This window comes from Pedobacter sp. 22226 (genome assembly GCF_052045455.1).
Lineage (GTDB): Bacteria > Bacteroidota > Bacteroidia > Sphingobacteriales > Sphingobacteriaceae > Pedobacter > Pedobacter jeongneungensis.
In genome coordinates this window covers 115343-173013 of the sequence record NZ_JBQEPB010000009.1, presented here as the reverse complement: position 1 = coordinate 173013, position 57671 = coordinate 115343, and the positions used below count along the sequence as shown (strand labels likewise).

39 protein-coding genes and 2 tRNA genes (2 of these 41 running past the window's edge) are annotated in these 57671 nt (G+C 39.8%); 12 read left to right on the top strand and 29 right to left on the bottom strand.

What is annotated here, in order from left to right:
* The 6 genes from ACTJKC_RS20275 to ACTJKC_RS20250 form a co-directional block, all read right to left on the bottom strand.
* A protein-coding gene (locus tag ACTJKC_RS20275) for a cation diffusion facilitator family transporter (RefSeq protein WP_344851765.1) crosses the window boundary here: on the bottom strand, positions 1–503 show its 5' portion. 385 nt of this gene lie to the left of the window's left edge; only the first 503 of its 888 coding nucleotides appear in the window; its start codon is at positions 501–503; its stop codon lies off the left edge, out of view.
* A 507-nt stretch (positions 504–1010) separates the two neighbouring features.
* A complete protein-coding gene (locus ACTJKC_RS20270; RefSeq protein WP_344851764.1) occupies positions 1011–1190 on the bottom strand; it encodes a histone H1 in 180 nt (59 codons plus the stop codon).
* Positions 1191–1339: 149 nt separating this feature from the next.
* Complete coding sequence (locus tag ACTJKC_RS20265) at positions 1340–2146, bottom strand: alpha/beta hydrolase (protein WP_440794776.1); 807 nt, start codon at positions 2144–2146, stop codon at positions 1340–1342.
* 78 nt (positions 2147–2224) lie between these two features.
* Positions 2225–6274 (bottom strand): malto-oligosyltrehalose synthase, encoded by a 4050-nt coding sequence (gene treY / locus ACTJKC_RS20260; protein ID WP_440794774.1) that lies wholly within the window; start codon positions 6272–6274, stop codon positions 2225–2227.
* Complete coding sequence (gene treZ / locus ACTJKC_RS20255) at positions 6267–8153, bottom strand: malto-oligosyltrehalose trehalohydrolase (RefSeq protein WP_440794772.1); 1887 nt, start codon at positions 8151–8153, stop codon at positions 6267–6269. The genes treY and treZ overlap by 8 nt, the downstream gene beginning before the upstream one ends.
* Positions 8154–8166: 13 nt before the next feature.
* Positions 8167–8400, bottom strand: a complete 234-nt coding sequence (locus tag ACTJKC_RS20250) for a hypothetical protein (RefSeq protein ID WP_440794770.1) — start codon at positions 8398–8400, stop codon at positions 8167–8169.
* Between the two features lie 184 nt (positions 8401–8584).
* Here ACTJKC_RS20250 and ACTJKC_RS20245 point away from each other — a divergent pair, with 184 nt between their 5' ends.
* Positions 8585–8782, top strand: a complete 198-nt coding sequence (locus ACTJKC_RS20245; protein WP_344851759.1) for a hypothetical protein — start codon at positions 8585–8587, stop codon at positions 8780–8782.
* Positions 8783–8817: 35 nt separating this feature from the next.
* Here the strand turns inward: ACTJKC_RS20245 and ACTJKC_RS20240 are convergent.
* Together ACTJKC_RS20240 and ACTJKC_RS20235 are read right to left on the bottom strand one after the other, a co-directional pair.
* Positions 8818–8891 (bottom strand) — tRNA-Pro (locus ACTJKC_RS20240).
* Between the two features lie 56 nt (positions 8892–8947).
* On the bottom strand, positions 8948–9325 hold the full coding sequence (locus ACTJKC_RS20235; protein ID WP_440794768.1) for a winged helix-turn-helix transcriptional regulator: 378 nt from the start codon (positions 9323–9325) through the stop codon (positions 8948–8950).
* Between the two features lie 97 nt (positions 9326–9422).
* Here ACTJKC_RS20235 and ACTJKC_RS20230 point away from each other — a divergent pair, with 97 nt between their 5' ends.
* The 3 genes from ACTJKC_RS20230 (at position 9423) to ACTJKC_RS20220 (ending at position 11636) form a co-directional block, all read left to right on the top strand.
* Positions 9423–9953, top strand: a complete 531-nt coding sequence (locus tag ACTJKC_RS20230; protein WP_440794766.1) for an NAD(P)H-dependent oxidoreductase — start codon at positions 9423–9425, stop codon at positions 9951–9953.
* 174 nt (positions 9954–10127) lie between these two features.
* On the top strand, positions 10128–10298 hold the full coding sequence (locus ACTJKC_RS20225; RefSeq protein ID WP_344851756.1) for a hypothetical protein: 171 nt from the start codon (positions 10128–10130) through the stop codon (positions 10296–10298).
* A gap of 321 nt (positions 10299–10619) precedes the next feature.
* Positions 10620–11636, top strand: a complete 1017-nt coding sequence (locus tag ACTJKC_RS20220; protein WP_440794764.1) for a PDDEXK nuclease domain-containing protein — start codon at positions 10620–10622, stop codon at positions 11634–11636.
* Positions 11637–11776: 140 nt separating this feature from the next.
* On the opposite strand, the gene ACTJKC_RS20215 is transcribed toward ACTJKC_RS20220, so the two are convergent.
* From ACTJKC_RS20215 to ACTJKC_RS20130, 18 genes are all read right to left on the bottom strand, one after another.
* Positions 11777–11850 (bottom strand) — tRNA-Arg (locus ACTJKC_RS20215).
* A 219-nt stretch (positions 11851–12069) separates the two neighbouring features.
* Positions 12070–12303 carry a hypothetical protein gene (locus ACTJKC_RS20210; protein ID WP_440794762.1) on the bottom strand — a complete coding sequence of 78 codons (234 nt, stop codon included), beginning with the start codon at positions 12301–12303 and terminating at the stop codon, positions 12070–12072.
* A gap of 384 nt (positions 12304–12687) precedes the next feature.
* Positions 12688–13851, bottom strand: coding sequence for a mannonate dehydratase (gene uxuA / locus ACTJKC_RS20205; protein WP_440794760.1), 1164 nt, complete (start codon positions 13849–13851; stop codon positions 12688–12690).
* Between the two features lie 63 nt (positions 13852–13914).
* The gene (locus ACTJKC_RS20200) at positions 13915–14739 is read right to left on the bottom strand and encodes an SDR family oxidoreductase (RefSeq protein ID WP_344851753.1); all 825 of its coding nucleotides are present in this window, start codon (positions 14737–14739) and stop codon (positions 13915–13917) included.
* 18 nt (positions 14740–14757) lie between these two features.
* The gene (locus ACTJKC_RS20195; RefSeq protein ID WP_440794757.1) at positions 14758–16224 is read right to left on the bottom strand and encodes a glycoside hydrolase family 30 protein; all 1467 of its coding nucleotides are present in this window, start codon (positions 16222–16224) and stop codon (positions 14758–14760) included.
* Between the two features lie 156 nt (positions 16225–16380).
* The gene (locus ACTJKC_RS20190; protein ID WP_440794755.1) at positions 16381–17574 is read right to left on the bottom strand and encodes a glycoside hydrolase family 88 protein; all 1194 of its coding nucleotides are present in this window, start codon (positions 17572–17574) and stop codon (positions 16381–16383) included.
* Position 17575: 1 nt separating this feature from the next.
* The gene (locus ACTJKC_RS20185; RefSeq protein ID WP_440794753.1) at positions 17576–18763 is read right to left on the bottom strand and encodes an alginate lyase family protein; all 1188 of its coding nucleotides are present in this window, start codon (positions 18761–18763) and stop codon (positions 17576–17578) included.
* A gap of 26 nt (positions 18764–18789) precedes the next feature.
* The gene (locus ACTJKC_RS20180) at positions 18790–21252 is read right to left on the bottom strand and encodes a glycoside hydrolase family 2 TIM barrel-domain containing protein (protein ID WP_440794751.1); all 2463 of its coding nucleotides are present in this window, start codon (positions 21250–21252) and stop codon (positions 18790–18792) included.
* An 11-nt stretch (positions 21253–21263) separates the two neighbouring features.
* Positions 21264–22439: a heparan-alpha-glucosaminide N-acetyltransferase domain-containing protein gene (locus ACTJKC_RS20175; protein WP_440794749.1), complete on the bottom strand. Its 1176-nt coding sequence runs from the start codon at positions 22437–22439 to the stop codon at positions 21264–21266.
* 13 nt (positions 22440–22452) lie between these two features.
* Positions 22453–25095, bottom strand: coding sequence for a glycoside hydrolase family 2 TIM barrel-domain containing protein (locus tag ACTJKC_RS20170; protein ID WP_440794747.1), 2643 nt, complete (start codon positions 25093–25095; stop codon positions 22453–22455).
* A gap of 237 nt (positions 25096–25332) precedes the next feature.
* Positions 25333–27549 carry a beta-glucosidase BglX gene (gene bglX / locus ACTJKC_RS20165; protein WP_440794745.1) on the bottom strand — a complete coding sequence of 739 codons (2217 nt, stop codon included), beginning with the start codon at positions 27547–27549 and terminating at the stop codon, positions 25333–25335.
* Positions 27550–27563: 14 nt separating this feature from the next.
* Complete coding sequence (locus ACTJKC_RS20160) at positions 27564–28658, bottom strand: endo-1,4-beta-xylanase (protein WP_440794743.1); 1095 nt, start codon at positions 28656–28658, stop codon at positions 27564–27566.
* Positions 28659–30488 carry a glycoside hydrolase family 2 protein gene (locus ACTJKC_RS20155; protein WP_440794741.1) on the bottom strand — a complete coding sequence of 610 codons (1830 nt, stop codon included), beginning with the start codon at positions 30486–30488 and terminating at the stop codon, positions 28659–28661. It abuts the gene before it with no gap.
* 103 nt (positions 30489–30591) lie between these two features.
* Positions 30592–32319, bottom strand: a complete 1728-nt coding sequence (locus ACTJKC_RS20150; protein WP_440794739.1) for a RagB/SusD family nutrient uptake outer membrane protein — start codon at positions 32317–32319, stop codon at positions 30592–30594.
* Positions 32320–32414: 95 nt separating this feature from the next.
* Positions 32415–35489, bottom strand: a complete 3075-nt coding sequence (locus ACTJKC_RS20145) for a SusC/RagA family TonB-linked outer membrane protein (RefSeq protein WP_440794737.1) — start codon at positions 35487–35489, stop codon at positions 32415–32417.
* 32 nt (positions 35490–35521) lie between these two features.
* A complete protein-coding gene (locus tag ACTJKC_RS20140; RefSeq protein ID WP_440794735.1) occupies positions 35522–37261 on the bottom strand; it encodes a RagB/SusD family nutrient uptake outer membrane protein in 1740 nt (579 codons plus the stop codon).
* A gap of 90 nt (positions 37262–37351) precedes the next feature.
* A complete protein-coding gene (locus ACTJKC_RS20135; protein ID WP_440794733.1) occupies positions 37352–40537 on the bottom strand; it encodes a SusC/RagA family TonB-linked outer membrane protein in 3186 nt (1061 codons plus the stop codon).
* Positions 40538–40706: 169 nt separating this feature from the next.
* Positions 40707–40847, bottom strand: coding sequence for a hypothetical protein (locus ACTJKC_RS20130; protein ID WP_440794731.1), 141 nt, complete (start codon positions 40845–40847; stop codon positions 40707–40709).
* Between the two features lie 163 nt (positions 40848–41010).
* On the opposite strand from ACTJKC_RS20130, the gene ACTJKC_RS20125 reads away from it, so the two are divergent.
* Positions 41011–42030 (top strand): LacI family DNA-binding transcriptional regulator, encoded by a 1020-nt coding sequence (locus ACTJKC_RS20125; RefSeq protein ID WP_344851737.1) that lies wholly within the window; start codon positions 41011–41013, stop codon positions 42028–42030.
* 871 nt (positions 42031–42901) lie between these two features.
* Here the strand turns inward: ACTJKC_RS20125 and ACTJKC_RS20120 are convergent.
* Entirely contained in the window at positions 42902–44131 is a 1230-nt protein-coding gene (locus ACTJKC_RS20120; RefSeq protein ID WP_344851736.1) for an MFS transporter, read from the bottom strand.
* A 170-nt stretch (positions 44132–44301) separates the two neighbouring features.
* Between ACTJKC_RS20120 and ACTJKC_RS20115 the strand changes: the two genes are divergently transcribed.
* The gene (locus tag ACTJKC_RS20115) at positions 44302–44745 is read left to right on the top strand and encodes a MarR family winged helix-turn-helix transcriptional regulator (RefSeq protein WP_344851735.1); all 444 of its coding nucleotides are present in this window, start codon (positions 44302–44304) and stop codon (positions 44743–44745) included.
* A gap of 45 nt (positions 44746–44790) precedes the next feature.
* Complete coding sequence (locus tag ACTJKC_RS20110) at positions 44791–45627, top strand: MBL fold metallo-hydrolase (protein ID WP_440794728.1); 837 nt, start codon at positions 44791–44793, stop codon at positions 45625–45627.
* A 648-nt stretch (positions 45628–46275) separates the two neighbouring features.
* Here the strand turns inward: ACTJKC_RS20110 and ACTJKC_RS20105 are convergent.
* Positions 46276–46788: a glutathione peroxidase gene (locus tag ACTJKC_RS20105; protein WP_344851733.1), complete on the bottom strand. Its 513-nt coding sequence runs from the start codon at positions 46786–46788 to the stop codon at positions 46276–46278.
* A gap of 413 nt (positions 46789–47201) precedes the next feature.
* Between ACTJKC_RS20105 and topA the strand changes: the two genes are divergently transcribed.
* Entirely contained in the window at positions 47202–49766 is a 2565-nt protein-coding gene (gene topA, locus ACTJKC_RS20100) for a type I DNA topoisomerase (RefSeq protein ID WP_440794726.1), read from the top strand.
* A 185-nt stretch (positions 49767–49951) separates the two neighbouring features.
* The gene (locus ACTJKC_RS20095; RefSeq protein ID WP_440794724.1) at positions 49952–50356 is read left to right on the top strand and encodes a hypothetical protein; all 405 of its coding nucleotides are present in this window, start codon (positions 49952–49954) and stop codon (positions 50354–50356) included.
* Positions 50357–50438: 82 nt separating this feature from the next.
* On the opposite strand, the gene ACTJKC_RS20090 is transcribed toward ACTJKC_RS20095, so the two are convergent.
* A complete protein-coding gene (locus tag ACTJKC_RS20090; protein ID WP_440794722.1) occupies positions 50439–50861 on the bottom strand; it encodes a nuclear transport factor 2 family protein in 423 nt (140 codons plus the stop codon).
* A 213-nt stretch (positions 50862–51074) separates the two neighbouring features.
* Here ACTJKC_RS20090 and ACTJKC_RS20085 point away from each other — a divergent pair, with 213 nt between their 5' ends.
* The 3 genes from ACTJKC_RS20085 to ACTJKC_RS20075 form a co-directional block, all read left to right on the top strand.
* Positions 51075–56666 carry an alpha-2-macroglobulin family protein gene (locus ACTJKC_RS20085; protein WP_440794720.1) on the top strand — a complete coding sequence of 1864 codons (5592 nt, stop codon included), beginning with the start codon at positions 51075–51077 and terminating at the stop codon, positions 56664–56666.
* Between the two features lie 284 nt (positions 56667–56950).
* Complete coding sequence (locus ACTJKC_RS20080; protein ID WP_440794718.1) at positions 56951–57181, top strand: hypothetical protein; 231 nt, start codon at positions 56951–56953, stop codon at positions 57179–57181.
* A 446-nt stretch (positions 57182–57627) separates the two neighbouring features.
* Positions 57628–57671, top strand: the start of a protein-coding gene (locus ACTJKC_RS20075) for a hypothetical protein (RefSeq protein ID WP_440794716.1). The gene runs 592 nt beyond the window's last position; 44 of the gene's 636 nt are visible here — the first part of the coding sequence; its start codon is at positions 57628–57630; its stop codon lies off the right edge, out of view.

Genomic DNA, 57671 nt, shown 5'->3' with positions numbered 1-57671 from the left:
ATTCCGATAAAGGCAGCAACAGAAGTGATGGCATCGCTCCTGTGGTGCCAGGCATCTGCTTTTAAAGAAGAACTGTTGGTCTCTTTACTTCTTTTCATTACCAGGCGGAAAGAAATTTCTTTCCAGATGATGATTGCCCCAAGAATAAATAAAGTAAAAGGCTTGGGTAAACCATGAGGGGTTTGTATGTTTTCGATACTCTCGTAAGCAATGATGGTGGCCGAAGTAATCAAAAAACCAACTACTAAAAAGGTAATCAGCGGTTCTGCCCTGCCATGGCCATAAGGATGGTTTTCATCAGCAGGACGGTTGGAATATTTGATACCGAAAAGCACCAGAACTGAGGAAAAAATATCGGCAGTTGATTCGATGGCATCTGCAATGAGGGCGTACGAATTACCGAAAATCCCGGCGGCGCCTTTTATCAGGGCTAAAGACGTATTACCAATAATACTGAAGTAAGTTGCCTTTATTGCTATTTGCTCATTTGTTGCTTCCGCCATATTTACACCCATCATTTAAGCTCAGGACTGCAAAAGTAAATAAATTATAAGTGCGCATGCATGAAGAAAGCACAAAAAAAAAGGCAAACATTTGCATGTTCGCCCTTTCCTTTGCTTAAAGTCATCACAAGTTAAACAAATCCTACTTACATGAACGGACAGACAATCAAATTCATGTGCAACAAAATTAATACTATCCTTTAATAGTAGTTAACCGCAAATGGTGATTGTAATTGACATTAGTCAAAAAATATACACTAAAGCGTGTTAAAAAACTTCAGCAGGCGAATAATCAGTGAATCAGGCAGTTGAAACAGATAATTACAGCTAAAAATTGAACATATAAGACATATAAGAAAATATAAGCCAGATTTATCTAGCATATGAGATAATGCATATCCTGGGAGAATTAGCTGGCGGCATAAGTAAAGACCAATTAACACACCCAGAAAATAAAAAAAGCCCCCGGCTATTGCCAGAAGCTTTATATGCGAAAATGCGGTTTAACTATTTTGCAGTATTTTTCTTTTCAGTTACTTCAGCTCTGATTTCCTGAGCCAGTACTTTTAAATCCTGCATAGCTTTACGTACACGTGTACCTGCTGCAGCGTTACCACCATCATAAAATTTAGCTACATCAGCTTCAACTGAAGCGATAACTTCCTGTACTTTTTTAAATTTGTCCATAATTGTTTTTAATTGGGATCTTTTACGATCCAGGTTATACTTTGTTTTCTTTCCGTAAGCAATATACGGGCCGCAAAACTAAACAATTCTATTAAAAAACAATATCTGGATGTAAAAGAAAGGCATTTTACTCATTTTTCGGTAAAAACTTATTGATAACGCGCTACAATGGGATCTGAAATATTTGTTTCAGGACGTTGTGCGATCCAGTTTTCGATGCTTGCAGCAATGGTTTCCCAGCCGGGCTCGTTGCAGATAAAATGACTTTTGCCGGGTACAATCTCTACGGCAGTCGCGCTTCCCTTGTCAGTGTAAGCTTTGGCGATTTTGTTAATCAGATCGGCCGGACAGATTTTATCTTCTTCGCCACCGATAAACAATAGCGGTGCATGCGGAAGTTCTACATCAATTTGTGCCGAACTGCCCATACAATCCCTGAATACATTACGGCTATCGTGCGTAGCCGTATCATCATAAGCTAATCTGCTCTCTGCTTCTGATAAAGTATTGGCAAAAGCTCCATGGAAAGTTTCCTCGTCCATATAAATCGGTTCGTCGCCTTTAAATGGATTGGCAATGGTTGCGGCATTTTTAATGAACGACCAATCGAAAGTAACCATACTGTTTGGTGCTACAGAACTGATGGCCACCCCAGTTTTAGCAAGGCCCCGGTTAACCAAAATCTGCGTAATTAAGCCTCCAACAGAATGACCGATAACAATCGGTTTTTCAGGCAAACCGTAAATCAGCGTTTCGATGGCTGTAATAATGGTATCGAGTTCCAGTGTACCTAAACCTGTTGGCGGATTTTGCCTTAATGCAGCGGGCTCACCTTCGTGCAATGGCCAAGCCGGTGCAATTACATCATATCCTTTTGATTCAAAAAAAGAAATCCAGTTTTTCCAGCTTTTTGGATTCTGGAACATGCCGTGTATTAAAATAATTGTATTTTTCATAGTGATGTTTTTTTAATAAAGACATGTTTCGCTAAAAAATTGTTTAATTCAAAACACAACCCAAAAGAATATTGCAGTTTAAATGCTCCTCCCATACATTTCTGTCTGTTTTTTAAGCCAGTTTGTTAGTGCGGTGCTTAACTTTTCCGGTTTTAAGCGCCACAGCCAGTTGCGTTCCATACTTCCGGGAGTATTCATGCGGGTATCTTCACCTAAACCTAAAATATCCTGCACCGGCAAAATGGCTGTTTTAGCGATAGAAGCGTAGGTTGTTTTAACCATGACTTCGTTTACATTCTGCTCAGTAACCTTAAAGCCCGCATATAAATTTAACCTTTCTTTAGCCTTAACGTTCATTTCGCTTATAAACCAGCCTTTAACCGTATTATTATCATGTGTTCCGCTATATACAATGCAGTTTGTTGAATCGAAGTTATGCGGAACATGCGGCGAGGCAAGCAGGTCTTCTCCAAAAGCAAACTGAAGAACCTTCATTCCAGGAAAACGGAGGCTTTTTCGCAACACATCAACATCGTCTGAAATTTCACCTAAATCTTCAGCAATAAAAGGCAGTTCGCCCAGTACATTCTTAACCGTTTCAAAAAAACCGGCTCCAGGTCCTTTTACCCATTTACCGTTGGTGGCGTCTGTGTCTCCTGCCGGAATCTCCCAATAGGAAGAAAAAGCCCTGAAATGATCAAGACGGATTAAATCGAACAGTTCTATATTTTTCTTTAAACGTTTTATCCACCAGGTGTATCCCTCAGCTTTCATCCGCTCCCAGTTAAAAACTGGCATCCCCCAAAGCTGCCCCTTCTCATTAAAATAGTCGGGCGGAACACCGGCAACTTTTTCGGGATTAAGATCGGCGCCGAGTTTAAAAAGTTCGGGGTGGGCCCATACCTCAACAGAATCGCGGTCTACATAAAATGGAAGATCACCAATCATCTGTACGCCATTCCCGTTGGCATATTGTTTTAACTGCGTCCACTGTTTGTAAAAGATAAATTGTTGCCATTTAATTTCATCAATTTCATGTGCATTGGTGTTACTAAAACTTTCAATGGTTTTGCGGTCTTTTTTCTTATAAGCATCTGGCCAATGGTACCATTCTAACTGTTGATGGTGTTCTTTTACCGCAGCATAAATGGCAAAATCATCCAGCCAGTCTTTTTCTTTGTTACAGAAATCCTGATATTGGTTTTGCAGTGCCTGATGCTCACTTTTTATAAATCGTTTATACGCCTGCCGGAGTAATTTAATTTTCGATTTTTCTACTGCTTTAAAATCAATCTGATCGGTAAATGGAAGCGTAGCCTTTTCCAGTTCATTTTCGGTAAGTAACCCATCCTCTTTTAAATACCGGGGACTAATGAGCAATACACTGCCTGCCATAGCCGAATTGCTCGAATAAGGCGAATGTCCGTTTTCTGCCTTTGTCGGATTAAGCGGCAAAATCTGCCAGTAACGTTGTTTTGAAGCAGAAAGAAAATCTACAAATTGTTTAGCGTCGGCTCCCAGATCGCCAATACCAAATGACGAAGGCAAAGAAGTGATGTGCATTAAAATGCCTGCAGATCGTTCAGGTTTCTTCTCTTTTAGCGCAATGATGGCCAAAGGAATTTCAGTAAACAACTGGTTGACCTGAATCCCTTCAGTTAAAAAATCTTTCACGGCAGATTGCGCTGATAGCAAATCCTGCCAGGAAGTTGGTGCATTTTGAGGGAGCAAGATCTCCGTATTGAGCCAGTCAAAGGGTTTATCGGCTATGGTTTTGGTTAGTGAAGCCAATCCCAACGGAACGGCCACTACAATCCACTGTTGCTCCAGTTTCCGGGCAAAAGCAAAAATATTTTTACGGTATTTCCCCTGAACTATTAACGGAATATAATCTCCTTTTTCAAAAAGCGCATGATTCCCTTTTCTAACCTCTAAAAGCGTTTTGGTAAGCCATAGCTTTATTTTACCCGAATAACGCTGCTGCCAAAGAATTTTGGGTGTCGAATCTTCGAGATCAGCAATAAAACCGGTTCTTTTCTGGTAATCTACAGCCCTGCGGTTATCCGGATCAACGAGGCTCAGATCCCAAAGTTCTGTTCCCTGATAAATATCGGGAATGCCCGGGCAGGTAAATTTCAACAGCAACTGCGATAAACTGTTTACAACCGCGAAATCGGCAATCTCTTTTAAAAAACCTGAAAGTATCTGATATCCTCTGCTCCCCGGACTCATGAGTAATTGGGCAAAATCTTTTAAACTATTTTCGTAATCTTCATCAGGTTCGGCCCAATCAGAACGTTTTTTAGCTTCGCGTAAGGCCTTTTCTATGTACTGATTTAAACGGTCATTCATATCATCTTCCTCTTCGCCCGGCATGGTAAGTGCCCCTAAAATGGTTTGAAGGATGAGGTAAATATCATTCTGGTGCAACCATTTAAACGAGGGCGTTTTTAGTTGCAGCGAAGCCGTTAGCTTTAATAGTTCATCAACAACTTTAGCCCAGCGCTCCGGAATATCGCTAAGTACATTTAACCTTGCCCGTACATCTTCTCCTCTTTTGGTATCGTGTGTTGAGCTTCCGTTCATAGACAATGGCCAGTTCAATTGCCTTTGAACCATATTCTGATGAAATTCTTCGGCAGTTATGCCAAAAGCATCTGCTGCATCGCCAACCTCGCTATGGCCAACAAAACGGTTGTAGGTAAACATCAGGGTATCTTCTACTCCTTTGGCCATTAAAGGCCCTGTAAACTGCATGCAGCGCTGGTAAAAAGCCTGTAATTTCTGGTTATATGTTTTATCTTGCTTGTTCGGAAGAATTAACAGCACTTCTTCGAGTAAATGGCCTGCTTCAGTTAATTTTTGGTTCTTTATTACCGGGCGTAATAAATCCTTTATCTTGCCAGAATCTTCCGCTGATAATGGAAAGGTATAATTGTAGTATCGGTAAACAGGCATCTGGATCAGCATTTCGCCTAACGCATGTTTAATTTTTTCTTCACCAACAGAAAGGATGCGTTCATGATCAACCAGGTTCGATTTCACAAACAGGTTAAAAAGATTATCCAGTTCGCCATGCATGTGCTGGTATAAAATAGCGGTTTTCTTTTCGTGCATCAGTTTTGCAGGATCCTGCTTTTTACCGGTAACCTCCTGATAAAGCTTGTTGAATGGCTTTTCTGCGGTTTTATTGGTAAACAGGTTATTGCTCATGGCCAGAAAATCGTAGCCAGTATTCCCCTGTGCTTCCCATTTGGCTGGCATTTCTTCGTTACGGGCCAGGATTTTTTCAACCACTACGTAAATATCATCGCCCGCATGCTTTCTCAACTCACTGAGATAAACTTCAGGATCGTAAAGCCCGTCGATATGATCAATTCTTAAACCCTGAAATATGCCTTTTTCTACCAATTGTAAGATGTATTGATGGTAAGTTGCAAAAACTTCAGAATTTTGAATATTTAAACAAATGAGGCTATTTACCGTGAAAAATCGCCGATAATTGATCTTTTTATCCGTTTCCTGCCAGTTGCAAAGGTGATAATGTTGTAAATCGACCAGTTTTTTTAAAAGGTACTGATTTTTATTGATTTGCTCTAAACCATTTTTTTCAATAAAGCTTAAGCCGGCAGCATTAACCGGCCAGTTGCTATCTCCATACCTTAAAGCATAATCCTGACCCGTTTTTGTTACCTGTATGGCTGAGTTGGAAATGGCATTGTCCAGTTCTTCTCCCAAAAAAGGAACCATTAACTTTTCAGTATAATCGATGTCGAAAAATATGGCGTACTGAGATTTTTCTCCATTTTTCAGCACATCCATTAACCATGCATTATCAGCATGAAATGCCATGTGGTTCGGTACAATATCCTGTAGCCAGTTAATGCCTGCTGCTTTTAGTTTTTTACTAATGGCTAACAATTCTTTTTCGGTGCCGATTTCAGGATTGATTTTTAAAGGATTAACCACATCGTAACCATGGGTACTTCCCGGCGATGCCTCGAAAATCGGTGATGCGTAGAGGGTTTCAATCCCTAAATTTTCGAGGTAAGGGATAATATGATCAAGCGATTTAAAGTTAAACTCTTTATTAAACTGGATACGGTAGGTAGATTTGGGATTATACATTGTGGTTGTCGCTTGTAAAAATTAAAATGGTTTCGGGATTAATGGTAATGTGGCCCTGATCAGAAACTGATGGTATTTCTTTGTTTGCGCCTCCCCATTGCACGCTGTCGGAATTGAGGAGGATTTCCAGGTTAGATAAACCGGGTATAGAAAGCTGTTGTTGCTGATGGGAAAAGTTCAGTAAACAGGTGATTTTTTGCTTTTCGTGCCAACGGTTTAAGATTAAACAATTTTGATCTGTAATGGCTTTTGCCTTAACCTGGTTACGGTTTAAATGATTTAACGCAGGGTTGCTTTTTCTTAATTGAATTAATGTTTTATAATAATCCAGTAATAGTTTGTGCTTGTGTTCGTTCAAACTATCCCAGTTGAGTTTAGAGCGGTTAAAAGTAGCCTCACTTTGTGGATCAGGTGTATCTTCTGAATGGTGGAAAGCTGCAAATTCGGCTTTTCTTCCTTTCCTAACCGCTTCTACCAGTTGTTTATCGGTGTGGCTTATAAAAAACTGAAAAGGATTTTCTTCGCCATATTCTTCGCCCATAAAAATCAATGGGAGATAAGGGCTACAGAACACTGCCCCGGCAAGGAGTTTTACCATTTCGAAACTTAATAAAGTGCTGGTTCTTTCACCGAGCATCCGGTTGCCAACCTGATCGTGGTTTTGAGAAAAAACGATAAACTGTTCTCCGCCATTTTCTTTTGCCTCTGCTCCAAAAGTTTTTCTCCGGTGTGGCGAATACTGTCCGTCGTACACATAAGCGGTTTCATATGATTTTGCAAGATGTTCAATCCCGTTAAAATCAGCATAATAACCGTTTTTCTCCTGTCCGGCTGTTACACGGAGCGCATGGTGAAATTCGTCAACCCACTGTCCATCCATACCATAGCCACCTTTATTTAAAGGGTTAATGTAGCGGTTATCGTTCAGATCGAGTTCTACAAAAAGCTGGTGGCTTTTACCTGTAGAAGAAGAAAGCTGATCGGTATATTTTTTAATTTCCGCCAGAATGTGCTTTGCACCAAGGTCTTTTATGGCATGCACCGCATCGAGCCTCAGCGCATCTATATGGAAATCCCTGAACCACATCAAAGCATTCTCAATAAAATAATGGCGTACAGGATCCGCATCTGCATCATCAAAATTAATGGCCGATCCCCATGGCGTATGGTATTTGTCGGTAAAATAAGGACCGAAATCATTAAAAAAATTGCCCTCTGGCCCCATGTGGTTATACACAACATCCAATATCACGGCAAGTCCTTTGTTATGGCAGGCATTTACCAGATGCTGTAAAGCTTCCGGACCGCCATAACTGTTTTGAACGGCAAAAGGGAAAACGCCATCGTATCCCCAGTTTCTTTCGCCCGGGAACTGTGCAACAGGCATAATTTCGATAGCAGTAATGCCTAAATCAAGCAAATAATCGAGTTTAGCTTCTATTGCTTTAAAATTCCCTTCCGTTGTAAAGGTTCCTGTATGAAGTTCGTAAATGATGTATTCTTTTTGGGCCAATTCTTTCCATTTTTGATCGGTCCACTTAAAACTATTTGTATTGTAGGCGGTGGAAAATTCACCAATTCCATTTTTAAAAAATAATGCAGCGGGATCGGCTCTTCGCAGTTTATAAGGATTTGAAGTGTATTTTTCTTTCTTTTTTTCATTCCAGATCTCAAAACCATATTCATCTCCGGGTTTTATCTCGTCGGTTTGAATAAACCAGTAGCCAAATTCCTCTTGCTCCATTTGTATAGGTGAAACAATATTTTTGGTCACCAGAAATACTTTTGAAGCATAGGGTGCCCATAGCCGTATTTCTGCGCTTCCATTTTCTAAAAAGTTTAAACCTATTGTGCGTCGGCTGGTATCGGTCTGCGTCATCTGTAAGGTAAGGTTATTGGTTTAAGGAAAAACTTTCTTTCAGTTCCCCATCAGGTGATACGAGATTTATTTTTCCCAAAGTATTTTCATCAACAATTTCGATTATATGGGCCTGTAAACGGGCTAACAAAGCCTCAATGTTTTCGTTCTCATTAACTACAATATCTATTTCTGCGGGTCCTTTAACCTTAACGGCCCGGGCACTGTTACCTAAAAATGTTTTCAGCTGCCTGATCAATTTTTCCATATCTTTTTATTTAGAAAAGCGTGGTTTAGCTAAAAAAGTTTTGTTTATCCGATAAAAAAGGTGTTTCAAATAATTCCAGGTTTGGTATAACCTGAAAATATTTATTGCGAAAATGAAAAACTCAAAACCTTTGTAAAAAACATCATGTTATATCATTAGTATTTAAACTCTTAAATCTACTCCTATGAAAAAGTTAATGATGATGTTGCTGGCCTGTACCATCAGTTTCGCAAGTTTTGCGCAAACCCGTCAGGACACTACAAAAAAGAAAACAGAAAAAACAAAACCTGCAAAAAGCAAGTCGTGGCCATCTAAAAAAGACACGAGCAAGCGGGATACGTTGAAACGCGATACCATGCGTAAAACCAATCCACCACGTTAAAAAGAAAAAGGCCCGAAAGGGCCTTTGTTATTAAGTCGGGATGAGAAGATTCGAACTTCCGACCTCCAGCACCCCATGCTGGCGCGATACCTGGCTACGCTACATCCCGTATTAAAAGATTTTTTTTGCAAAGATAATATCCGTTTCAAAAAAATCAAGTCCAAATTAAATTGCAGGTTGCTTTTCTTCATCTAAAGCTTTGTGTTTTTCTCCCCAACTTTCAAGCAGTTTAATAATGGGTTTAAGTTCGTAACCAATCGGCGTAAGTTCGTATTCTACCTTAGGTGGTACTTCGGCATAAACCGTACGCGTAATGATTTTATTTTCTTCAAGTTTACGAAGCTGCAAAGTGAGCATCCTTTCAGTAATGTTTGGTAATCGTTTTTTTAGCTCACCAAACCTGAGTTTTCCGTTAATTAACCACGAACAGATAACAATCGCCCATTGTCCGCCGATAATGTTGGCCGCATAAACTTCCGGACATTCGTCTGCCAATGCTTGTTTATTCGCGAAATTAGTTGAGGTTTCTTTGATTTTAGACATTACTTACATTTTTTATAATACCCTACAATTGGATGCTAATGTACATCTTTTAGGTAAGCTGCCTTATTTTTGTAACCATAATTTTAAAATCAAGAAGATGAAAACATTAATAATAGTAACCCATCCCGACATGAAAAATTCTATTGTGAATAAGAGATGGGTTAATGAACTCCATAAATTTCCAGATCAGTTTCATGTTCATCAATTATACGAAGCGTATCCTGATGAAAAAATCGATGTTGGTGCAGAACAAAAACTGATAGAACAATACGATAAAATTGTATTCCAATTTCCCTATTATTGGTTTAATGCACCTGCTATGCTAAAGAAATGGCTGGATGAAGTTTTAACCCATGGATGGGCCTATGGCAGTAAAAGTGGCTATAAAGTTGGTGGGAAGAAAATTGCTCTGGCGATTTCGCTTGGGGTTGATGAACAGGAACTTAGCGCAAACGGAATCTATAAATATCCTTTAGAAGAGCTTACCCGCCCATTCGAACTTTCGTTTGAATATGTGAAAGCAGATTATAAGCCATTGTTTGCTTATTATGGGATAGAATATAATTCATCGGATGAATGGATTGAAAGAAGTGTTTCGTTGTATATGGATTTTCTGAATAATTTATAATCAGGCAGGATGCGACAGAAAGACAGGATTAAGATTGCAATAAAAATAAAAGCCTGACTATTTTGGTAGAAATGTCAAAGAAATGAAATATTGAAAATCAGGTTCAGAAATGCAAATAAATGGATTGATTATTGGACTTCGTGGATCGATACCGATATACAAAATTTCCCTGCCATGAAAAAAATTCTTCCCTTTGCAACTGCTACTGCCATTTCTGTATTTGCAATAATATCATCGCTGAGCCTTGCCGATCCCGAACTTGGGATCTCAACAGCATTACTAAGCTGGATGGGCTGCCTTTGGATTATTTCTAAAGACCGAAAAAAACAAGGATGCCTGTCTTAAGGTAAGTTAAATGTTAAAGGCTGCCAGAAACATATAAAAACCGGGTTGGTAAGGTAGAAAATCATTTCGTTATACTAAGGAATGATAAGTTGAGTTATGTCATTTTTTTATCCAAGACTTAAAAACCAAGGGTTTATCACAATAGTTATAATTTTTTCAGAAGATAATTTGGGAGCGGAACCAGGGTTACCAGACTACGTTAGAACTTAAAATTTGGCGATATCGCAACAGAGTAAGCTTAGCACACTTATTATTGAAAATTTCCAAGAAAACTGATAAATATTGTGAGTAATTTCGGATACCAGATTTTAGTATTTTTATATGTCGGTTATACCTGTTAATTATCATCAAACACTAGCTGAATTAAAGCAAAGAATAAGTACTGCTAAATACAAAAGTCTTTTAGCAGTCAATCAGGAATTGATTTTGCTATATCTGGATATTGGCCAGATACTTTCACAAAAGCTTAAATCAGGATGGGGAGATAGTATAATTGATAATTTAGCAAATGATATACAGGCTGAATATAATGGCTTAAAGGGCTTTTCGTCTCGTAACTTACGCAGGATGAGACTTGTATATGAATATACTAAAGGAAATGAATTTTGGACACAGCTTGTGTCCAAAATTCCATGGGGACATACCAACCTTGTATTTGCGAAGGTAAAAGAAGAAAAGCAAAGGATATTCTATTTGCAAATGTGCCAAAACAGAGGTTGGAGCAGAAGCGTACTTGAGGAAGAAATCAAGTTTGACAGCTATAGCAAGCAAGAAAATTTCCAGCATAATTTCCTTAAAACATTAAGTGAAAATGAGCTAAGCGAGCATCGTCTTGAATTTAGGGATGAGTATAATCTTTCTTTTCTGGAATTGGAAGATACACATACAGAAAAACAGCTTGAAAATGCAATGGTCGAAAATATATCCAAAACTCTTGGACAGTTTGGGAACAACTTTGCTTTTATGGGCAGGCAGTTCAGATTAGAGTTGGATGAAAAAGAATATTTTATCGATTTGTTATTCTATCACAGAAAACTTAAACTAATGGTGGCCATCGAGTTAAAAACAACAGAGTTTAAACCAGAACACAGCCAGCAATTAAATTGGTATCTACACCTGTTGGACAAAACAGTAAAATATCCCGAAGACAATCCAAGCATCGGAATCTTATTATGTAAAAGCAAAAGCAAGCTAACTGTAGAGTATGCGCTTGAACTTGTAAATAAGCCAATGGGTGTAGCTACATACAATTACAGGCAATTACCAAAGGAAATAGCTAAATATTTACCAACAGAAGAGGATTTTAATAGGATAATTGGTGATATAGATGATTTATAAATCTTTTTTTATTTTAAAATATTAAACACTACATAAGCAATTAATAACCAAACTACAAAGAAATAGTATTTAAAGTTAAAACCTCTAAAAACAGAAAAGCCTGATAATCAAGTTATCAGGCTTCAAAAGTTAATGTTTAGTACCCCGGAAGGGATTCGAACCCCTGACCCACGGTTTAGAAAACCGTTGCTCTATCCAACTGAGCTACCGAGGCTCATTTTTTAATGAGCTGCAAATATAGAAGTTCTATTTAATATGCAAAAATATATTTTAAACTATTTAGAAGCTGCTTTTCCTAATTCAAATAAGTATTTCAGAACGAAGCAATTAAAATTGATTTTATCGGTAAAAAATTTACAAAAACGATTTTTTAACCAGCATTCTTTATGCTAAAGTATAGATTAAACGTCTAAAAAAGCTTTATGTAACCAGATCAGGCGTCTTCCCCATTCCAGATATCATCATCGGCATGACTAATTTCATCGTGACTGGAGGTAACACTTTTTAGTTCCTCATGGTGATAATTTCTTTCAGGATTTTCTGGCAGTGCATCGTCATGATTCAATGGTGCTTTCCTTAAATGTTCAGGCTTTTTAACCTCCGGTAAATCATCGTGTACTACAGAAGGCGTTAAGATCTTCTTTTTGGGATAATTGCTATTTTCCATAATGAAAGAGGACTCAAATTTTAAGCCACAAATTAAAGGTAGGTTAAAATTATGGGTTAAACAGGGTTAATCAAAGAGATCGCAGGGAAAAGACGGGAGAGTATTGAACGAAACATGAAATGATCCTTCGACTACGCTACCATTGACAGATTTAGAAAGGTCGTCATTGCGAGGAGGAACGACGAAGCAATCTTTCTGGCTAACGATTCTTGCTGGATAGATTGCTTCGTCGGCTGAAAAAGCCTTCTCGCAATGACGAATTTGACGGCTTATTATTGCGCGAAGACTCTTCTGTCATTCATATTAATTTTTATGAAAATTATCCCTTAGGATGACAAAACGAGTAGAGATGAAAGACGAATGTATTCCTCTACAGAACGATATTTAATAATTCCCTGTTACCCCTATTTCTAAACCTCTTAATTCGGCTAAACCGCGTAACCTGCCGATGGCTGAATAACCCGGATTGGTTACTTTTGCCAAATCATCCAGCATCTGGTGACCATGATCGGGACGGAAAGGAATCGATTTATCGCGTAAAGCATTCTCTTGGGTGATGGCTTTCATGATTTCGTACATATTCACGTCGCCACCTAAATGATCTGCTTCGTAGAAACTACCATCTTCATCTTTCTTTACATTACGTAAGTGTGCAAAATATACACGCTCTTTAACCGCATTAAAGATCTCTAATGCATTATTATCCATTCCGGCCCCTAACGAGCCCGTGCAGAAGCAAACACCATTAAAAGCCTGATCTACTTCTTTAATGATGTAGTTAAAATCTTCCAAAGTGCTGGCAATACGTGGTAAACCCAAAATGGCATAAGGAGGATCGTCTGGGTGAATGGTCATTTTAATACCTTCTTCGGTACAAACCTCGGCAATTGAAGAAAGGAAATATTTTAAATTTTCTTTTAAACCCTGGGTACCGATGGCTTTGTATTCGTTAATACTGGCACGTAAAGTTTCCAGTTCAATTTCTTTTTCGTTCGGGATGCCCATTAATACGTTGATGCGAAGATCAACCAGGTCCTGCTCTGATAAAGTGGCATGTTTATCTTTAGCTCTTTTTAGAATCGATTCGGAATAATCGGCTTCAGCACCTTCCCTTTTCAGGATATATAAATCGAAAATCGCCAGATCGATCCAGTTAAAATAAAGCGCTTTAGATCCGTCGGTCATTTCTAGATCCAGTTGTGTACGTGTCCAGTCGAGTACCGGCATAAAATTATAGCACACAATCTTAATTCCGCAAGCTGATAAGTTAAGCAAAGAAGTTTTATAGTTTTCGATATACTGATCAGCATCTGCCCTGCGCGTTTTAATTGCTTCGTGCACCGGTACACTTTCCACTACCGACCAGGTTAAGCCTGATGCTTCGATAATTGCTTTTCTTTCTTTGATATCTTCCAAAGGCCAAATTTCGCCATGTGGAATATGGTGCAACGCGGTTACAATACCTGTAGCACCGGCCTGTTTAACGTCTTGTAAGCTTACCGGATCATTTGGTCCGTACCAACGCCAGGTTTGTTCTAACTTCTTCATTATATATGATTACAGAGATTAATTGATTACAACAATAAGGTGATTACACTGATTAACTTTTGGTTATACTCCCGAAAATGCAGTAAAGCCACCATCAACTTTAATATTTTCGCCGTTTACAAATTTAGAGGCATCGCTAAGCAAATATACCAATGCACCGATTAATTCTTCGGGATCTCCGAAACGTTTAAATGGTGTTTTATAGATAATGGCTTCTCCCCTTGCGGTTAAGCTGCCATCTGCATTGGTAAGCAAAGCCCGGTTTTGGTTAGTGATAAAAAATCCGGGAACAATTGAATTGATCCTGATTTTGTCCTGGTAACGGTTTGCCAGTTCAACAGCCATCCATTTGGTATAACAATCTATTGATGTTTTGGCTAATGAGTAACCTAATACGCGCGTAATGGCCTGGTTAGCAGAAACCGACGAAATATTTACGATACTGCCGCCGTTTTTGGCTATTTCTTTACCGAAAATCTGGGTAGGCAACATGGTGCCGAACAAATTGAGGTCGAATGCCTGTTTTAAGGCTGAAATATTAAGATCGAAAATATCACTTCCCGGCTGGATAACTGCTTCGGCTACATTTCCACCTGCCGCATTAACCAGTGCATCTATCCGGCCAAATTCTTTGATAATGGTTTCATTCGCATTGAGCAGGTTCTGCTCATCCAGCACATCTGCAATAATATAAATGGCCTTTCCACCGGCATTGGTTACATCGGCCACCCTTTGTTTGGCCGCATCTTCGTTTCTACCAATTACAACGATTGTAGCACCTGCAGCGCACAACCCGTTAACAAAAGCCTCGCCTAAAACACCTGTAGCGCCCGTAACCACCACAACCTTGTTTTTTAGTGAAAACAGGCTTTCTACTTCTTTTATCATTTGTTTAGTTAATTTAAGTTATTCTACTACCAATGTTGTTATAGAGTGCGGCAAGCTGGTTGTTGTTGCAGCCTCGCCCTTAATCCATAAACTGTATTTTAATTTATCGTCTGATTGGTTCATTACCACTACCACCAGTTTGCCATCGGTATTTAAGAAGGCTGTTGATTGGAGTTTATCACGACTAGATGCAGCACCAATCCTTTTAGCACCCGGACGGATGAATTTTGAGAAATGGCCCATATAGTAATAAGCATTGGTATAAATCAGTTTATCATTTTTAGTATCGGCATGTACAGGCGCGAAACAAAAGTTACCCACGTGGTTTGGTCCGCCTTTTTCATCTAAAAGGATGTTCCAGTCTGTCCATGCAGCTGTACCGGCATTAAAATCGTTAATCATCGAGTAACCGTAACGCTCTCCTAAAGTCCAGTCGTCTAATTTATTTACATCGTATTTTTCCTTGCAGCCTTCGGTAAAAATGAGCGCTTTATCAGGATAAGCTTCATGTGTTTGTTTTACATTGCCAAACTGCATGCCACTGCCTGTCCATGTTTCGTACCAGTGGAAACCAATACCCCAAACATATTTGGCAGCATCTTTATCATTTAAAATAGTGCTTGCCCTTTGAAAAAGCTGATCGCGGTTATGGTCCCATGCAATTAGTTTTTTTGAAGCAAGACCTGATTTCTGTAAAGTTGGACCTAAGAAGTTTTTAATAAAATCGCGTTCCTCTTCGGCGGTAAATACACACGATTCCCATTTCTGTTTAGCCATGGGCTCGTTCTGTACACTCAAACCCCAGATCGGAATGCCCATCGCTTCGTAAGTTTTAATAAATTTCACATAGTGATTGGCCCAGCTCTGACGGAAGGCAGGTAATAAATGTCCGCCCTGAATCAAACTGTTATTATCTTTCATCCAGGCTGGTGGCGACCAGGGACTCACAAACAAAGGAAGTTTACCACCTGCTGCTGCTGTGGCCTGTTTAATCAAAGGGATTTTAAATTGCTCATCGTGTGCCACGCTAAAGGTTTTAAGGGCTGCATCGTTATCCTGAACGTAGGTATAACTTCCACTCGAGAAATCGCAACTGGCAATATTGGTACGGGCCAAAGTATAACCGATCCCTTTATCAGGGCTGTAGTAAGCGGTTAAAAGTTCCTGCTGGTTCTTTTTAGATAACTTGGCAAATGTTTCGGCAGAAGCATCAGTAAGTGCACCACCAATGCCCACCAAAGTTTGATATTTAACCGTTGGATCTACAAAAATACATGGCTCTGTTTCAAAAGGTTGTTTATTCTCAACGAAATTTAAGGTTTCGGTTTTACTGATGCGATATTCTGACTTTTCGGCAGTGGTATAAACGGTTACTTTTTTATTGGCTACGGTATAGGATTGTACCGGTTTTGTGGCTTTTTTGTTCTGTGCGGCCGCAGTAAATGCAGTTGCCAAAACCAATAGGATGCTCAGATTTTGTTTCATTACAATATATTTATTTAATTTCGTCGCCTGAGCGACGTTTTTGCTATTATCAGCGGTACAATTTCCGAATAAATCGATCATTTGCACTATAAAATTTCAAAATTAGCAGCTTATAACAGATTTGTTTCCGAACATTTCTGCATAACTGTTTATCGCTTAATTATATATGAAATCATCCATTTTCTTTTTTCTTAATAAAGCTTCCAGGTAATAATAATCCGCATAATTAATCGGCACATCTACCTCCGATTTAGCCGGACGATGACCTGTGCTGTGCTCTAAAATAAAACCATAGTTATCACCAGGTTTGCTCGTATATTTTGTACTTAAAGAATATAAAATTTTATCGGCAGCTGCTTTATATTTTCTGCCATTGTCACTGTATTTTGACAGATCATAAAGTGCAGATGCCGTAATTGCAGCAGCAGAGGCATCACGCGAAACGTCCGGAATTTTAGGATCATTATAATCCCAGTATGGAATACCATCTGCCGGAGTTATTTTACTGTTTAAGATAAAACCCGCAATACCATCAGCCTGAGCCAAATATGCTTTATTTTTGGTTTCAACGTAACACATGGTATAACCATACAATGCCCATGCCTGTCCACGTGCCCATGCCGATTCGTTTGCATAACCCTGTGCAGTTACCTTCTGGCGTACATTGCCGGTTAAAGTATCATAATCAATCACATGGTAAGAGCTAAAATCAGGTCTGAAATGGTTTTTTAATGTAGTGTTGGCATGTTTTACAGCAATTTTATAAAAAGATGAATCGCCTGTTAATTTCGTGGTTTCAAATAATAATTCAAGGTTCATCATGTTATCGATAATCACCGGGTATTTCCATTTATCGCCGTTATGATCCCACGATTTAATTACACCTGCAGTTGCATTAAACCTGGTAGACAATGATTTTGCCGCCTGGACAATTACTGCTTTGTAAGCGGGATCATTGGTTAAACGGAAGCCGTTGCCAAAAGGGCAATAGATCATGAAACCCAGATCGTGTGTTCCTTTATTAAATTGTTCTTTTTTAATGTCTTCGGTATATTTTTTAGCCAGTTCAAGCCATTTTTTATCCTTGGTATATTGATAGAAATACCATAGCTCTGCCGGAAAAAATCCACTTGTCCAATCTTTAGAAACCACCATTTTAAACTGGCCGTTTTCTACCGTACGTGGCGAGACCAGGTTTGGCTTTAATTTCCGGGCCGAATCTACATTTTTAATGAGTACATCGGTTTGTTTGGCAGCTGATGCAAAAGCCTTTGCAACATTAACTTGCTGTGCTTTAACAACACTGAAAGACAGCATACATAATGCCGTGATAGTGAATTTTATATTCATGTTATAACCAGATTATTGGGTTACGGATAGGTAAATTTCTAATTACTTCTTCTACTTGTGGTTTGTGATCTAATTTTGCCCAGGTTTGGTACCAGTTTGCCTGTTTAAACTCTACCGCACCAAACAATAAAAACGGTTGTGCTACCGGCCAGTTCTCCCAGTACATTACATCGGGCTGTAAGGTCCATTTGCTTTTATCGGCAATAAACGGATACAGATAAGTGATCCCTTTTTTGATGGATTTACCGTCGGCAGTTTCAAAGTTCCAAAGGTTATCTTTTGGGGTAGATAAAATCTGGCAGAGCATGGTCATGGCATCAAGGTTAAAGATCGAATAACCATAAGGCTTTGTACGGGCAATTTCTAACGGGAAACTACCATCAACACCCATCTGGTTTGGTAACAGAATGGTTTTATAGCTGGTACGCAAAGAATCGAGCATGTTTTCGTCGCCACAAAGTTTGGCAAACGAAGCTACCTGCATGGCCCAGCAGGTGGCATGGTTGTTTTTAACGGTTTTCTCCTGGATGCCTGGTTTACTCGTATTTAACCATAACGTATAATCGGCAAACCATTTTTTAACGCCTTTTGCGGTTTTAGGGTCGAAAGCTTTAGCTTTTTGCATCACAAATGCCCCCTGGGCTACCTCCATTAAATGGATGGTATCGATAATGCCATAGTTACGACCGGTAAACTTTCCTTTTACAGCCTGTGCAAATAGTAAATTGGGGTTCATCAGCGTTTCTGAATTGATAAACCAGGCCTGAAAGTGTTTAACGGCTTCTTTTACATATTTTTCGTCGCCGGTAATTTTATAAGCGGAGGCTAAAGCACCGATAATCTTACTGAAACGTACCATTGCCTTACGGTGATCCAAAAAATTATCAGGATTGGTTAATCCATCCCTGTTGATATATGGGCCATCGGGATTTTGCGGATCAGGCCAGAAATAATCGGCTTCGGAGAAGAAATCATGTTTTCCACCCGCACTTCTTGGCGAAGATGAAGCAGTAACGGTAACCGGCTTCTGTTGCATGGCCCAGGCTGCATCGGCCAAAATCTGTTTTTTCAACAAAATTTCTGCCTGTTTTTTTAAATCTGTTTCTTTCGGACCGGGCTTTGAGGATGCATCGGCTGTTCCTGTAAAACAGAGCAGCAGCAATAATGCATAAGGGATGATTTTTTTCATTGGTTTATATTTTTCTTGGTTAGCTGTTATAATGTTGTAAAAACTGTTTTTAAACCTTCTGAACTTACGGAAACTGCACTCTGTCCTTTATTTAATCTCACCTTAATAATGGCTCTTCCATTGTAAGCCTGTACTTTACGCGATCCGGAAGAAGTACCCTGATTATCAATTAATTTACCATCCCCGGTTAAACCAAACGTTATCCAGTTAATGGCATCTAAACATGGCACCCCATTATCATCAAAAAGCTTTACTTCAACGGTAGCCACATCATCCTGCTGATCAATTTTCTTTAGTTCCAATTTAGCAGGTTTGGTCCATTTTTCGGTCTGGTAAGTAAATTTAATTTCGTCTGTTACAGTTTCTTTTCCTTTTTTAGCAATTACCTTTACGGTATTTTCACCTTTTACAAAAGGAAGGTTCCAGCGCAAGCCAGCCGCAGGGTAATCCTGACTGTTGCGTTTTTTGCTACCAAAACTTTTACCATTCAGAAAAATTTCAGCTTCACTACAGTTCGAATATATTTTAACCATTTTTTCTTCGCCTTCATCACCCCAGCGTACCGGCCAGGTATGTCCGTAAATATGGACCATCGGTTTTTCCGTCCAGTATGACTGGAAAACGTAGTAAGATTCTTTTTTGGTAAAATCCCTTTCTACTACCCCTTTCTGGTTTACATAAGGCACGGGGTTATCGGGACGTATTGCGGTAGAAAAATCCTTAAAAGGCCAATAAGCGCTGCCACTTAACCACGGCATGGTTTCCTGTTCTTTTAAATGCCAGTCGATTAAATTGGCGATGTATGATTCGCTCCAGTCGCCATCTTTAGAGATCCTTGCTGCTCCCCCGTACAATGAGGCATCACCTGCCCTTTCGTCGGCACTGCCACCTGTTTTGATTTTGCTTAAAGCTTTATCAGGGTTTTCTGAATGGCGCAAGGCATGGCTATCGCCGCCCCACTCTACGTGCAAAAAGCGTTTAACTTTGGCAAATTCATCTTCTGAAGCTTTTTTATAATCAGTATAGGCACCACGGTACCAACCTGCCCAGATAGATGGCGAATACACATCTACAATGTCGCTGCAGAAATCGCAACGGCGGATGGCGGTATAACGCGATTTATCCAATTGGTGTGAAAGATCGTTTAGCTCTTTCATAAAATTCCTGATTTTTTCCTTATCAAATTCAGGAAAATCGCCCGGCCAGTCGTTTTCGTTGCCTAGCCCCCAGATAATAATGGCAGGATGGTTATAATGCTGCTCAACCATATTGGTGAGCATTCTTTTTGCCTGTTGTTTGTAAATATCGCCACCTAAACCGCCACGGCACCATGGAATTTCTTCCCAAACTAATATGCCCAGACTATCACAAAGGTTTAACACGATACGCGATTGCTGATAATGGCCCAAACGGATAAAATTAACGCCCATATCTTTCATCATCTGCATCTCCTGGCGGATCATACCTTCCGTCATCGCCGCGCCAACACCTGCGTGGTCTTCGTGGCGGTGTGTTCCGCGCAACAATAAACGTTTTCCGTTGAGGTTAAATGGTCCTTTCTCCACAAATTCTATATGACGGAAACCAATTTTTTCTTCTCCTTTGTAATTTCCGGTTGAAGCGATTACTTCGTACTGTAGCGTGTATTGAATAGGCTTATCAGCTGACCATAATTGCGTTTTTTTCACTTCTACCGACCATAAATCGATATCGCCAGTTAAACTATTAAGTTTTTTCTCTGTTTTGGTCACAACTTTACCGGCAGCATCAACCAGTTTTAGTTGTATAATAGCTTCTTTAATGCCTGAAGGATTGTATAAACGGGTTCTAACGCTTAATTTTCCCAATTTACCCTGCGCATCTACTTCGGCTTTGGCAAACATTTTATCAACTGAAAGTGAAGGTGCATAAACCAAATTTAAATAGCGGTAAATACCGCCATAAATATTAAAATCAGATAGATCAGAAGGGATCATTTCGAGGTCTCTTGAGTTATCGGTTCTTACTGAAACCGGCACTTTACCTTTAAACTGTTTTTGATAAACATCCGTTTTTTTGAAAGCGGCTACAGCATCGGTAATATCAACGGTCCATTCGTCGTACCCGCCAACATGCGTACCTACTTTGGTGGTGTACACGTAAACTTCTGTTTTTTGTCCGGCACCTTCGAAATGCAAAATCGTTCTTCCGTTTTGGTAAGGATTATCGATTTTAAGCTGCGAACGGTACCAGGCTGGTCCCTGATAATAGTTTACATCAGGATCAACGGCATCTTCTGCATTTACGCAATGCGGTAACGTTACTTTCTGCCAGAGTGGTACAGCTTCAGGATTGCCCACACCAACAGGGCGCACAGCTTCCCAAACGCCACCGAGATCTTGTTTTACAAACTCCCAGTTATTGTTTAAACGAACAGATTGCTGCGCAAACAACAACTGACTGAATATCAGCACAATAAATAAAAACAGGTATCTAACTAACTTTAACATGTATCTTGAAATTAAACTTTTAACCGTAATTTTTTCTTTTCTAAAAAGTACACGATCCCAATCACCAAAAAGGAAATAAAAAAGGACCTGATGATGCCACCAATGCCCGAACTCAGGAAATGTGGAAAGTGGAAATGAACTAAATGAAAGAGCGAGTATAATAAATATGGGATAAGGTAACAGGTTAGGGTACTGGTACCAGCGGGTTTAATGATTTTAAACCAGTTTTTTTTATGTTTTACATCCACAATATAAATCAACAATGCGAAAACCAGAATGGTAATGCCCATGCATACAAATACCCAGGCCGGAGTGGCATAAATTTTAGAAATTCCTCCAGCATACGGCCTGATAAACATGCCAAAAGCAAAGGATAACAAACCATAAAATATAATCATGATCCAGAAATCGAGGTATTTTTTATTACCGATCAGTTTTTTATACATCGAGGTAACCAGTGCACCGCCCATCATCAGCGTGATGGAAGAAGCATCGCCAATGATCCATAAGTGGTGTTGAAAAATGCCCATGTGCGAAGTAATATTGATGGCGGCAAATGCGACAAAGGCCAGCATAAGTGCCAGAATATTTCCTTTTGAAAAAAGATATACAAAAGCCGAAACAAGATAAGCCCAGCCGATAATCCCAAGAATTCCCCACCAGTGTGGTTTTAAAGTTTCAGGTTTTTCTGCCGAACCACCTTTATAAAGCAATGCCAACATTGCAATTAATACGATGCCGAGGGCGATAAACCCATTCTTTTTTAGTCTGGAGAACGTTGAAGGATAATCTAACCACACGAGGAAAAAACCAATCGTAATGAGAATGGTGTAAACCGAATAGGATAACAAGGCAGATTGCCCGTCGTAATTTTCTAAATTAACATGAAAAAAGCCTATCACAATTAAGGCAAATGCCCTTAAGGCAATGTAACCCGAAACAGAGAACAAACCGGCACCCTTATCTTTTCGGCTCTGAATGGCAAATGGTAGTGATAGTCCAACGATAAATAAAAAAGCCGGAAAAATAAGGTCCGAAAAGCCCATCCAGTCGGCATCGGCAGGTGCATGTTCTATCCATTCGGGGATATGTTTTATACCTGCAACATCGTTTACAAAGATCATCAGAAACATGGTGATGGCCCTTAAAACATCGATGGATAAAATACGGAGCGGTAGCTGGTTCATGTTATTTTAAGGATTAGTAAATTTTTCTAAGCTGAACAGCATTTAAAACCGGCTTACCCTCGATCGCATTAAAATCAATTGAAATGCCTTTACCATTTTGTACCGTGATCCTGGTTGTTTTTTTAACCGCTGTGGTATAACCAAAATCAGCAGCGAGGTTCAGTTTTGGCAAAAATGCTGTTCCATTAATCGAAACATCAAAAATGCGCTGCTCCTCTACTTCTTTTTTATGGTTGTTATCCAGGTTATAAGCCAAAGCTTCTTTGGTTTCGCCACCAACCAGCTCGGCAAAGTAAAGTGCCAGTTCGTATTCACCATCGGGAACATCGAATTTAAACTGTTTAATGCCTACCTGCTGAGTTTGAAAAACAGGATCGTTATCGGTACCTAAAATATTTTTGTCGCTGCCATAGGTAATGCGGTTATTGGTTCCCTTGTAAGGATCGCCGCCTATCCAGCCCCATGCACCAGCTTTATAAGGCTGATCGGGCATCCAAAGCTGATGTTCTTTTTCGTCGATATAAAAACGCTTGGATCCTAAAAGGATGTTGATGTTTTTAAAAGGAATATTGGCATCGTTAAATTTAAATGGTTGTAACTGAAAGTTGATATCGGCCTGGTCGGTCTGATCGCCAGAAACCACGCGCAACTGATTTTTGCTATTAATAAACGGCACCTGCCAGTCGATAATATGATCTACAGCATCTTTTACACCCAAACTTTTACCATTCACAAAAAGTTCGGCCGATTTTTGGTTTGTAGCAACCTGAACCGGCTGCGTGCTCGTTAAAGCGGCAGAATCTGCAGTTCCTGTTCTATCTTTCCATTGCGCTGAAGTAATTTTGAGGTATGGTTTGCCCAATAAATAAGCCTGATAAAGGAAATAAGTGTCTTTTGGCTCGCGACCAATGGTTAACAGCCCTTTATTATTGATATGTGGCATGGTTTCTTCGCGGGTTTCGGAGTTGAAATCGGCTAAATTCCAGGCTTCACCACCGGCTACAAAAGGCCTGCTCAACATGGCATTTAAATAAACCTGGTTAAATTTAATGCCGTACTCTACACTTTTATCAAAACGGATAGGCGAAAACGAACGGATCCGCGGATCGGCATCAGCACCATATTCGGTAACCATAAAAGGTGTAGTGGGCAATTCTTTATGGTGGCGGTCTAAAAATTTCCCGAAATCTTCCGGAACGCCCGAATACCAGCCCGAGTATAAATTCCAGCCTACAATCATCGGTATTTTTGTTAAACCCACTTTGTTATAGATATCCCAGGCACCGTGATTAACCAGCAGGGTGTATCTCGAAGGATCCAGTTTACGGGTTAAACTATCTAGTTTTTGGGCCAGTTGGCGTACATGATCAAAATAAATCTGCTGGCGTGGTTTATCATTCGAGAATTTTAAACGCAGCAAAATCTCATTCATATAAGCCCAAATGATGATACTGGGGTGATTGAAATTCTGTTGAATCATTTCCGTCTGCATGTTTAAACAGCTGTTGGTAAAAGCCTCTGTTTCGGTAATGGTGTTTACCACCGGGATTTCTACCGAAGCCAAAATACCCAGGCGGTCGCAGGCTTCTAAAATCTGCGGATCCTGCGGATAATGCGCTACTCTTAAAAAGTTGCCTCCCATGGCTTTAAGCAGTTCGATATCTCTGATCTGCAAAGCATCAGGGGTAGCATTGCCCCTGTTTTCGTAGTCCTGGTGACGGCTTGCACCGATTATTTTTACGGGTTTATCGTTTAAGAAAAATCCTTTTTCGGCATCAAATTTAAACCAGCGGAAACCCAATGGATTGGAAACCTGATCGATTACGGATTTGGTCTTAGGATCGATAATTTTGGTCACCACACGGTATAGATAAGGGTTTTCCGGCGACCATAACTCCGGCTTCTGAACTGATTTAATATCTTGAACCACCACCATATTAACACCTTTACTGATATTTACAACAGTGCTTTGATTGATAACCACACTACCTTTCGCATCGAAAATCGTGGTAACAACCTGTACTTTTTGGTTAACTGAAGAAGCGTTATCGATTGAACTTTTAACCTGTACACTAGCGGCTGAAGCTGAAACCTGAGGAGTTGTGATGAAAATGCCATTGCTTCCGTTTTCTTTTTGCGAAAAATGAACGGGGTTGGTAATTAATAGCGTTACATTTCTGTATAAGCCACCAAAAAAAGTAAAATCGGCGGTTAATGGTGGAATATCTTCATTAAAACGGTTATTTGCCCTTACTTCGATAACATCATCCTTATAATTTAAATAGGGAGAAATGGGAACGATAAAACGGGTATAACTGCCAATGTGTTTAGCAGCAGATTTACCATTAACCAATACTTCGGCTTCCTGCGCTACACCATTAAAAACCAAAAAAATGTTTTTTCCTTTTGCTGTTTCGTCGAGTTTTAATTTACGTTTATAAATACCCAAACCACGGTAATAACCAGCTGCATCATCTAACACATCTCTATCGTTCCAGGTATGTGGGATAGTTACCTTTTCAACAGGTCCGTTTTCTTTATTAAATTCCCATTGATCGTTCAGGCTGATGGTTTTACGGCCTGCATCCTGGGCAAAGCTGGTTAAGCCTGTAGCAGCTGCAATAAGTAATAATAAAAGTGATTTCGCTTTTAACATTCGTTTAGTTTTTCAATTCAGTTTATCTGGTTCGTGTTGCCACGGTGTGTTTTTTTGACCACCAAGGCACGAAGACACTAAGTTTTTATCCATGGTCTGTGTCCTCACAGACCATTTGTTTATTTTTTTAACACGATGGTAATCTGCATGCCATAGTTCATGTCTCCACGAACCATTTGTTTTTTGCCACGGATGCACGGAAGGCACGGAAAGTTATATGATTTGTATCTCCCCTCGCTATAACAACGTAAAATCTTTTTCCAGTTTAATGTTGTTGGAAGCAGTTCCGATCATTAATTTAAAATCGCCTGCTTCGGCACCCCATTTAAGCTGATGGTTGTAAAAAGAAAGTTTTTCTTTATCAATTGTGAACGTAATGGTTTTGCTCTCACCTGCTTTCAGCATTACTTTCTGAAAATCTTTCAGTTCTTTAACCGGACGTACCACCGAAGCAAACTTATCCTGCAGGTACAACTGAACTACCTCTGCTCCAGTGTATTTACCGGTATTCTTTAAAGTAAAACTTACGGTCATTTTCTCATCCGGTTTGATTTGTGTTTTGCTTACCGCCAAATCAGTATAATCGAAATTGGTATAACTCAAACCATAACCAAATGCAAATTTCGGACTGTTCGGCATATCTAAATAAGCAGAACGGTAACGGGTATCTTTATCGTTTTTAGCCGGGCGGCCAGTACTTAAATAATTGTAATACAAAGGAATCTGTCCTTCATCTCTTGGAAATGTCATCGGTAATTTACCAGACGGATTATAATCGCCGTAAAGCACATTGGCCATGGCATTACCCGCCTCGCTTCCCAACCACCAGGTGTACATAATGGCAGGAACGTTATCGGCTGTCCAGTTAAAAATTAACGGACGGCCAGCCATTACCAGAACTACAACGGGTTTACCGGTAGCCTGAATGGCCTTGATTAAGTCTTCCTGTACGCCAGGGATGTGGATATTTGCCCTGCTTTTGGCCTCGCCACTCATATCAAAGGCTTCACCAACAGCCATTACCACAACATCAGCTTGTTTGGCTGTTGCTACAGCTTCGGCAAAACCCGCTTTTGAAGAATCTGCCAGTTCGCAACCTTTTGCATAAAGTAATTCAGTTTGATTGCCCGCTTTATTTTTTAAGCCCTGATAAAGTGAAACCAGGTTATCTTTTTCCCAGGCAATGGACCAAAAACCCTGCATATCTTTTTCAGATTTACCCAAAGGACCTATTACCGCAATCTTTTTTAAGTTTTTAGATAATGGTAAAATTTCTTTCTCATTTTTCAAGAGCACAATACTTTTCTCAGCCATAGTTAAAGAAGCTTTTCTGTTTTCGGCAGAATTGATTTCCTTTTCCTGGCGTGCTACATCACTAAAACGGTATGGATCATCAAATAAACCCAATTCGAATTTCTTGCGTAAAACCCTTCTTACGGCATCATCAATTAAAGCAATTGGCACTTTTTTATCGGCAACCAATTTGGCCAGGCTTGGCAGATAACTTCTGCTTTCCATATCCATATCGCTACCCGCTTTTATAGCCAGCTCGGCAGCCTGTTCTTTATCTTTTGCATAACCGTGGGCAATCATCTCGCCTATCGATCCCCAATCGCTCACCACGAACCCCTGGTATTTCCATTGTCCTTTTAAAATGTCGCGTTGCAGGTAACTGTTGCCTGTGGCCGGAATGCCGTTTAAAGTGTTAAACGAGTTCATAAAAGTGGCAGCACCAGCATCAACTGCGGCTTTAAACGGCGGCAGATAGGTTTCCCACAACGTATGCTCGCTCATATCAACCGCATTGTAATCCCTGCCTGCAATGGCGGCTCCATAAGCGGCGAAGTGTTTCGCGCAGGCCATCACAGCATCCAGATTGCCTAAACCTTTACCCTGAAAACCTTTAACACGGGCAAAAGCAATTTTAGAACCTAAGTAAGTATCTTCTCCAGCACCTTCCATTACCCTTCCCCAACGCGGATCGCGGGCAATATCAACCATGGGTGCGAATGTCCAGTGCACACCTGATGCTGCAGTTTCGCGTGCAGCAACCCTTGCACCATTTTCTATCTCGGCCAGATCCCAGCTGGCTGCTTCGGCCAAAGGAATGGGAAAGGTAACGCGGTAACCATGGATGACATCCAAACCGAAAATCAAAGGAATTTTCATCCGCGATTGCATGGCTACTTCCTGTACTTCGCGGGTTTCTTTGGCTCCCCGTACGTTAAGCATTGAACCCAGTTTACCATCGCGGATATCTTTCAATTTATTCGGATTATTAGTTATCGGTCCGGTTGCATCGCGATCGCCGGTATATTGGTTTAACTGACCGATTTTTTCGTCCAGGGTCATCAGTTTTAAAACAGAATCGATTTTCTTTTCGATCTTTTTATCCTGTGCCGAAGCGGAAAGGGATATTCCTAAAATTAAGGCTAATGGTAAATATCTTTTCATATTGGGTATTTCTGCTATTTAACTGCGTCTAAAATGGCCTGGTAAGCTGCTTTTCGCTGATATTGCGCATCGAAAGGCAATGGCCAATCGGGACGGTTATAGTTTGATGGGATCCAGCTATCGGCATCGGTTACATTCCATTGGGTAATGCCATACTGCTGATTTTTTGGAATGGCATTATAAACTTTAACAATGGTTTTATATTTTGCGGCTTGTTGCTCGCCCAATGCTGTGGTGTAAGTCATCGATTGTATATTATCCGGATTGAGGGCAATATCAATTTCAGAAATATGGATTTTTAAGCCTGTAGCCGCAGCAGTGCTAATGGCGGCAGTTAAATTGGCATCGGTTTGGGTTACGCGGGTATGCATCTGGATGCCGATGCCATCAATCGGGATACCTTTATTTTTAAGACCGGTAACGAGGTTTAAAATGGCTGTACGCTTGGTGGGGCCAAATTCGTGGCCATAATCATTGTAAAAAAGTAAGGCATTCGGATCTGCTTCGTGCGCATACTGAAATGCCCTGCCGATATAATCAGGACCTAATTTTTGAAGCCAGATGCTGTTGCGTAAGGTACCATCCTCGTTAACGGCTTCGTTTACTACATCCCATGAAGTTACTTTGCCTTTGAAATGCCCGACAACGGTTTGAATATGGGTTTTCAGGAGATTCTCCCAATCGGCAGTGCTTCCCTGGAAATTATTTACCCAATCAGGCAATGATTTATACCAGTTTAAAGTATGTCCGTGGATTCTTTTTCCATTGGCTACGGCAAAATCAACCACGTAATCGGCATCGCTCCAGGTATAAGTATCTTTTGAAGGATGTACGGATGCGAATTTCATGGCATTTTCTGCCGTAACACTATTAAATTCTTTAATAACCAGATTGCGGTAGTTAATATTGCTTTTTAAAAGACCGACGTTAACAGCAGCTCCCATGGGAAAAGGCATACTTTTTAATGTAATTTCTTCTGCTGACTGTGCTGATTTTACCATCCCGGGATCGATACTCGTGCTTTTATATTTTGCACAGGAGATGGTTAACAGCGACATCGAAATCATGATTTTCGAAGCAAAACTAATTTTCTTTAATCTGTTCATCATTTATTTGTATTTGACCTGCATCTGGTCGTAAAAATCTTTCAGTACGAAGAAAGCTTTCTTTTTCTTGCCTGTTTCGCTGATTAATCCTTTACGGTTCCAGAAATTCTGATAGATAGGGTGTTGTCTTCTCGGCGACCTGAAATCTGTTAAGATCCAGGGCGTCATTCCGCGTAAAGCACCAATTTTACTTAATAAAGTAATCTGGTTTTTATATAGGGCTTCCTGATATTCTTCACTCCAGCGGGTATTTTCATCGGCATGGAAACCACCAAGGGCATCGCCACCGAATTCGGTAATTACGACCGGTTTTTTATACTTGATATCAAAATTATATTTGGTGATTTCTGAAGGATTACCGCCCCAATACCAGCCAGCATATTCGTTAAAACTCACCAGGTCGATTTTTTCGCCCAGCGGATCGTTCAAAATGATGTTGTTTCCTTCGCGGTGAACTTCCAATGCCGCAGCTACCAAACGGGTATCGTCTAAAGAGCGTGCAGTTTCTGCCAGGTTGCTCATGAAGCTTAAACGGGCATCGCTTAATGGCGTTTCGTTACCGATTGACCATACAATTACACTTGCCCTGTTTTTATCGCGTACAATTAAATCGGTTAATTGTTGCTTTGCATTGGCATAGGTTGCAGGATTGGTCCAGCTGATGGTCCAGTAAACCGGAACTTCGGCCCAAACCAGTAAGCCCATTTCGTCGGCCAAACGGATCATTTCTTCATTTTGCGGATAATGTGCCAAACGAACGTAATTACAGTTCATATCTTTTGCCCATTGCAGCATCATGCGCATATCGCCTTCTGAACGTAAACGACCAGCCAACAATGGATTCTCATCGTGAATGGAAATTCCTCGAAGGAAAACAGATTTACCGTTTAATAAAATACTGTCGCCAGCCACCTGAATGGTTCTGAAACCAATTTTATCGCTAATATTTTCTTTATCAGTTTTAATGTTTACGCCATATAGTTTCGGACTTTCAGGCGACCATAAACTGAGGTTGTTCCAGGTAAATTCGTCTGCAACTTTACCTTCAGCGTCTGTTTTGTATTTTTTCTCTAATTTTAATTCAGGGATCGATAAGGTAATTTCCTGTCCGGCAGTTGCATCAGCCAGTTTTACCGAGAAATTTAACAGGTTTTTGTTTCCTTTAACGAGTTGAAGTTTATAATCATTAATAAAATGATCAGGAAATTCGGCTAGGAAAACATCTCGTGTAATGCCGCCATAATTCCACCAATCGGTATTTACGGTAGGAATTTCGTCCTGCTTGCGGATATTATCAACCTTAAGTACGATTGAGTTTTCGCCCGCTTTTAAATTATTGGTTACATCGAACTGGAAAGGCGTAAAACCACCTTTGTGTACACCCAGTTTTTTGCCGTTTAAATAAACATGCGCCTCGTAATTTACGGCACCGAAGTACACGAAATACCTTTTTCCTTTTTCGGGTTTGGCATCAAACTTTCTGCGCAGCCAGATATTGCCCTCGTAAAGTTCCAGCTTTTCTGATTGCGAATTCCAATCGCCGGGTACATTCATTTGTGGTGAATGATCAAAATCATATTCGATCAGTTCAGATTTATCTTTCTGAACTTTATCGTCAAAATAGCCACCTGCTCCCGTTTTCGACTGATCGAAAGGATCATGGCGGTAATCGTAATAACCATTTTCGTAAGGATCTATAATATAGTTCCACTTGCCGTTAAGGCTCTGGATTTTACGTCCCTGGATATTCTGTATAGCAGTAACCTGACCGTAACTGATTGAAGAAAGGAGCGAAAAGCAGATTAAAAATACGCTATAGGTTGTTTTCAGCATAACTTAAGTTTTAATATTAATTAATTGATCGTTCCCAAAACTAACAATTAATTAACGGACGGTGTTTCCACCGCCCGCCTAAATTTGAGCAAAATCTAGTTTTTTACTGGTATCCCGGATTTTGTCCCAGGCTCGGAGCTTTGTTTAATTCTGATTGTGAAATCGGATACAGGTAGTTTCTTGCCGCAAATACCCTGTTCTCTACCGTAAAGGGTGTGTAACTAAAAGTAGTTGGCGTTAACTGCAAGATGCGCATTCCGGTAACCGGTTTGTTAAAGGTAGCTTCTCCTTCTTTCCACCGGCGTACATCGTAAAAGCGGTGCTCTTCGAAGCAAAGCTCTACCCTCCGCTCGTTATGGATTCTTTTACGCAATTCATCTTTTGTTGGCGCTACATAACCGTTACCCGCAACATTGGTAGTTTGCAATGCAGGCATCACTACACCTGGTCGGTTACGGATCAGATTTAAAACCCTTAAAACTTCGGTTTGTCCGGCTACACCCTGTACTTCATTTATAGCTTCAGCATAATTTAGAAGAATTTCTGCATACCTGAACAAAATCCATGGGCGACGAATATTTGTCGCTGTACCTGTCCAAACAGCACTTTCACTCAAATATTTACGCATGTAATAACCTGTTTTAGTAGCATTAACATTTAGGCCTAAACCATCTTTCCCGCCCACAAAAGTTTCAACAGGTTTACTTTTAAAAGTAGAACCGTTGTACATTACCGCAAAGTTTAAACGCGGATCGCGGTTGGTGTATGGCGCTGTTGCCGAATAACCTGATGCAGCATCGGTAATTGGCCTTCCTGTTGTTTTCATTTCGAAGGCATCAACCATTTCCTGGGTCGGGTTGGTACGGCCGGTTGCACCATCGTAACTAACAGGTGCATTGGTGCTTTCGATTGAATTGGTATTAAGAGTCTGCGTAGCAAAAATCACTTCGTTGTTATAGGCTGCTCCTGATACATTCCACAACCAAATATTTGGATAAGAAGAGTAAATTCCATGTTTACCGGTATCCATCACCCTTTTAGCTGCATCAAGCGCAGCCTGCCATTTGGTAACATCATTTGTTGGGTTATATTGAGGACTGGCTGCATACAATAACATCCTCGATTTAAGTGCCATGGCTGAGGTTTTTGTGGCCCTGCCCCTGTTGGTGGTATTCCACTCAGACGGTGAAAGCGGTAATAAAGTTATAGCGCTCTCACAATCTGCAGAAATCTGTGCCACACATTGATCGAAAGTATTTCTTGGTACATCCAGTTTGTCGTTAATGGTTAAAGTTTTGGTTACAATGGCGAAACTACCGTAACGTTTAAGCAGTTCGAATTCGAAAAAGGCCCTTAAAAAATAAGCCTGACCTTTTAAACGCTCAATTTGCGAGGCTAAAGTCTGGTTTTCGGCCACGTTTGCAGGCAACACTTCATCAATTGGAACAATTGCAGCCGCATCGATTTTTTCGAGAAACATATTGGCTTTTCTAATGCCTACATACATATCTACGTAAACATCATCAAAGGTTCTAACCGGGCTCCAGGTGCCATTATTTAATGTAGAAATTGATGCATTGAGGTTGGAGTTTACCGCTTCGTCTGTTCCGGATGCCAGCAAGGCGCCATCGCCTAAATTATACCGGTCTGAAACAACAGAATATACATTATTCAGGAAATTTCTTGCATAATCAGGATTGGCCCATAATTGTGCCTCGGTAATATCGTTAGTCCCGCTAAAAGATCCATCCTGAAGGAAGTCGTCTTTTTTACACCCTGCTACCTGTAAAAGTACAAAGGCCAGGATTGGATAAAATATATTTTTTTTCATCTTTTTTTATTTATTTCAACGGTGATGAAGCGATCGTGATTTTAAGCATATCTATTAGAATTTGTAAAATCATGATGGTTTCCTTATCTTATCTTTTAAAATTTCAGGTTCAAGCCCAGTGAATAAATTTTCATATAAGGATATGAAGCATTGTATCCTGATTCAGGCAATTCCGGATCGATGGGCAGGTCGCCAAGTTTATCAAAGGTTAACAGGTTTAAGCCACCCACATAAAAACGGAGTTGGGAGATTTTTAACCTTTTGATAAATGCCGGGGATAATGAATAACCCAGTTCAACATTTTTTAACCTGATGTAATCGCCGGAGCGGATCCAGAAATCCGAATTCGCCGTGTTGTTTCCCCTATCAGTTAATAATAACCTCGGATAAGGTGCACCTGGGTTACTTGGAGTCCATCTATCTACACTAAACTGGCTCAGGTAACCATTATTGGCATTACCTGAGTTAACCAGATTCTGGATGGTAATGGAACGGCCGCTGGTGCCCTGGAACAAGAAATTCAGGTCGAAATTTTTAACGGATACCGAAGCACCAAAGCCAAAGAATGCTTTTGGCACAAAGTTGAAATCGGTTCTTACCCTATCAAGATCGTTAATCAAACCATCGCCATTCTGATCCACATATTTGATATCACCTGGTTTTACAGAACCTGATAACATCTGTTTTGGTGAAGCATCGATCTCTGCCTGCGATTGGAAGATCCCATTAGAGATTAACATGGTTGAGATATACCCTGCCCCGGTAGTTGCCGTTGCAGCAGGCGAAATTACGCTCGAAATGGAGTGACCTAACTGTTTTTGATAAGATGGCAAACCAGCTCCTTCGTTTATGGCAAGGATTTTACTTACATTATAGGTAAAGTTTCCAAAAAGGTTCAAGTTTACTGCGCCTATTTTTTTATTGTAGTTTATGCCGGTTTCAAAGCCTCTGTATTCGGCTTCTCCTTCGTTCACATAAATTAAACTCTGTCCGAGCAAACTTGGCAATAAAGAAGCGGTAGTTAAATCTTTTCTGTCCTCATAAAAATAATCGGCACTGATGGATAATGATTGTTTAAACAACCTGGCATCGAAACCCAGACTGGTTTTATAGGCTTTTTCCCAGGTTAAATCGGGATTGGCCAAAGCCAGTTGTCCGGTACCGCTTACTCCAGTAAAAGCAGTACCAAAATTATATCCGGTTGTACTTCTGCTGTAAAAATCGTTAAAGGCAAATCTTCTGGCTGAGCCAATGGCATCGTTACCTACTAAACCATAAGAGCCCCTGATTTTTAACAGGTCTAGGAAGCTGGCGGATCCTTTCATGAAATTCTCATCAGAAATAATCCATCCGGCTGATGCGGCAGGAAAGAAGCCATATCTTTTACCAGGTGCAAAATTTTCCGATCCCGAATAATTTGCGGTTACATCAACAAAATAACGCTGGATAAAATTGTACGATAAGCGGTTAGACCAGCCTTCCCTGCGTACATCCAAACTTCCGAAAGAAGATAGATTTGCCCTCGAAACCCTGGTTGAAAATTTAATATCGTGTTTACCGAAAGTACGGTTGTAATCTAAACCTGCCCAGAATTCACTTTTTTTCACATTGCCAGAAAAGGCATTGCCCTGGTAATTTACCTTACTTGCTGTACCAAATGGCGAATAAGTACCATCGGCATTAAGTACTGCAGTTGCATAAGTTTCTGCAAAACCCGAGCGGTACAAGCCTGCAATATCGTAAGCATAAAAAACCTCGCCGGATAAACCTTTTAAAATGCCGTCCATTTTTTGGCGGGCACTTATGGTTGCAATCATGTTCCGCATTAAATCGGTACTAGCACCTCTCGATTGCAACATGGCTAACGGGTTACTTTGCTGATAAACAGATGTTCCGCCGTACGATCCGTTAGGATTTAAGATTGGGAAAGCATTTGCCGGGGTAGAATATACCGCAGTTAAAAAAGTTCCTGTACCTGCATTCGGGAAAGTTAAGGTGGTTATCCTACCGCCAATATCTAAAGCAACATCTAAATTTTTGTTTACGTGGAGATCTAAATTGGTGCGGAGGTTATAACGGCTAAAATCGGTATTGGCATCATAGGTTTCGCTATGGCCGCCTTTGTAAAAACCACCTTGCTGGTAAGCACTTAAAACAGTATAATACTTGATAAAAGCATTACCGCCAGTTACCGAAGCCACATAACGCTGTGTAGGTGCCACTTTTTTGGTAAAATCGCGTACGAAATTGTTGTTAGGGTATTTTATCGGATCAGAACCATCCTGGTAGGCTTGTAAAGCCGCCGGGCCGTAAACTGCTGTACCACCACTATTAATAGCGGCTTCGTTATAAAGTGTAGCATAAGAGTAAGCATCTAAAGGTGCTGTAATCTGCAACGGCGCCTGTAAACCAGCCTGTGCATCGAAACTTACTTTGGTAGAAGTTGCACTGCCGCGGCGTGTTTTTACATAAATTACTCCGTTACCGCCATACATGCCATACCAGGCCAGTGTTGCGGCATCTTTTAAAACACTTACGCTTTCAATTTCATTTAAATCCATTGAGGTAAAATCTCTTTCAATACCATCAACGATAACCAAAGGTTCCTGGTTACTGTTATAAGATGAGCGACCCCGAACTAAAAAACTCGATGCATCGTATCCCGGCTGCTGTGAGCCACTTGGATATACGGCTAAACCTGCTAAACGACCGGTAAAAACATTGGTTAAGGAAGATGAGGGGATTTGAGGCAGATTTTCTGCTTTGATGGTACTGATGGTTGCGGTAACCTCTCTCCTTTTTCTTACTCCAAACGGGATATATACCAGGTCATCATCTCCGGCATCAACCAAAGATTTGGTTAACACCACATCGCCTTTACTCACCTCAGCTGCAGGCTTTAATATGGTTCCGTAGCCAACAAACTTAAATACCAGTACATCGCTGCTGGATGCATCGATAGAAAAGGTACCATCTGTGCCTGTAGAAACCGCTTTATTGGTTTTATCTTCCTGAATGGAAATGGCTACACCAGGCAACGGTTTTTTATCCTGATCTACAACTTTTCCAGTTATGGTTAAATTTTCATCAGGTTTTTGTCCGTAAACACTCAGCATTCCTGCCATCATGAATAAGAGACATATAATATATTTTGATTTTATAAATTTCATTTTGAAAATCTTTTAGCGTTATGATTAATCAACTATTCCCAGCCCGGATTTTGAATTAAGGCACCTTTACTTTTGTAAATCTCTGCTCTGGGGATCGGGTAAAGATTTTGCGCCTCTGTCCAGCTTTTTTGGAAGGTTGGACCAAGCACTATCGGCGTATAGGTAAAGCTACCATTGGTATTTTTTACTACGTCCATGCCTTTCATTGGAACAGCGATTGTTTGTGCGCCGATTTTCCAACGCATAATATCATACCAGCGGTGATCTTCGAAAGCCAGCTCAATAGCGCGTTCATGCCTGATCGCTATGCGCATTTCATCCTGGGTCATGTTGTCTTTTAATCCATAACCATACGTACCAGTACCCGGGGCAATCTTTGCACGTTTACGCAGCGCCACAAGCTGTGCATAAACACTCGCATCTGGTCCGGTTGCTTCATTCTGTGCTTCGGCATAGTTCAGCAATATTTCACCATAACGGAAATACAGGTAATTTAATAATGTTGTACTTCCGCCAACCGTACGGTAAACTTCCGGCCAGTATTTTTTGCAATAGTAACGTGTTGCGGTATAGGTAATGGTTGTACTGTAATCTTTACCGTATGATACTTTACCGCTGGCATCTGTTGAAGTCCACATTTCGATTTTTCTACCCTGCCAGGCTAAATCATTATAAATAATATTGTTATAAAAACGTGGTTCGCGGTTTAAATAAGGGTTCTTCGGATCGTAACCGGAAGTAGGATCGGTTATCGCTTTACCATTGGCCATTTCGTACATATCTACGTGGTTTTGAGTAGGATTCATCTGTCCCTGTGCACCACCAGAACCCGGCGACATTGAAAAATCCTGCATCATTTCGCCAGCCAAAGGAGTTGGCCCTTTAATCCTCATCATGATGTATTCTGGTGAATTTGGCAGATTTAACAGTTCTCCATAATTATCCTGCAGCGAATAAGCTTGTTTAGCTAAACCATCAACACCTTTCATTACCTCAGCAGCAGCAGTAGCAGCAGCCTGCCATTTGGTTTTATCATTGTTTGGATTGTTTAGCGGGCTGGCAGCATATAGTAATACGCGTGCTTTTAAAGCCAGTGCAGCACCCAGCGTCGGGCGGCCATAATTAGATGCACCATAATCAGCATCAGTTCCAAGTTTAGTAAGGGCAACTTCGATATCTTTTAAGATAAAATCGGTTACCTGGGCAAAAGAACTTCTTGGGATACTGTTCAGATCGTCGGTTACCGCATAAACTTTATCGATAATGGGTACGCCACCAAATCTTTTGGTCAGCTCGAAATAAGATAATGCACGCAGAAAACGCATTTCGCCCTCTACACGTTTAGCATCAAAAATCGGAACAGAAGCATTTGGAGATGGAGGTACCTCTCCTATCCTGGCCAGCATTTTATTTTCTACCGAAATGCCTGCATACATCAGTTTCCATACGCCATAAATATCGTTTAACGATGGTCCGTTAGAATGATCATGGTATAAACCTCTGTTTAAAGAAGTTACCGAACCTTCTGAGTTTCCTGAAACGGCCTCATCTGAAGCCTGTGCGGTACAACCACGGTGATCGTTAAAACGTACATATTTTGTAATGACATAGTTGTAAGCGTTGTCGGCAAATCTTGCGGCCAGTGCCGGATCTGCAAAAATATCATCCTCACTAATGGCAACCCCCGGGGTACGTTCTAAATAATCTTTTTTACAAGAAACAGAGAAGAGCGTTAATAAAAGAATTGCTGTAAATATTTTATAATTTTTCATTTGCTTATATTTTTTTTAGCGGCGATGAAGCGATCATGAGCATATTAATTACTGTTTGAGAGCGGCATGCTCATGATGGTTTCATTTTTCTTAGAATTGAACGTTTAAACCAAAATTGTACACCTTTGATGTTGGATAAATCGATTGCAATGGAAATGCAGTATTAATGGTGTTTACGTTTTCAGGATCGGTATAAAATTTATACTTCGTCCAGGTGTAAAGATTCTGCCCTTGTACAAAAACCCTTACGTTGCTTAACTTTAATGCGGTGGCCCACTCTTTAGGTAAGTTCCACGCAAATTCTACGTTTCTGATTTTTAAATAAGAAGAATTCTGTAAGGTAAAATCGTTTAAAGCATAGTTTAAAGATGCTGTTCCCCTTGCGTGTATAACCGGCCAGGTTGCGGTTGCTGCAGTTGCAGGGGTCCACGAATCGAGCATAAAAGGATACATCTGCTGGCCATTGTTCTGTTCGTTCAGAATTACATTCGAGCTTACGTTTCCAACACCCTGAAGTAATACGGAAAGCGAAAATCCTTTGTACAAAACACGCGGACTAAAGCTATATACATACTCTGGAGTATTGGTATGCCCAATTGCTTTTTGATCTAAACTGGTGATAATGCCATCGCCATCTAAATCTTTAAATTTTAAATCTCCCGGAATTGGAGAATAACCCTGCAATTTTGGAGAAGCAGCAATATCAGCCGCCGACTGGAAGAAACCATCTGTTACATATCCAAAAAACTGACCTACGCTGGTTCCTTTTCTTACCAACGACGGAGGTAAACCATCTGGTTCATCATTTTCCACAATCCTGTTTTTCGAATAACTCAACTGGGCGTTTAAACCAAGGGTTACACTTCCAACCTGTTTCTGGTAATCGAGTTCAACCTCGTAACCTTTGTTGTAAACAATACCTTTGTTGAAATTCGGATAAGTATGCCCATAAAGAGCCGAACCACTTAGAGATGGCGTTAAGATATCTCTTCTGGTTTCATCAAATAAATCAACCGTAACCCTTAAATTATCTTTAAATAAACGGGCTTCAAAACCAATGTTGCGTTTGGTACCGGTTTCCCAGGTTACTATCGGGTTGCCAAGATCGTTTCCGGTAGCACCAAAAAACTGTGGATCCCTGATTAAAATGGTTGGATAATTGGTAATGGAATTTGGATTTCCGAATGGCGCTACCTGACCGCCAGCAGTAGTAGTGGTATAAGTAGAATAACTGGTTAAGAACAAGAAACGGCTATCCGAAATCCTGTCGTTACCAACCAAACCATAACTACCCCTGATTTTTAAATAAGATAGAATATCATTCTTTTTCCAGAAAGGCTCATTGGTTAACGTCCACCCTGCCGATATTGCCGGGAAGAAACCATAACGCAAACCCTGTGCAAAATTTTCTGATCCATTGTAAGAAGCATTGAACTCTGCGAAATAACGTTCATTATAGTTATAGGCCACACGACTGGCAATACCTTGTGATGCTTTCGGAGGAGCGGTAAATGCAGTGGTACCTGTTGATTTAATCAACTGTCTTGTACCCAGTAATAAGGCGCTTACATTATGTTTTCCAAAATCGCGGTTATAATCAAACCCCGACTGTAAATTCATATTAGTGCTGCCTTCAGTAACCCCGCCATCCTGTACGGCTCCTAAAGGCTCATCACGGTTACGTGTATCGGTTGATAAAGTAGCTTCGCCGGTAGCCGGATTATACACATACGCCGCCCAGTTGGCATTTCTTCTTTCAGTATTGTTATAATAAGAATCGTAACCGAATACTGTTTTAAAACCTAATCCTTTGGTAATAAATCCTAATTTATAATTCAGGTTAAATGTGCTTTCGATGGTATTGTTATCATCATTACGTGTTCCAAAACGTGTTAAAACCGCATAAGGATTCCAGATATTGGTACCCACATTCGGGTTAGCTGTAATTCTGCCATCAGGTAAAGTAACCGGATAAGCATAAGCCGGAACCTGCAGAATACGCGAAATCATTCCTTCAATCGTATCATAAGAGAATGCAGAAGAGGATCGTAAACCTGCTGGCTGATAACGGTCGGCAAAACGCCCGCCTAACTTAATTCCAACAGTAAAATCTTTATTCAGCGTTAAATCTACATTCGAACGGAAATTATAGCGGTTATAATTTGGCACCGTATTAATTCCGTAAGGCGAATCGAACTTTTTGAAAATCCCGTCCTGAAAAGCATAACCTGCCGAAACAAAATATTTGGCAATTCTTGTTCCGCCATTGATATTAATATTATGCTGTGTTTGCGAATAATATTTTTTGGTTAAATAATCAAACCACTGCACATCAGGATAACCGATCGGGTCTGATTTATCCCTGAATTTCTGGATCTCCGCATCCGTAAAAAATGCAGGTTTACCATCGTTCAGGTAAGATTGATTTAACAAAGTGGCACTTTCTAAAGCCGGCAGACCAACCGCCAAACCGGTATAGGTTTGCAACGCATAATTACCGGTGTAGGTAACTTTTGGCGCACCGATTTTTCCTTGTTTTGTGGTAATTACAATGATACCGTTCGCACCACGGATACCATAGATAGCTGTAGAAGCTGCATCTTTTAACACAGTAATGGTTTCAATTTCGCTGGCATCTACATCTGAGAAACTCGGACGTTCTACCCCATCAACCACCACGATTGCAGCGTTATTGGCTCCGTAAGTGGCAACACCCCTCACTTTTAACTGGGCACCGTCTGCCCCCGGCTGACCACTGGTTTGTACGGCCAGTAAGCCCGGTAAACGACCAATTAAACTGTTGGTTGGGTTTGGCGTTGGCGATTTCATGATCTCTTCGGAGTTGATCTGCGCAATGGCTCCCGTTAAGGTAGATTTTTTCTGTGCACCATAACCAACCACCACTACTTCATCCAGGCCCTGAGAGTTATCTTCGAGCACAATGGTTAAAGCACTTTTACTATTTACTGCAACCTCTTTATTGATATAACCAATGTAGGTAAAAGTTAAGGTTGCATTTTCTGCCGCTTTAATTGAAAACTTACCGTCATTATCGGTTACAGCGCCAATTGAAGTGCCTTTAACCCTTACACTTACGCCTGGTAAGGTAATTCCCTTGCTGTCTTTTACCGTACCGGTTATTGTACCCTGTGCAAATACATTGAGGGAAGAACTGATCAGGAAAAGAAAAGTTAAGGTATAAAGCACTTTAGCCCATTGAATTTTCTCAAATCCAACGCAGGTAAACGTCTTCTTCAAATTGTAAAGTCTATCCATAATTGTTATAAAATATTAAATCTATTCGGTTAAAATTTAATGTCTGGTTAATATTCAGCCATGTAGATTTACGTTGGGTAAATCCATTAAGCTTGTTCAAAATGTTTATATCATATTGCCTTTCAGAAATCAGATTGGCATGGTAGAAGAAGACGGCGGTTAACTGATTCTATGCATCCTGAGGATTGTACGATTTTGTCTTTAAAGCGTAATATTTTGGAGGTAAAGCGAAGTTGTTGCCTCCAGCTAAACCTGATACTCCAGTAAAAGCCCTTTTAAAACGGAAGTGAGTGTAGGATGATTTCATCATGTTTATTTGGTTAGTTTGTGTTAGCGGTAACGAATTTAGAAAAGCTGAAGGGATAAAAGTGTTTTTAAATAGCTTAAAAGGCGATAAAATCCATTGAAACTACATTTCAAACGTTTGAAATAATTAGATTTTTTTTCTTATCTATGCATTGAGATTGGAAAAGATGACGAACAATACCCCTGTTACACTAAAGTTCTTGGCTGAAAAGTTAAAGATGTCAGTATCAACAGTATCAAAAGCCCTTAATAACTATCCCACTATAAACGAGTACACTAAGAAACGTGTACAGGAAATGGCTAGCGATCTGCATTTTACGCCAAATAAATCGGCAATTAACTTAAAGGAAAAAAAATCGCGTATTATTGGTATTATTTTACCCAATCTTTTAGATCACTTTTTTACGCGCAGCATTTATGGTGTAGAGCAATTTGCTACCCAAAATGGATACAATGTTATCATCAGTCAATCTCATGATGATCTGGAAAAAGAGATTCAATCTGCTAATATGCTGTTGAGAAGCCGTGTTGATGGTTTAATTGTGGCCATTTCGAAAAACACGCAGGATTTTGCACACCTTGATCAGTTCGAAAACATGGGCATCCCGGTAGTTTATTACACGCGGAACCCGAGTTTTAATTTAAGTTGCCATAAAGTATTGGGCAATACCTTTCAGGGATGTTACCAGGCCACTAAATTTTTAATCGACAGAGGCCATAAAAAGATTGCCTACCTCGGCGGACCTAAAATGATCAATTTTACGCATGATCGTTTTAATGGTTATATAAATGCTTTAAAAGATAACCAGGTGCCTTTTTCGGCCGAATTGGTAGCTTATACTGATTTTGACAAGGAAAATACTATTTCAGCAATCAAGAACCTTTTTGCCAATCCTGAAAATATGCCTACCGCCCTCGTGGCCTTTAAAGAGCCTATTTTATTTGATGCAATAAAATACCTGAGATCAATCAATCATCCTAAATTTAACGAAATAGAATGTATTGGTTTTGGCAACACTTCGTTTATCAGTTACCTCGATTCGCCGCCTATTGCCTCTATTGAAGAAAACCCTGAATCGGTAGGCGAAAACGCGATTAAACTTTTACTTCAGCTGATCAATAAGGAGATAGACATTCAGAACTATCAAAAAGTAATGGTAGATTGTAAGTTAATTGTGCATGGGTAGATGCTGGTAGCGGTTAGAAAGTGGCGTTTCAACATACTCAATTAAAATCTTCGGAAATCCTTTTGCACCAAACCTTAATGTTTCTTAACTCCTTAATGGTAAAAAATTCATCATAACCATCCATCATTAAGAAGTTAAGGTAGTTAAGAAAATATGATGATTTAACTTCCCTAAAGTTATCTTCATTTCGAGCAGAGTGCATGAAGCCGAGAACCACAAAGTGCTCAGCGAAGCTAAATCTGCCTTGAAAGATTCCTCCAGATGTAAGCTGATTGTGCATAGATAGATGCGGATAGCCTATAGCCTTTAATCTGCACTGCTAAAATCTGCGAAAAACCTTTTGAACTAAACCTTAATGTTTCTTAACTCCTTAATGGTAAAAAAAATTATCATAACCATCCATCATTAAGAAGTTAAGGTAGTTAAGAAAATATGATGATTTAACTTCTCTAAAGTTATCGTCATTTCGAGCAGAGTGCAATGAGACCTAGAACCACAAAGTGCTCAGCGAAGCTAAATCTGCCTTGAAAGATTCCTCCAGATGTAAGCTGATTGTGCATAAATAGATGCGGCTAGCCTTTAATCTGCATTGCTAAAATCTGCTAAAAACCTTTTGAACTAAACCTTAATGTTTCTTAACTCCTTAACGGTAAAAAAATTATCATAACCATCCAGCATTAAGAAATTAAGGTAGTTAGGGAAATATTATAATCTAACTTTCTTAAAGCTACCGTCATTTCGAGCAGAGTGCAATGAAGCCGAGAACCATAAAGTGCTCAGCGAAGCTAAATCTGCCTTGACAGATCCCTCCTAAATATTCAGAACTGCGTTTCAATCGATGATGCCACGATTAGAGAAGTTTCAATAAATACTAATTCAACGACATTGCACTTCCCTTAAATTGATTCCTGTGCTTCTCGTTATAAACAAAGGCTGCAACAATCAACAATCCTGCAATACCTTCAAAAGCCACAACTACCTGCGTACCGAAAAGATGCGCCAGATAACCCATTAACAAACTTCCAATCGGTAATACCCCCTGATAAGCCATGATATAATAACTCAAAGTCCTGCCCCTCATTACATCATCCGCATGTGTTTGCAGGTAAGTATTGATGGATGAAGTTTGCGCCATTAAACCTAAAGCCGCTAATCCGGTGCAGATTAATGCCAGTATCAATGAAGGAGATATCGCCAGTGCCACTACCGATATGGCCAATAAAATCCCCGATAGCATTACGATTTTCTGTAAGTTCTGACCTGCTTTTAAAGTAGCCATATAAATAGCCCCGAAAAACGCGCCAAATCCCGCTGCACTTTCGAACCAGCCAAATGTTGTGGCATTCCCGTTAAAAATATCTTTCGCAAAAACAGGTAATAAAGTAGTAAATGGAATGACCAATAAACTTGAAGCAGCCATCATCAACACCATTGAGGCCAGATCAGGAGATGATTTAAGGTAATCGTATCCTTTTTTCAGGTCGATCCAGATATTTTCTGTCGGTTTTTGATGTTCAGTAAGTTTTAATTTCATCATCACCATACAACCCAGCACAGCGATAAAACTGACAAAGTTGATCAGAAAACAGATATCCTCGCCCAAAGTACTCAAAATTACCCCTGCCAGTGCCGGCCCGATCAGCCTTGCCGCATTAAACATAGAAGAGTTAAGTGCAATGGCATTTGGTAAATCTTCTTTATCATCAATCAAATTTACCATTAACGATTGTCGCGCCGTTACATCAAAAGCGTTTACCAGTCCCTGTACCAGCGAAAGCGCTGCAATCCAGAACATATCGTACACTTTAAACCAGATCATTAAAGCCAGGGCACCCGCCTGAAGCATCAGGATGATTTGGGTAATCACCAAAATTTTATACTTATTATGCCTGTCTACATAACTCCCGGCATAAGGCGCAAGCACCAGTGAAGGGATTAAACTTAAAAAAGTAATCAGCCCCAATAAAAAAGCCGAACCTGTTAAACGGTAAACCAGCCAGCTGATGGCCACACGCTGCATCCACGTACCAATTAATGAAATAGCCTGACCTGTAAAAAATAACCTGTAATTATAATGCCTTAGCGAACGAAAAATACTCATGTTTAAAATAGTAAAGTAACTTTACAAAAGTATAAAAATTTAACCGGACCATAAAGCCAAAAAAGAATACTTTTATCAGTTTAAAATCATAAATTAAGGATTTCGTAAAATGATAATAGATTACGATTAAAAATAAAAGCTTATATTTGTAAAGTTTATTTACCATTAATATGCCTACTCAAACACAAGAGATTGCAGCTAAATTAAGAAGCACGGTAACCCGCTTAACCCGCCAGTTGCGCCGGCAGAACGTAAGTTCGGAGTTTAGCAATGCCGAACTGTTAACCATGTCGCTACTGGAACAGCATGGAAAAATGCTATCGACAGAACTGGCTGATATGGAAAGGGTATCTAAACAGGCCATCTCGCAAATCATCAACCGCTTGTACGATGCAAAATGTGTGGAGCGTTTTCCGAGTGAAGAAGATAAGCGGAAAATATTTATCGGTTTAACCAAACTGGGCGAAAAACACATCATCGCCAGTAGAAAAATTAAGGAAGAGTGGCTGGCACAAACCCTGGAAAAAATATTTTCTTCTGAAGAAATTAACCTGATACAGGCTTTCCTCCCGCTCCTGTCGCGCCTGGTAGAACACAACGGAACAAGAATATAGTTTTACTTTTCCATGTGCCAAATAAGCCTTATCTTGCAGAAGAATATGGCACTATATTTTACATCAATAAATTCGGGGAGTAATGGCAACTGTTACTATGTGGGGAACGATAACGAAGCCGTTTTGTTTGATGTTGGCCTTACCTGCAAGGAAGTGGAGAAGCGCATGGAGCGCCTCGGCTTATCAGTAAACAAACTGAAAGCAATTTTTATCTCTCACGAGCATAGCGACCACATTAAAGGCTTGGCTGTTTTTGCTAAAAAGCACAAACTTCCGGTTTACATCAGTACGCCAACTTTAAAAAGCAGCCGGCTTTTACTCGATTCCAACTATACCTTTCCGTTAAACCATTTACAAAATATCCGGATCGGGAATTTAAAGATTTCTGCATTTTCTAAATTCCACGATGCAGCGGATCCTTACAGTTTCACGGTAGAATGTAATGATATCCGCGTTGGGGTATTTACTGATATCGGTGCAGTATGCGACCGCCTGATTACGCATTTTAAAAATTGCCACGCTGCATTTTTAGAAGCCAATTACGATACAGAAATGCTGCAAAATGGCCGTTATCCATATTTTTTAAAGCGCAGGATTATGGGTGGCCATGGCCACTTAAGTAATAAGCAGGCTTTGGAACTTTTTATGAACCATAAGCCTGAATACATGAGCCATTTGTTATTGAGCCATTTATCTAAAGACAATAACGACCCGGAACTGGTAGAGAATTTATTTAAAAGCGTTGCCGGCGATACTTTTGTAAAAGTAGCTTCAAGATATGAAGAAACGGAACTTTATTATGTAGGGGGTAATCAAAACGCAACGATATCTTACACGTTCGATCCAAGCCTTTACCAACCTGAACAACTTAACCTGTTTTAACATCCCAAAGTCAAAAACAAGCTACTTTTTTGTTACAAAACCCTTTATTTTGAGTGCTTTATTCGTATTTAGCTTAAAAAATTACAGTTTCACCTAAAAAATTAAAATAATTTCAATTTTCCAAAAACATTTTATTTGTACATGGGTTATATATATACTTCATAAATAGTTTGTTTGGTTTATTGGGGCTTATGGATTTAAGCCCCTTTCTCTTGCCCAAAATTTCCAATCTACCAAAGAATAATATATAAAATGATTGTTATTATGGTTGCAAGCAGGGTTCCTGCCTAAATAGAATGGGAATATATCTGCAGGTAAGGTTTAATATTTTGCACCAACTAAAACTCAGGTTGGTTCTGGTAGCTGAGATGGACATCAAAAATAGATAGTTTAGTTTGAGTAATCATTTGAATTACCTAAAAATATTCAAGTTTTCAATACTGCTTTTTTATCAGTTTAGTATTTCGTTTGACCATATAGGAACATAAGAATCATATCAACTTATATGTCTCATATGGTAAAACAGATCAGAATATCTATTGCCTTTTAATGATCAAAAAAAAGGCAAAATGGCTAACCACTTTACCTTTAAATTATTTAGAGAAGTGAGAAAAATATCCCATCTTCCCTCTTCCCTTTTACATCCTACTACAGGTTCTTCACAATCGCCTCGTCCGTAGGTTTTGTTTTAGAACGGAAACGGTGTACCAATTGTCCTTTTTCGTTAATCAGGAATTTTTCAAAGTTCCATTTAATATCACCTTGCTCTTCAGTATTGGTTTGCGAGGTTAAATATTTAAACAATGGACTGATGTCGTCTCCTTTTACACTGCTTTTTTCGGCAAGCAAAAACGACACATTGTATTTACCTGTACAAAACTCTTTAATCTCTGCATTGGTAGAAAATTCTTGTCCGCCAAAATTACCAGCCGGAAAACCGATCAATACCACTTTGTTGCCATATTGTTTCTGAAGTTTTTCTAAATCTTCATACTGTGGCGTAAAACCGCATTTAGATGCTGTATTAACAATTAAGATTTTTTTGCCTTTAAATTTAGAAAGTTTAATTTCTTTACCATCAATGGTTTTAAAGCTGAAATCGTAAACATTTTTTGGTGGCGACACCAATAAGTTTAATAGGATTAGAATTGTGCTGATCATCGTTGTTTTTATTTTTATATACGAATATAGGTACAAATCGGTTGCCTTGATGTAATGTGGCTGTAAATTATGTGATGGACGATATAAAAAGCAAGATGAAGTTAACCCAACCTTTGTTTCTAAACCTGATAAAGCGGAAAGCCCGGAGCGCAGCGAGGACTTGAAGCGATAGCAGGACTACCGGCCGCCACTAAACAGAACCTTTAATTTTCAAAAACAATAAATTTAAGGAATACAAAATCTGATTCTGATGGAAGACCATTTAAACTATTCTGCAGGAGATTAAAACCTGATTAAAATCACCTTATAAATCAACATAGTTTACTAACATTTAATAAAAAAATCGTATAAAAATCCACACAGGTTTGGATTTATGCTTTAATTATAGCTTTATTTGCACAAAAACGTATTTCATGGCCAAAAATTTATTAATCGTCGAGTCACCCGCAAAAGCTAAAACCATTGAAGGATACCTGGGAAAAGATTTCCTGGTGAAATCCAGCTATGGTCATATCCGGGATTTAGTGAAGGGCGATATGGCGATTGATATTAAAAATAATTTTGCCCAGACCTACGAGGTACCCGCCGACAAGAAGAATGTGGTTGCCGAATTGAAAAAGCTAGCCAAGGAAGCCGAAATGGTATGGCTGGCATCCGATGAAGACCGTGAGGGAGAAGCCATTTCCTGGCACTTATTCGAAACTTTAGGCCTGAAAGTAGAGAAAACCAAACGCATTGTGTTTCATGAGATTACCAAACCTGCCATTTTAAAAGCAATTGATAGTCCGCGTGGAATTGATTATAACTTAGTAAATGCGCAACAGGCACGCCGCGTATTAGATAGATTAGTGGGTTTCGAACTTTCGCCCGTTTTATGGAAAAAAGTAAAACCATCACTGTCAGCAGGCCGTGTACAATCTGTTGCCGTACGTTTAATAGTAGACAGGGAACGCGAAGTTTTAAACTTTAATGCAGCCGCTGCCTACAAAATTACCGCACAATTTTCAACCGGTAAAGGCAAAGAAACGGTAAAGGCAGAATTGCCACAACGGTTTGAAAGTGAAGCTGATGCAGAGAAATATCTTCAAGACTGCGTTAATGCAAAATTTGACATTACGAGTTTAGAAACGCGTCCGGCGAAACGAAATCCGGCCGCCCCTTTTACCACCTCCACCCTGCAACAGGAAGCTTCGAGAAAATTAGGTTTTTCGGTAGCGAGAACCATGCAGGTGGCACAAAGACTTTACGAAGCGGGTAAGATTACCTACATGAGAACTGACTCTGTAAACTTATCAGAAACGGCTATAAATGCTGCTGCTGCTGAAATTAAATCGGCTTATGGCGACAAATATCACCAGACAAGGGTTTATAAAACCAAATCGGCCGGTGCGCAGGAGGCTCACGAAGCCATCCGCCCTACTTATTTCGACAGACATACGGTAGATGGCGATATTTCGGAGAAACGTTTGTATGATCTGATCTGGAAACGTGCTATCGCCTCGCAAATGAGTGAAGCTTTGTTCGAAAAAACAACCGCTCAAATCACCGCTTCAACCCGCAAGGAGCATTTGGTTGCCGAAGGTGAAGTATTAAAATTCGATGGCTTCTTAAAAGTTTATCTGGAATCGACAGACGATGAAGAAAACGAAGAGAAAGAAGGTGGAGCCATTTTACCTCCTTTAGCCAAAGGACAGGAATTATTTTTAAAAGAAATGCAGGCCACAGAACGTTATTCACGTCCGCCCGCAAGATATACAGAGGCCAGCTTGGTTAAGAAATTAGAAGAACTTGGCATCGGCCGTCCATCTACTTACGCACCAACCATTTCTACGGTGCAAAACCGTGGTTATGTGGTTAAAGAAGACAGGGATGGTAAACAGCGTAAATTTACTTCTATCGTTTTAGCCGACGGACAGGTAAAAAAGGAAACCAAATCGGAAATTACAGGGGCAGAAAAATCGAAACTCTTCCCTACTGATATCGGTGAGGTAGTTAACGATTTCTTAGTAGAACACTTTAAAGGCATTGTTGATTTTAACTTTACCGCCAAAGTAGAAAAGGAATTTGACGAAATTGCGCAAGGTTTACAGGAGTGGACTAAAATGCTACACTCGTTTTACAATCCGTTCCACAGTGAAGTAGAAACAACATTAGAAACCGCTGAACGTGCTACCGGCGAACGTTTATTGGGCCTGGATCCGGCTACAGGTAAAAATGTATATACCAAAGTAGGTAAATTTGGTCCTTTGGTGCAGATTGGTGAACTTGATGAAGAAGAAAAGCCACGTTATGCCAGTTTAATGCGTAATCAATCGGTAGCGACCATTACTTTAGATGATGCGTTGGAATTGTTTAAACTTCCTTTCCAGTTACCTGATTTTGAAGGTAAAGAAGTAATGATTGGTGTAGGCCGTTTCGGACCTTATGTAAAATGGGGCGAAAGTTTTATTTCCCTTCCTAAAAACGAAGAACCTTTATCGGTAACTTACGATAGGGCCGTTGAAATTATCCGCCAGAAAATGGATGATGACGCACCTATAGCTTACTATGAAGGTTTAGGCGTTACCAAGGGAAAAGGCCGTTTTGGTCCGTTTATTAAATGGAACGATCTTTTCATCAATATTCCGGCAAAAGGTTACGATTTTGATAACCTTACGCAGGAAAATATCGATACCTTAATCAGCAAAAAAGTAGAGAAAGAAGCAAACAGATACATTAAAACCTGGGATGCAGAAAAAATTTCAATCGAAAATGGGCGCTGGGGACCGTTTATCCGTTTTGGCAAATTAATGCTGAAATTGAGAAACAATGAAGCCACCAAACAAAAATATACGCCTGAAGAACTGGCAGATATTGACCTTGAAGTGGTGAAGAAAATGATTGTAGAGCAGGTACCTAACGCTTTCGAAACGAAGAAAAAAGCACCTGCAAAGAAAAAAGCAGCTCCGGCTAAAAAAGCAGTTGCGAAGAAAAAATAGGATCAGGATTAAAGGATTTTGGGATGGTAAGATAATAAGGCTATCACTCAAAATTCTTTAATTTATATACATGATTATTGAGGATGGCAGGATTATTCAATAATTCTATATTCAATAATTCTATATTCTATCATTCTATATTCTATCATTCTATCATTCAATAATTTAATTAAACAGTTAACCACTTGAAATCAGATTTACCAGAAAATATAGTCGAAGATATTGCAATGGCCGTGGTATTAATGGGCGAAACACCCGAAGTTACCAGCTGGACGGTTTACCTTGTTAATTTAAAAAATGAGCCAATTACCAATGTATTGATCAGCTCCAAAGGTTATGGCGAAAAAGATGGTAAACAGGTAAAAACTTCTGTTTTGCGACATTTTATTGGTGATATGGAAGCTAATTCTTTTGCCGGTGTGGAAGCCATTGATCCTGAAGTTTTTGGCTTAACCAACGAATACTGGCTTAGCTATTACATCGGCAGCACCATTTACGACAAAAAATTCATCTTCCTGCCCGAAAGCATTATTGATTCCAACCTGATCAAAATCCCATTGGTAAACAAACCTGGGGTGATGATAAAGTAGTCATGAGTCTTAAGTTCTAAGTCCAGAGTCTTAGACTACCGATTTAGGACTCAAGACTAGGGACTAAAGACTCCAAACTCAACTAAGGCACCTTAACAGCCTGTCTGCCAAGTAATTTCCAGCCTGTTTTTTCTTTGCTCCAGATTAGAAGGATATACAATTTCACATTTCCCGGAACATTTTTATCGTTTGTTTTAGCATTTAGTGTATGCCTGACCAAAGCTGTTTTGTTCTGTATAATAACCGATTGATCGGTTAAATTGATGTCCACGAAATCCGATTCACCTGAAAGTAAAGAGTGCAGAAATTCTTGTTTGGTTTGGATTTTCCCGCTCGAATGGCCGTAACTTAAATTATTCAGTACAATTTTATCCAATGCTAAACTATCAGGCGCAACCATTAGTCTGGTTAATCGGGTAACAGCATCCTCTACTTCAGCTTTCTGTGCAAAACAAAAATGTGTAGAAATTAATAAACCTGAAAAAATTAAGAGTTTCCTGATCATATCTGGTTGTAATGAGTTGATGTTGTAAACATATCCAAATCCATGCAAATGAGCAAACCATTTGCTTTAATTTTCAACATTATTTCTTTTAACGTCGATTTTAGTTAATTTTCAGAAGGAATATGGGTTTTGCAGTTTAAACAGGCAAATTACGGCATAGCAATTGCTCCAAACGCAACATCATATTTCCATTTATCTTAACGAATTTTCCCTATGGAACAACCATCTACCTACCAATCGTCCTCAAAAAAGAAATTTATTTTTATCGGATTGCTCGCCGTTTCTATAGCAGCAATTGTTTTTATTTATTTTAACCATAAGAAGAAAAACCACGAAGAAAACCAGGCTTACGCTAAGTATATAGAAGCCTATACTTCCGGAACGATTTCGAAAAAGAGTTTTATCCGCGTTCACCTCGCCAATGCTGCTACGGGCATGCAGGATTTAGGCAAAGCCGATTCCCGCGAACTTTTCGACTTCTCCCCTTCCATTTCAGGAAAAACCTATTGGATCGATCCGCAAACGGTAGAGTTCAGGCCGGATGAAAACCTTAAACCTGGCAAAAATTATGAAGCTACTTTCAAATTATCAGAAGTTTCTGCCACCGAAAAAGGTCTCGAAGATTTCGATTTTGAATTTAAGGTGATTACTCCGGGCATCATGCTCTCGCAAAACGGCCTGGTTTCGCAAAACAATACTTCCCTGGATTACATGAAACTTACAGGTGAAGTGGCCACTGCGGATGTGGAAGAAACGGGTAAAATTGAAAAAACGCTTTCGCTGGATTTTGATCAGAAATTAAAAATCAAATGGCAACATGATCCGGCGAAAAACAGCTCAAAATTCACCATCGATAGTATCAAAAAAACAGGTAACGATCAAAATTTAAAAATAGAATGGGATGGTGATGCCATTGATGCCGATCAGAAAGGAGAAGTAGAAGTCCGCGTTCCATCTATAAATAAATTCGAAATCCTGGATATGAAAGCCATCCAAGGGGAGGAAGATTATGCCCTGGTACAATTTTCAGAGCCGATTGGTGTAGGACAGGATTTAACGGGTATGATTACGCTGGGCAACTTAAGTGATGTAAGGTACACCATTGATGCCAGTCAGGTTAAAGTGTATGCTCCGGAAGAATTAAAGGGCAATTATACGTTAAGTGTTAATGCAGGAGTAGAAAATATCAATGCCAAAACGCTAAGCACGGGTAAAGTGGCTAACCTGGTTTTTGAAGATAAATTGCCATCTGTTACCATTGCGGGTGCAGGAACTATTTTACCCAATTCAGGTAAACTGGTTCTGCCTTTCGAAGCGATTAATTTAAAAGCAGTTGATGTAACAGTAATTAAAATTTATGAAAATAATATCCCTCAGTTCTTCCAGACCAATAGTTATAAAGATGGTAACGAACTGCGCCGGGTAGCGAAACCTATTTTACAGAAAACGGTTAGACTGGACGAAGATAAAGCACTTAATCTTCATAAAAAGAATCGTTTTACGCTCGATCTTGATAAAATGATCCGTACCGAGCCGGGTGCCATGTACCGCGTTACCATTGCTTTCAGACAGGAATATAATGCATTCAATTGCAAAGCCGGAGTAGAAAGCGGCGAGAATAATGATGAGGAAAGTGAGTATGGAGATTACGAGGGCTATGGTGAAAAAATTGACGAAGACGACGATTTCTGGCAGCGTTACAACAATTATTACCCATCAAATTACAGGTGGAATGATAAGGATAATCCCTGCACGCCTTCCTTTTATACCAACCAGCGCTGGGCAAGCAGAAACTTAATTGCCTCAAATATTGGTTTAGTTGCCAAAAGAGGAAATGACAATTCAATGCTGATTATTGCAACCGATTTGTTAACTGCAAAACCATTGAGCGGGGTAAACCTCGAATTAATGGATTACCAGAAACAAATCATTTTCACCACTAAAACAGATGGTGATGGTTTCGCAAGATTTGATTTAAAACGCCAGCCTTTCTTATTGATTGCCAAAAATGGTTCTGAAAGAGGATACCTCAAACTGGATGATGGAAGTTCCCTTCCCCTAAGTCGTTTCGATGTAGGTGGCGATGTAGTACAAAGTGGCTTAAAAGGTTTTATTTATGGCGAACGTGGTGTTTGGCGTCCTGGTGATAGTTTATTTGTTTCTTTCGTTCTGGAAGATAAACTGAAAAAATTGCCTGCTAATTACCCGGTAACCATGGAATTTTATAATCCAAAAGGCCAGTTGTATAAACGCCTGATTAATGGTAAACCGGTAAATGGATTTTATACTTTCAAAACCGCTACCGAAAGTACAGCGCCTACCGGTAACTGGATGGCAAAAGTTAAAGCTGGTGGCGCTACCTTCACCAAGACTTTAAAAATTGAAACGGTAATGCCTAACCGTTTAAAAATTGATTTCAACATTGGTAACAGGGCTTATTTAAGTGCAGGAACATCGGCTGCTACCCTATCGGCCAAATGGCTTTTCGGTGCGGTTGCCCAAAACTTAAAAGCAAAGGTTGATGTTAACCTGAATACTACCGAAACCAAATTTAAAGGTTTTGAAGGTTTCAGTTTCGATAACCCAACCGTAAATTTCGAATCGCAGGTAAAAACCATTTTCGAAGGCACTTTAAATCAGAATGGTACGGCACAGATCAATACCAATTTAAATGAAAACAATACTGCTCCAGGCGTATTAAGAGCAAACTTCACAACAAAAGTTTTCGAACCTGGAGGTAATTTCAGTATCGATAATTTTAGCATTCCTTATCACGTTTATAGCAGTTATCTTGGTATCCGTCCGGAAAAAGGCGACCGTTTAAGCGGCATGCTGGTTACCGGAAAGGATCATAAAATCGAAATTGTTAATGTAAATACTGACGGAAAACTATTAAGCGGCACCAAAACCGTTACCGTAGAATTATATAAAACCCAATGGCGCTGGTGGTGGGAACAGGATGACCAGTACACTTATGCCAATTTTACCCAAAATCAATTTAATAAACTGGTAGAAAGCCATCAGGTAAACTTGTTTAATGGTAAGGGAAGCTGGAATTTAAGGGTAGACGAGCCAGAATGGGGACGTTATTTAATTTTGGTGCGCGATGCAAACGGTGGCCATGTAACCGGGAAATCAGTTTATGTAGATTGGCCGGGCTGGGCACAACGTGAGCAAGGCAGCAATCCTACCGAAGCTTCGATGCTTTCTTTCACCGCCAATAAAGAGAAGTTTACCGTTGGCGAAGACATTACGTTAACTATCCCAACAGGTAAAAACGGCAGGGCGTTAATCTCCATTGAAAATGGTAGCCGCGTATTAAAAACTTTCTGGGTAGATACTAAAGCCGGACAAACACAATTTAAGTTTAAGGCAGAGAAAGAAATGGCACCGAACGTTTTTGCCAATATTACCCTATTACAGCCTCATGCACAAACGGTTAACGATTTGCCGATCAGGATGTATGGTGCCATTCCGCTTTCGGTAGAAGATCCGCAAACCATCTTAAAACCAACCATAAAAATGTTGGATAAAATTAAGCCTGAAACGGAAAACACCATTACCGTAGGTGAACAAAACGGCAAAGCAATGACTTATACTATTGCCCTGGTTGATGAAGGCTTGTTAGATTTAACACGCTTTAAAACACCGGATCCGCATGGCGCATTTTATGCCCGCGAAGGTTTGGGTGTTAAAACCTGGGATTTATTCGATTATGTTTTAGGTGCATGGGGCGGAAATTTGGAACGTATTTTAAGTATCGGTGGTGATGGCAGCATCAATAAAAACCTTAATCCGGCTAAAGCGAACCGTTTTAAAGCGGTGGTTAAATTTATGGGACCGTTTACCATTGGTAAAGGAGAAAGCAAGACACATAAATTTAAATTGCCTCAATACATCGGTGCAGTGAGGGCAATGGTTGTTGCAGGGCAAGATGCAGCTTATGGTTTCGCAGAAAAAACAGTTCAGGTTAAAAAACCCTTAATGGTGCTGGCTACCCTGCCAAGGGTAATTGGTCCTGGTGAGCGTTTTACACTTCCTGTAACCGTTTTTGCTACAGAAAATAACCTTAAGAATGTATCGGTACATCTTCAGGCCAGCAATTTAATCATTCAGGGGACAAATAAACAACAGCTTTACTACAAACAAACGGGCGAGCAGATGACTTCTTTTGAGGTAAAAGCACCGAATAATGTAGGTATTGCCAAGGTAAAAGTAATCGCGCAAAGCGGAGCCGAAAAAACCGTTTACGATGTAGAAATGGATATCCGAAATCCGAATCCTTATGTAACCAATGTGGTTTCGGCAACAGTGCAGCCACATACAAAATGGGCGGTAAATTACTTGCCAATTGGCATGACAGGCACCAACTCAGGATCATTGGAAGTTTCCTCTATTCCGGCAATTAACCTGGGTAAAAGATTGGCTTATCTGATCCAGTATCCACATGGTTGTATCGAACAGACTACCTCGGGCATTTTCCCTCAGCTTTTCCTGGATCGGTTGAGTCCGTTAAATGAGCAGCAAAAAGCCACAACAGAGAAAAATATCAAAGCAGGTATCAACCGAATTAAAGGCTTCCAGACCACCGAAGGCGGTTTATCTTACTGGCCAGGAGAAGGTACTGCCGATGAATGGGGAAGTAATTATGCGGGGCATTTCTTAGTTGAGGCACAAAATGCAGGTTATACCCTACCGGTTGGCTTACTGGATGAATTGCTACGTTATCAAAAATCAAAAGCAGTAAACTGGGCACCAAACAGCAATAATTTTTACGGTGGCGATTTATCTCAGGCCTATCGTTTGTATATGCTTGCCCTGGCTAAAAAGCCAGAAATGGCCGCTATGAACCGCTTAAAGGCATTTGAATATTTATCTGTTGCTGCAAAATGGCGATTGGCAGCCGCCTACAAACTTGCCGGACAAAACGATGTGGCGCTGAATATGATCAGAGGATTGGATACTTCTATTCAGGCTTACAAACAACTGGGCGGCACGTATGGCTCAGATGTCCGTGATCAGGCCATGATTTTAGAAACCCTGACCCTGCTTGGTCAAAAGGCAAAAGCAGCCAGTTTATTACAGCCATTAGCAGCTAAACTTGGAGAAAATACATGGTACAGCACTCAAACTACCGCTTACAGTTTGCTGGCTATTGCGAAGTTCTGCGGAACGAACCAATCAGCCAATAAATTACAGTACCAATATGTATTGGATGGAAAAACTGCGCCGGTTAATTCTAATCAATATATCAACAGCACGCCGGTAAACTTTAAAGGCAATACCGCATCAGTTACCAATAATGGCAATAATGTATTGTTTGTGCGTTTGGTTTTGGAAGGACAGCCCGTTGCTGGTCAGAATAATTTCTTACCTAACCGACCTGAGGTTTTGGATATGAATGTGGTTTACAAACGTTTAAACGGTAAAGTTTTAGATCCAGCTACTTTAAAACAAGGCACTGATTTTTATGCAGAGGTTACGGTGAAAAATCCTGGGCGAATGGGTTATTATGAACAAATGGCATTAACACAGATTTTCCCTTCGGGATGGGAAATCATTAATACCCGCGTTAACGATAATCAAAGTATTTTGGCCTCATCTCCATTTACTTATCAGGATATCAGGGACGACCGCGTTTTCACCTACTTTAATATAAGGGAAGGCGAAAGTCTGGTTTATAAAGTATTGCTCAACGCTTCGTATTTGGGTAAATATTATTTATCGGCTGTACAGTGTGAAGCGATGTATAATAATGATATTTCGGCAACCGAGGCTGGTAAGTGGGTGCAGGTAGTGAAGTAAAATTCTCAATTAAACCTCTCAGGTTTTAAAAGCCTGCGAGGTTATTAAATGTAGAAAACGGTTTGTGAAGACGCGAACAATGGCATCGGAATTTTAAAATAGAAAGAAAAATGGTTCGTGATGACACGAACCATGGCGGAGCATTTGAATTTTACAAAAATGGTTCGTGGAGACACGAAACCATGGCATTGGTAAGGTGAAAGTCCAACTCGCCGCGGTTCGTGTGTCCACGAACCGAAAATTTGATAAAATATTTGTCGTCACAAATCAAAACCTAAATAAGCATGTATAAATTATTTGAAGGCAGAAGAAAGAATTATATGGAGATTGGTCAAATTTACTTTTGGACAGCTACTATAAATAAATGGCAAAAGTTATTGGAAAAAGAAGTATTTAAAAAGATTATCCTAAGCTCATTAGAGCATTTGAGTAAATTAAAAAAACTTGATGTTTTTGCTTTTGTTATTATGCCAAATCACATCCATACCATTTGGAGAACTAATGAATTAAATTGAAAAGAAACTGTTCAAGGTTCATTTTTAAAATATACGGCCCATGAATTTAAAAAACTCTTAAATCAAGATGAATTAAGAAATTATTTTACTGCTGCAATCAATAAAAATTATGAATTTTGGCAGAGAGATTCATTAGCAATTCATTTATATTCACCAGCAGTAGCTTATCAAAAATTAGCATATTTACATCATAATCCTTGTACAGAGCATTGGCAATTAGCAGTTAACCCAGAAGATTATTTATACTCTTCGGCATCTTTTTATGAGAAAAATGAATTGAGATATCCCTTTTTGAAGGATTTAAGACTAGAATTTTAAAATTGATTGGTTTGTGATAAGCGAATCATAACAATTGATATTTAAATTAAGAATGGTTCGTGCGAAACGAACCATGGCTTTGGAGGAAATAACGAATCGAAGAACATACACAACAGAAATCAGTCCGAATGAAAATTATATTTACAATTCTTGTTTTTTTTATTCCCTTGTG

Coding starts and splice junctions, on each gene's coding strand:
- ACTJKC_RS20180 (WP_440794751.1), bottom strand. CDS start 21,252: ATGTTAAAGTTAGTTAGATACCTGTTTTTATTTATTGTGCTGATATTC.
- ACTJKC_RS20130 (WP_440794731.1), bottom strand. CDS start 40,847: ATGATGAAATCATCCTACACTCACTTCCGTTTTAAAAGGGCTTTTACT.
- ACTJKC_RS20110 (WP_440794728.1), top strand. CDS start 44,791: ATGGCACTATATTTTACATCAATAAATTCGGGGAGTAATGGCAACTGT.
- ACTJKC_RS20170 (WP_440794747.1), bottom strand. CDS start 25,095: ATGTTAAAAGCGAAATCACTTTTATTATTACTTATTGCAGCTGCTACA.
- ACTJKC_RS20235 (WP_440794768.1), bottom strand. CDS start 9,325: ATGTCTAAAATCAAAGAAACCTCAACTAATTTCGCGAATAAACAAGCA.
- ACTJKC_RS20155 (WP_440794741.1), bottom strand. CDS start 30,488: ATGCTGAAAACAACCTATAGCGTATTTTTAATCTGCTTTTCGCTCCTT.
- ACTJKC_RS20090 (WP_440794722.1), bottom strand. CDS start 50,861: ATGATCAGGAAACTCTTAATTTTTTCAGGTTTATTAATTTCTACACAT.
- ACTJKC_RS20270 (WP_344851764.1), bottom strand. CDS start 1,190: ATGGACAAATTTAAAAAAGTACAGGAAGTTATCGCTTCAGTTGAAGCT.
- ACTJKC_RS20125 (WP_344851737.1), top strand. CDS start 41,011: ATGACGAACAATACCCCTGTTACACTAAAGTTCTTGGCTGAAAAGTTA.
- ACTJKC_RS20115 (WP_344851735.1), top strand. CDS start 44,302: ATGCCTACTCAAACACAAGAGATTGCAGCTAAATTAAGAAGCACGGTA.
- treZ (WP_440794772.1), bottom strand. CDS start 8,153: ATGACGCAGACCGATACCAGCCGACGCACAATAGGTTTAAACTTTTTA.
- ACTJKC_RS20145 (WP_440794737.1), bottom strand. CDS start 35,489: ATGAAATTTATAAAATCAAAATATATTATATGTCTCTTATTCATGATG.
- ACTJKC_RS20265 (WP_440794776.1), bottom strand. CDS start 2,146: ATGAAAAATACAATTATTTTAATACACGGCATGTTCCAGAATCCAAAA.
- ACTJKC_RS20105 (WP_344851733.1), bottom strand. CDS start 46,788: ATGATCAGCACAATTCTAATCCTATTAAACTTATTGGTGTCGCCACCA.
- ACTJKC_RS20080 (WP_440794718.1), top strand. CDS start 56,951: ATGTATAAATTATTTGAAGGCAGAAGAAAGAATTATATGGAGATTGGT.
- ACTJKC_RS20210 (WP_440794762.1), bottom strand. CDS start 12,303: ATGGAAAATAGCAATTATCCCAAAAAGAAGATCTTAACGCCTTCTGTA.
- ACTJKC_RS20175 (WP_440794749.1), bottom strand. CDS start 22,439: ATGAACCAGCTACCGCTCCGTATTTTATCCATCGATGTTTTAAGGGCC.
- treY (WP_440794774.1), bottom strand. CDS start 6,274: ATGTATAATCCCAAATCTACCTACCGTATCCAGTTTAATAAAGAGTTT.
- ACTJKC_RS20150 (WP_440794739.1), bottom strand. CDS start 32,319: ATGAAAAAAAATATATTTTATCCAATCCTGGCCTTTGTACTTTTACAG.
- ACTJKC_RS20135 (WP_440794733.1), bottom strand. CDS start 40,537: ATGGATAGACTTTACAATTTGAAGAAGACGTTTACCTGCGTTGGATTT.
- ACTJKC_RS20200 (WP_344851753.1), bottom strand. CDS start 14,739: ATGATAAAAGAAGTAGAAAGCCTGTTTTCACTAAAAAACAAGGTTGTG.
- topA (WP_440794726.1), top strand. CDS start 47,202: ATGGCCAAAAATTTATTAATCGTCGAGTCACCCGCAAAAGCTAAAACC.
- ACTJKC_RS20185 (WP_440794753.1), bottom strand. CDS start 18,763: ATGAAAAAAATCATCCCTTATGCATTATTGCTGCTGCTCTGTTTTACA.
- ACTJKC_RS20245 (WP_344851759.1), top strand. CDS start 8,585: ATGAAAAAGTTAATGATGATGTTGCTGGCCTGTACCATCAGTTTCGCA.
- ACTJKC_RS20230 (WP_440794766.1), top strand. CDS start 9,423: ATGAAAACATTAATAATAGTAACCCATCCCGACATGAAAAATTCTATT.
- ACTJKC_RS20220 (WP_440794764.1), top strand. CDS start 10,620: ATGTCGGTTATACCTGTTAATTATCATCAAACACTAGCTGAATTAAAG.
- ACTJKC_RS20195 (WP_440794757.1), bottom strand. CDS start 16,224: ATGAAACAAAATCTGAGCATCCTATTGGTTTTGGCAACTGCATTTACT.
- ACTJKC_RS20160 (WP_440794743.1), bottom strand. CDS start 28,658: ATGATGAACAGATTAAAGAAAATTAGTTTTGCTTCGAAAATCATGATT.
- uxuA (WP_440794760.1), bottom strand. CDS start 13,851: ATGAAGAAGTTAGAACAAACCTGGCGTTGGTACGGACCAAATGATCCG.
- bglX (WP_440794745.1), bottom strand. CDS start 27,549: ATGAAAAGATATTTACCATTAGCCTTAATTTTAGGAATATCCCTTTCC.
- ACTJKC_RS20085 (WP_440794720.1), top strand. CDS start 51,075: ATGGAACAACCATCTACCTACCAATCGTCCTCAAAAAAGAAATTTATT.
- ACTJKC_RS20250 (WP_440794770.1), bottom strand. CDS start 8,400: ATGGAAAAATTGATCAGGCAGCTGAAAACATTTTTAGGTAACAGTGCC.
- ACTJKC_RS20120 (WP_344851736.1), bottom strand. CDS start 44,131: ATGAGTATTTTTCGTTCGCTAAGGCATTATAATTACAGGTTATTTTTT.
- ACTJKC_RS20225 (WP_344851756.1), top strand. CDS start 10,128: ATGAAAAAAATTCTTCCCTTTGCAACTGCTACTGCCATTTCTGTATTT.
- ACTJKC_RS20140 (WP_440794735.1), bottom strand. CDS start 37,261: ATGAAAAATTATAAAATATTTACAGCAATTCTTTTATTAACGCTCTTC.
- ACTJKC_RS20190 (WP_440794755.1), bottom strand. CDS start 17,574: ATGAATATAAAATTCACTATCACGGCATTATGTATGCTGTCTTTCAGT.